This is a genomic window from Escherichia sp. HH26CH (assembly GCF_009820205.1).
GTDB lineage: Bacteria > Pseudomonadota > Gammaproteobacteria > Enterobacterales > Enterobacteriaceae > Escherichia > Escherichia coli_F.
This window is the reverse complement of the sequence record NZ_VNXM01000013.1, coordinates 346030-395921: the sequence shown is the minus strand read 5'-3', so window position 1 is coordinate 395921 and position 49892 is coordinate 346030. Positions and strand designations below refer to the sequence as shown.

Annotated in this window: 33 protein-coding genes and 5 pseudogenes (1 of these 38 running past the window's edge); 14 read left to right on the top strand and 24 right to left on the bottom strand. The window is 50.8% G+C overall.

Annotated elements, in window-relative coordinates; all coding sequences use genetic code 11:
• Positions 1 to 394 precede the first annotated feature (394 nt).
• From mqo to ompC, 6 genes are all read right to left on the bottom strand, one after another.
• The gene (gene mqo, locus FQ015_RS06610; RefSeq protein ID WP_039021911.1) at positions 395 to 2041 is read right to left on the bottom strand and encodes a malate dehydrogenase (quinone); all 1647 of its coding nucleotides are present in this window, start codon (positions 2039 to 2041) and stop codon (positions 395 to 397) included.
• 217 nt (positions 2042 to 2258) lie between these two features.
• Positions 2259 to 3902: a microcin J25 efflux ABC transporter YojI gene (gene yojI / locus FQ015_RS06605; RefSeq protein ID WP_039021912.1), complete on the bottom strand. Its 1644-nt coding sequence runs from the start codon at positions 3900 to 3902 to the stop codon at positions 2259 to 2261.
• Between the two features lie 75 nt (positions 3903 to 3977).
• The gene (alkB, locus tag FQ015_RS06600; RefSeq protein WP_105287782.1) at positions 3978 to 4628 is read right to left on the bottom strand and encodes a DNA oxidative demethylase AlkB; all 651 of its coding nucleotides are present in this window, start codon (positions 4626 to 4628) and stop codon (positions 3978 to 3980) included.
• A complete protein-coding gene (ada, locus tag FQ015_RS06595; protein ID WP_039021914.1) occupies positions 4628 to 5692 on the bottom strand; it encodes a bifunctional DNA-binding transcriptional regulator/O6-methylguanine-DNA methyltransferase Ada in 1065 nt (354 codons plus the stop codon). The genes alkB and ada overlap by 1 nt, the downstream gene beginning before the upstream one ends.
• Before the next feature lie 73 nt (positions 5693 to 5765).
• Complete coding sequence (apbE, locus tag FQ015_RS06590) at positions 5766 to 6821, bottom strand: FAD:protein FMN transferase ApbE (protein ID WP_039021915.1); 1056 nt, start codon at positions 6819 to 6821, stop codon at positions 5766 to 5768.
• Positions 6822 to 6932: 111 nt separating this feature from the next.
• Positions 6933 to 8036: a porin OmpC gene (ompC, locus tag FQ015_RS06585; protein ID WP_000865555.1), complete on the bottom strand. Its 1104-nt coding sequence runs from the start codon at positions 8034 to 8036 to the stop codon at positions 6933 to 6935.
• Positions 8037 to 8774: 738 nt separating this feature from the next.
• On the opposite strand from ompC, the gene rcsD reads away from it, so the two are divergent.
• Together rcsD and rcsB are read left to right on the top strand one after the other, a co-directional pair.
• On the top strand, positions 8775 to 11447 hold the full coding sequence (rcsD, locus tag FQ015_RS06580) for a phosphotransferase RcsD (RefSeq protein ID WP_160523864.1): 2673 nt from the start codon (positions 8775 to 8777) through the stop codon (positions 11445 to 11447).
• Positions 11448 to 11463: 16 nt separating this feature from the next.
• Positions 11464 to 12114, top strand: coding sequence for a response regulator transcription factor RcsB (gene rcsB, locus FQ015_RS06575; RefSeq protein ID WP_001061917.1), 651 nt, complete (start codon positions 11464 to 11466; stop codon positions 12112 to 12114).
• A 198-nt stretch (positions 12115 to 12312) separates the two neighbouring features.
• Here the strand turns inward: rcsB and rcsC are convergent, their stop codons facing one another.
• Positions 12313 to 15162, bottom strand: a complete 2850-nt coding sequence (gene rcsC, locus FQ015_RS06570; RefSeq protein WP_032303395.1) for a two-component system sensor histidine kinase RcsC — start codon at positions 15160 to 15162, stop codon at positions 12313 to 12315.
• A gap of 139 nt (positions 15163 to 15301) precedes the next feature.
• Here rcsC and FQ015_RS24525 point away from each other — a divergent pair, with 139 nt between their 5' ends.
• Positions 15302 to 15427 carry a hypothetical protein gene (locus FQ015_RS24525; protein ID WP_255233127.1) on the top strand — a complete coding sequence of 42 codons (126 nt, stop codon included), beginning with the start codon at positions 15302 to 15304 and terminating at the stop codon, positions 15425 to 15427.
• A gap of 9 nt (positions 15428 to 15436) precedes the next feature.
• Here FQ015_RS24525 and FQ015_RS06565 read toward each other — a convergent pair whose 3' ends face one another.
• From FQ015_RS06565 to gyrA, 6 genes are all read right to left on the bottom strand, one after another.
• The gene (locus FQ015_RS06565) at positions 15437 to 16213 is read right to left on the bottom strand and encodes a YfaP family protein (RefSeq protein WP_001225849.1); all 777 of its coding nucleotides are present in this window, start codon (positions 16211 to 16213) and stop codon (positions 15437 to 15439) included.
• A 4-nt stretch (positions 16214 to 16217) separates the two neighbouring features.
• On the bottom strand, positions 16218 to 17867 hold the full coding sequence (locus tag FQ015_RS06560; RefSeq protein ID WP_160523863.1) for a DUF2300 domain-containing protein: 1650 nt from the start codon (positions 17865 to 17867) through the stop codon (positions 16218 to 16220).
• The gene (locus tag FQ015_RS06555) at positions 17868 to 22382 is read right to left on the bottom strand and encodes an alpha-2-macroglobulin family protein (protein WP_337191368.1); all 4515 of its coding nucleotides are present in this window, start codon (positions 22380 to 22382) and stop codon (positions 17868 to 17870) included.
• A gap of 23 nt (positions 22383 to 22405) precedes the next feature.
• Positions 22406 to 23029 carry a DUF1175 domain-containing protein gene (locus FQ015_RS06550; RefSeq protein WP_001328405.1) on the bottom strand — a complete coding sequence of 208 codons (624 nt, stop codon included), beginning with the start codon at positions 23027 to 23029 and terminating at the stop codon, positions 22406 to 22408.
• On the bottom strand, positions 23026 to 24714 hold the full coding sequence (locus FQ015_RS06545) for a DUF2138 domain-containing protein (protein ID WP_160523862.1): 1689 nt from the start codon (positions 24712 to 24714) through the stop codon (positions 23026 to 23028). Before FQ015_RS06545 ends, FQ015_RS06550 begins: the two co-directional genes overlap by 4 nt.
• 146 nt (positions 24715 to 24860) lie before the next feature.
• On the bottom strand, positions 24861 to 27488 hold the full coding sequence (gene gyrA / locus FQ015_RS06540; protein WP_001281242.1) for a DNA topoisomerase (ATP-hydrolyzing) subunit A: 2628 nt from the start codon (positions 27486 to 27488) through the stop codon (positions 24861 to 24863).
• Positions 27489 to 27634: 146 nt separating this feature from the next.
• On the opposite strand from gyrA, the gene ubiG reads away from it, so the two are divergent.
• Positions 27635 to 28357 (top strand): bifunctional 2-polyprenyl-6-hydroxyphenol methylase/3-demethylubiquinol 3-O-methyltransferase UbiG, encoded by a 723-nt coding sequence (gene ubiG, locus FQ015_RS06535; protein ID WP_160523869.1) that lies wholly within the window; start codon positions 27635 to 27637, stop codon positions 28355 to 28357.
• A 255-nt stretch (positions 28358 to 28612) separates the two neighbouring features.
• Here ubiG and FQ015_RS06530 read toward each other — a convergent pair.
• Both FQ015_RS06530 and ypaB read right to left on the bottom strand, forming a co-directional pair.
• Positions 28613 to 29584, bottom strand: a pseudogene (locus FQ015_RS06530) (hypothetical protein); the annotation flags it as partial.
• Between the two features lie 424 nt (positions 29585 to 30008).
• The gene (gene ypaB, locus FQ015_RS24520; protein ID WP_001300064.1) at positions 30009 to 30152 is read right to left on the bottom strand and encodes a protein YpaB; all 144 of its coding nucleotides are present in this window, start codon (positions 30150 to 30152) and stop codon (positions 30009 to 30011) included.
• Between the two features lie 127 nt (positions 30153 to 30279).
• Between ypaB and nrdA the strand changes: the two genes are divergently transcribed.
• From nrdA to yfaE, 3 genes are all read left to right on the top strand, one after another.
• Positions 30280 to 32565 (top strand): class 1a ribonucleoside-diphosphate reductase subunit alpha, encoded by a 2286-nt coding sequence (gene nrdA, locus FQ015_RS06525; protein ID WP_001075170.1) that lies wholly within the window; start codon positions 30280 to 30282, stop codon positions 32563 to 32565.
• A 145-nt stretch (positions 32566 to 32710) separates the two neighbouring features.
• Positions 32711 to 33841: a class Ia ribonucleoside-diphosphate reductase subunit beta gene (gene nrdB / locus FQ015_RS06520; protein ID WP_000332037.1), complete on the top strand. Its 1131-nt coding sequence runs from the start codon at positions 32711 to 32713 to the stop codon at positions 33839 to 33841.
• On the top strand, positions 33841 to 34095 hold the full coding sequence (gene yfaE / locus FQ015_RS06515) for a ferredoxin-like diferric-tyrosyl radical cofactor maintenance protein YfaE (protein WP_000135039.1): 255 nt from the start codon (positions 33841 to 33843) through the stop codon (positions 34093 to 34095). Before nrdB ends, yfaE begins: the two co-directional genes overlap by 1 nt.
• A gap of 52 nt (positions 34096 to 34147) precedes the next feature.
• Here the strand turns inward: yfaE and inaA are convergent, their stop codons facing one another.
• Positions 34148 to 34798, bottom strand: coding sequence for a lipopolysaccharide kinase InaA (gene inaA, locus FQ015_RS06510; protein ID WP_000301053.1), 651 nt, complete (start codon positions 34796 to 34798; stop codon positions 34148 to 34150).
• Between the two features lie 80 nt (positions 34799 to 34878).
• A pseudogene (locus tag FQ015_RS24130) lies at positions 34879 to 34983 on the bottom strand (hypothetical protein); the annotation flags it as partial.
• Between FQ015_RS24130 and FQ015_RS06505 the strand changes: the two are divergent.
• Together FQ015_RS06505 and FQ015_RS06500 are read left to right on the top strand one after the other, a co-directional pair.
• Positions 34978 to 35220, top strand: a pseudogene (locus FQ015_RS06505) (LysR family transcriptional regulator); the annotation flags it as partial. The pseudogenes FQ015_RS24130 and FQ015_RS06505 overlap by 6 nt on opposite strands.
• A 465-nt stretch (positions 35221 to 35685) precedes the next feature.
• Positions 35686 to 36756, top strand: a pseudogene (locus FQ015_RS06500) (hypothetical protein).
• Positions 36757 to 36975: 219 nt separating this feature from the next.
• Here the strand turns inward: FQ015_RS06500 and glpQ are convergent.
• Positions 36976 to 38052 (bottom strand): glycerophosphodiester phosphodiesterase, encoded by a 1077-nt coding sequence (gene glpQ, locus FQ015_RS06495; RefSeq protein ID WP_160523860.1) that lies wholly within the window; start codon positions 38050 to 38052, stop codon positions 36976 to 36978.
• A 4-nt stretch (positions 38053 to 38056) separates the two neighbouring features.
• On the bottom strand, positions 38057 to 39415 hold the full coding sequence (gene glpT, locus FQ015_RS06490) for a glycerol-3-phosphate transporter (RefSeq protein ID WP_160523859.1): 1359 nt from the start codon (positions 39413 to 39415) through the stop codon (positions 38057 to 38059).
• A 272-nt stretch (positions 39416 to 39687) separates the two neighbouring features.
• Here glpT and glpA point away from each other — a divergent pair, with 272 nt between their 5' ends.
• From glpA to FQ015_RS23945, 5 genes and pseudogenes are all read left to right on the top strand, one after another.
• A complete protein-coding gene (gene glpA, locus FQ015_RS06485) occupies positions 39688 to 41316 on the top strand; it encodes an anaerobic glycerol-3-phosphate dehydrogenase subunit A (protein ID WP_000857270.1) in 1629 nt (542 codons plus the stop codon).
• Positions 41306 to 42565, top strand: a complete 1260-nt coding sequence (gene glpB, locus FQ015_RS06480; protein ID WP_039020261.1) for a glycerol-3-phosphate dehydrogenase subunit GlpB — start codon at positions 41306 to 41308, stop codon at positions 42563 to 42565. The genes glpA and glpB overlap by 11 nt, the downstream gene beginning before the upstream one ends.
• Positions 42562 to 43752: an anaerobic glycerol-3-phosphate dehydrogenase subunit GlpC gene (gene glpC, locus FQ015_RS06475; RefSeq protein ID WP_039020260.1), complete on the top strand. Its 1191-nt coding sequence runs from the start codon at positions 42562 to 42564 to the stop codon at positions 43750 to 43752. The genes glpB and glpC overlap by 4 nt, the downstream gene beginning before the upstream one ends.
• Before the next feature lie 193 nt (positions 43753 to 43945).
• Positions 43946 to 44905, top strand: coding sequence for an ISNCY family transposase (locus tag FQ015_RS06470; RefSeq protein WP_000140577.1), 960 nt, complete (start codon positions 43946 to 43948; stop codon positions 44903 to 44905).
• Positions 44906 to 45091 (top strand): annotated as a pseudogene (locus tag FQ015_RS23945) (hypothetical protein); the annotation flags it as partial.
• Between the two features lie 40 nt (positions 45092 to 45131).
• Here FQ015_RS23945 and yfaU read toward each other — a convergent pair.
• The 5 genes from yfaU to FQ015_RS06445 form a co-directional block, all read right to left on the bottom strand.
• The gene (gene yfaU, locus FQ015_RS06465; protein WP_039020259.1) at positions 45132 to 45935 is read right to left on the bottom strand and encodes a 2-keto-3-deoxy-L-rhamnonate aldolase; all 804 of its coding nucleotides are present in this window, start codon (positions 45933 to 45935) and stop codon (positions 45132 to 45134) included.
• A gap of 16 nt (positions 45936 to 45951) precedes the next feature.
• On the bottom strand, positions 45952 to 47241 hold the full coding sequence (locus FQ015_RS06460; protein ID WP_039020258.1) for an MFS transporter: 1290 nt from the start codon (positions 47239 to 47241) through the stop codon (positions 45952 to 45954).
• Positions 47242 to 47297: 56 nt separating this feature from the next.
• Positions 47298 to 48503, bottom strand: a complete 1206-nt coding sequence (rhmD, locus tag FQ015_RS06455; protein WP_001389850.1) for an L-rhamnonate dehydratase — start codon at positions 48501 to 48503, stop codon at positions 47298 to 47300.
• A 14-nt stretch (positions 48504 to 48517) separates the two neighbouring features.
• Positions 48518 to 49300, bottom strand: coding sequence for an IclR family transcriptional regulator (locus FQ015_RS06450; RefSeq protein ID WP_032184674.1), 783 nt, complete (start codon positions 49298 to 49300; stop codon positions 48518 to 48520).
• A 219-nt stretch (positions 49301 to 49519) separates the two neighbouring features.
• On the bottom strand, positions 49520 to 49892 hold the 3' portion of the coding sequence (locus tag FQ015_RS06445) for a nicotinamide mononucleotide deamidase-related protein YfaY (protein ID WP_160523858.1). Its footprint extends 830 nt past the window's final position; the window shows 373 of its 1203 coding nt (coding positions 831-1203); its start codon lies beyond the right edge, outside the window; the stop codon is at positions 49520 to 49522.

Sequence of the window (49892 nt, the reverse complement as noted above, 5' to 3'; positions counted from 1 at the left end):
CGCGTCTTATCAGGCCTACACCGCTGTGAAGTGCTCCACCCCGTAGGTCGGATAAGGCGGTCACGCCGCATCCGACATCTAACGCCCGAGCCGGTTGCCTGATGCGACGCTGGCGCGTCTTATCAGGCCTACACCGCTGTGAAGTGCTCCCCCCCGTAGGTCGGATAAGGCGGTCACGCCGCATCCGACATCTAATGCCCGAGCCGGGTGCCTGATGCGACGCTGGCGCGTCTTATCAGGCCTACACCGCTGTGAAGTGCTCCACCCCGTAGGTCGGATAAGGCGGTCACGCCGCATCCGACATCCAACGCCCGAGCCGGTTGACTGATGCGACGCTGACGCGTCTTATCAGCATGCGCCACATCCGGCATACCATGCCGGATGTGGCACATCATTACAACGCAATATCCGCGACTTCTTTTTGAACGGTTTGCGGCTTCAACTGCGGTTTTGGCGTACTGTCCGCCACCTGCGGCTTGTCGTATTTCAGCCCCAGCACTTCGCTGGTGTACTGCAACTCGCGTTCTGTTGCCGCCACATCACCATTCAGCTTGCGTCCATAAGACGGAACAATCGCTTTCAGCGTGGCCTGCCATTGTGGGCTTGAAACGCGATCGCCAAATACTTTTTCCAGCAGATTCAACATAATCGGCGCGGCGGTTGACGCCCCTGGCGATGCCCCCAGCAGCGCGGCAATAGTCCCTTGTTGGTCGCTGACCACTTCGGTACCCAGACGCAGTACGCCACCTTTCTCGGCATCACGCTTGATAATCTGCACGCGCTGCCCCGCTTGCCACAAACGCCAGTCCTCTTTTTTCGCCTGCGGATAGTATTCTTTCAACGCCTCAAAACGATCCTCTTCACTCAACATCACCTGACTCACCAGATATTTCACCAGATCGAAATTATCCAGCCCAACGTGCATCATCGGCATCACGTTAGAAGTAGTAGTGGAACTCAGCAGATCCCACAGTGAACCATTTTTGAGGAATTTAGTTGAGAAGGTGGCAAATGGCCCAAACAGCACGACGCGTTTACCGTCCAGCACACGGGTATCGATATGCGGAACCGACATTGGCGGTGCGCCAACGGAGGCTTTCCCGTAGACCTTCGCCAGATGATGGTTAACCACATCCGGGTTTTCCGAGACAAGGAACTGTCCACCTACCGGAAAACCGGCGTAGTCTTTCGCTTCCGGAATACCGGATTCCTGTAACAGCTTCAACGCTGCACCGCCCGCGCCGATAAAGACAAATTTCGCGCGGATGTTCTGTGCTGTGCCGTTTTTCAGATCGGCGACGGTGACAGTCCAGCTGTTATCGTCATTACGCTTTAGGGCGCGGACCTCGCTGCTGAGTTGCAGCGAGAAGTTAGATTTCTTCTGTAAGGAGGCGATCAACTGGCGGGTGATCTCGCCATAGTTCACATCAGTGCCAATTTCTGTGCGTGTTGCTGCTACTTTCTGTTGCGGATCGCGCCCTTCCATCACTAACGGTGCCCACTCTTTGATCTGCGCGTGATCTTCAGAGTAACGCATACCGCGAAACAGCGAGCTTTGTTGCAACGCGGCGTAACGGGCGCGCAGGAAATTAACGTTCTCCTCGCCCCAGACAAAGCTCATATGCGGAACGGTATTGATAAATGAACGCGGAGTACGCAGCACACCGCGCTCGACCTGGTGCGCCCAGAACTGGCGGGAAATCTGAAATGCTTCGTTAATGGCGACTGCTTTTTCAATACTGATGCTGCCGTCGGCATTTTGCGGGGTGTAATTGAGTTCCATCAGTGCAGAATGCCCGGTTCCGGCGTTGTTCCAGCCGTTCGAACTCTCCTGCGCGACACCCTCCAGGCGCTCCACCATGGTCATCGACCATTCAGGCTCCAGCTCGCGTAAATAGGTCCCCAACGTGGCGCTCATAATGCCGCCGCCAATCAACAGTACATCAGTTTCCTGCTCCTCGGACGCTTTCGCTTTTGCCGTCATCGAAACGGCATTAAGCCCCACGGCCATCGAGAAGAGCATGGCAGTCACTTTTTTCATCTTGTTAATGCCTTACTTTTAGTCGCTTTATTGCAGGTGAGATTTGCGCGGCATCAACGGTAACACTTAAGTAACAACATTTAAATAATGTTTATAAATTATATTCTAATTTTAGAAACATTATAATTTCGTTGATTAATTATAGGGTTATTAGAAACGAAGGGTTTTTTAGAATATTGACCTGGCGGCAGCAGTCCGCCAGGTCAGCGTCGAAATATTATGCCGTCCGGGCAACGGCATCACGCGAAGCAGCATCGCGCTCTTCGCCTGTCAGCTCGCTAAGTAGCCCGTTGCGCATTTCCAGCAGGCGGTCAGCGTGGATAAAGTAATGATCATCATGACTGATGGCGAAAATCGTTTTACCCATCTCCTGCATCAGCGGCAGCAGCACCTGATAAAACTCACGGCGGAAGTGAGGGTCCTGATCCGCCGCCCATTCATCCAACAGGATAATATCGCGTTCTTCTGCCAGCGCCAGCAACAGCGCGACGCGTTTTTTCTGCCCTTTTGATAACTTCAGGTTAACAATACGCCCGTTGCTTAACTCAAGCTTATGAGCCATTTTCAGTTGCGCCAGCCACTTCTCAACCAGTTGTGGATTAGCCGGTTTTCCCTCCGGCCCCAGCAGTTGATCAAACAACCAGACATCGGTAAACACTGCCGAAAACAGTTTGCGATAATCTTCCGGTTGTTCGCCGCTGACAGGTTTTCCATCCAGCAAAATTTCGCCACTTTGTGGCTGGTACAAGCCCGTCAGCAACATTGCCAGCGTCGATTTGCCACTACCGTTGCCGCCAATCAGAAACAGCAGTTCGCCACGTTTGATGGTGAGGTTAATCGGCCCAACGGAAAATGCGTTATCCTGATAAGCAAACGTCACGTTGCGCAGCTCCAGCGTTTGCCAGTCAGGGAACGCCTGCGGGCGCGGAAACTCCGCTTTGAAAGGCGCGAGTGCGAATTTGTTCAACTTGTTAAACGCCACCTGCGCAGTCAGTAGCGTCGGCAACGCACCAACCGCCGAAAGCAGCGGCGTACGCAGGAATAACAGCGTTAGCGAATAGGTCGCGGCAACGTTGGTATCAGCCCAACCGAGACTGTTCGCCATCCAGAACACCAGGCCGATTGCGCCCAGCATCATGATGTTTGACCAGTTCACAGCACTAAGATGGAAGGTGTCTGCGCGGATAATATGGTGGCGATACTCTTGCGCATCAGGAATGTAGAGGTTGTTAAACACATACTCGGCGCGTTCACGGTTAAGAGTCAGCTCTTTGCGCCCTTCGAGTACAGTTTGAAAATCCGTGTACAGCTTATCTTCGGTCTCGCGCAGGGTCGCCATATGTTTGTAAACCCGCGCCACCAGTACAAAACCGCCCCAGATGGTGACCGCCATCCAGATAGCCGTTACCAGCAACATCTTGCCCGACAGCATCCACAGATACGCCGCCGAACCGATAGTGAGAATGATCCCCTGCACCAGTTCTGGCAGACGAACAAACGCAATAGTGATATTGCGCACATCGCTGGTTAACCCCGCCAGCAACGAGGCGCTACCGAGTTGTTCGATACGCTCGACGTGAGTATCCAGAATCCGCTTGATAAATTCGCTACGCAGTCGGTAAACGAAGTGATGCCCCAGAGTGGTGAGCGCCAGTTGCGAACCTAGCGTCACCGCCATTAGCAGCAGCAATAAACCGAGAAACTCCGGCAACACCAGCAGACTGGTATCCGCCGTTTCGATAAGGCGCTGATTGATAAAAGCAATTAAGCCAATGCCTAATGCCGCACTGGCGAGGCTTAGCGCCATCACACTGATAAATGGCCAGCGATACTGCCGCCAGACAAGTACAAGAAGTTCCATGCAAAAAACCCGGACAATGAATTACAGCCCGCAGTTTAAACATCTCCGCGCGCACAGCAATAATAATTCTTATTTTTATTCTTTTTTACCTGCCTGACGGAATGTCAGGTTGTAGCGGCAGTCGGCGGTGAGTGGATGAAAGCCCGCTTTCAACGGTTGAATGCCGTGATAAAACAGCCGCGATTCACCGCCCCATACCACCACATCGCCATGTTCCAGCAATAAACGTTTGAGCGGATCATTTCGTTTCAGGCCACCAAATTGAAAAATCGCGGGTAAGCCCAGAGAAACAGAAACAATCGGCGCGCGCAGATCCGGTTCGTCTTTATCCTGATGCAGCGACAGTTTCGCGCCAGGAGCATAGCGGTTGATCAGACAGGCATCAGGTTGGAAATCTGGATAGCCCGCCGCCGTCGCCGCACGTTGACATAAATCATGAAAACTCTGCGGCATGGCGGGCCACGGTTTATTTGTTTGCGGATCAATGGGCGAATAGAGATAACCCTGCCGATTGGTCGTCCAGCCCAGATGCCCACAGTTGGTCATTGCCACCGACATGGTATATCCCCCGGGGGTGACCATCTGGCGAAACGGCGACTGGCTGGCAACGTCATTAATATCGCGGATCAGTTGCTCCGCAGCGTTAAAAGCAAAACGGTGCAAAATCACCGCTCCAGCCGCCAGTGGTTCTTGCCACGGTTCAGCATCGGCAAACAGATCCAACATTACCTCTCCTCATTTTCAGCTTCACGGCGCAGCAGTTGCGCTTTGCGCGACACGCCCCAGCGGTAACCGGAAAGTGTGCCATCACCACGGACAACCCGATGACAGGGTATTACGATAGCGAGCTTGTTGGCTGCACAGGCGCTGGCAACGGCCCGTACCGCTTTCGGTTTGCCGATGGCGTTCGCCAGTTGCTGATAACTGACGGTTTCACCACAAGGTATCGTGCGCAGTGCCTGCCAGACTTGTTGCTGAAAAGCAGTGCCGCGAATGTCCAGCGGTAACGTCAGCGGCGTATCGCGTTGATTGAGGCTGGCGATCACTTCACGCACATGTTGCTGAAACGTCAGATCGGCAGGCGCGTTGTCGGCAGCGGGAAACATCTGCTGCAACTCGCTGATTAGCGTCGCGTCATCATCGCCCAGCAATATCGCGCAAATCCCCCGCTCGCTTTCTGCCACCAGGCAACGGCCCAGCTCACAATCAGCCAGCGCGTAACGCACCGCCAGATTTTCGCCACCATGACGGAATTGTTTAGCCGTCATGCCCAGCGTTTCGTCAGCTTTGCGGTAGTAACTGCTGCTGTCGGGAAATCCGGCGTTAAGAATAGACGTCGTCACGCTCTCCCCTTTCGCCAGCGATTCACGCAAACGGCGAGCGCGCCAGGCCTGTTGCCAGGCTTTAGGCGTCATTCCGGTAGTCGCTTTAAACAACCGATGCAGATGGAACGGACTCATCGCCACCTGGTCGGCTAAGGCTTCCAGCGTTACAGGCGTTTCCTGTTCCAGCAGTCGGCAGGCGTGGGTAATTTTATCAAGGCGATGTTGCCGGGGATTGGCTTTGTCTGGCTGACAACGTTTGCAGGGGCGAAAGCCAGCGGTAAGCGCCTCGCTGGCATTTACGTAGAAGGAGACGTTTTCCCGCAAGGCATGTCTGGCACGGCAAGACGGTCGGCAAAAGATACCCGTGGTCCGCACGGCGAAAACGAATTCGCCGTCGGCGTTCGGATCGCGGGCTAAGACAGATTGCCAGCGTTGATCGTCAGTTAAGCATGTGGCGTTTTTCATCATCAGCTCCCTGGTTAAGGATAGCCTTTAGTCTGCCCGGTCACCATCACGCAAAAACCAACAATCTTGCGCTTTAATTTTTTTCGCTCACCAGGAAGCTTTTAAACTGCGGCGACATCCAGGTTTTAAAGCTATCGCCCTCTTTGGTGATCATATAAACCGCCAGCCCTTCCCGGCGAACAACCTCTTTGGCTTTCTCCGGCCCGAGTACCATTAAGCCAGTATCCCAGGCATCGGCTTCCAGCGCCGTCGGGGCAATCACCGTCACGGATACCAGATTGTGTTCGATGGGACGCCCGGTTTGCGGATCGATAACATGGGAAAGACGTTTGCCGTCCAGTTCGTAATAGTTACGGTAGCTGCCAGAGGTGCTAATGCCATGACCGTTGATATCCACCACGGCCTGAACCGCGTTTTCTTTATCGGTTGGTTTTTGAATCGCTACCCGCCACGGCTGGCCTTCACCGTTCATACCACGGCTGTTCAGCGCGCCGCCCACCGACACCAGATAGCGGGAAATCCCTTCCTGCTCCATCAAGCGTGCCAGATGATCCGCCGCATAGCCTTCGCCGACGGTGGAGAGATCGACATATAAATCCGGCAGGTCTTTTTGCAGATATTGCTGATGCGACTGATTAATGACCGTCAGGTGCTGTAAGCCGGTTTTGGCTTTCATCGCATCGATCTGTTCCTGGCTCGGAATTTGAACCGGCTGTTGTTCCGGGCCAAAGCCCCACAGATTCACCAGCGGCCCGACGGTTATATCCATCGCACCATCGGTCCTTGCGCCAATGCGCAGCGAGGTGGTGACGATATCGGCCATCGCTTCACTTACCGGCCACGGCGACAAACTTTGCGAGTCGTTAAAGCGCATCAGCGCGGAATCTTTTTTATAGGTCGAAAGCAGCTGATCGTCAGCGTCCAGCTGGGTCTGAATCTTTTCTTTAAGTTCGGCACTGCGTTTGGCGTCAATGCCCGGAATGCTGGCACGCCAGAAGGTACCCATGGTTTTGCCTTCGAGAACGGTAACTTCAATAGCGTGGGTTTTGGCGGGTTGTGGTTTTTGATCGCAACCAACAAAGAAGAACGCGGCAGCCAGCAGTGCCACGCGGGTAAAGCTTATTTCCATACGTGATTATCCTCATGCGAACGGTCGCAAGAGTACACCAAAAAACTGTGTTTGTACGCTGAAAACAATGAAAAAAGGGCCCGCAGGCCCTTTGTTCGATATCAATCGAGATTAGAACTGGTAAACCAGACCCAGAGCTACGATGTTATCAGTATTGATGCCAGCGTCACGAGTGAACTGGTTGTCGTCCAGCAGGTTGATTTTGTAGTCAACATAGGTGGACATGTTTTTGTTGAAGTAGTAAGTAGCACCAACATCAACATATTTCAGGATATCTTCGTCGTCGTAGTTACGACCATTGATGACACCCAGGTTTTTACCTTTAGACTGCAGGTAAGCCAGGGACGGACGCAGACCGAAGTCGAACTGGTACTGAGCAACAGCTTCGAAGTTCTGTGCTTTGTTCGCCCAACCCAGGGAACCTACGCGAGTTGCGTTGTAGGTCTGGGTGTACTGAGCAGCCAGGTAGATGTTGTTAGCGTCGTATTTCAGACCACCAGTGTAGGTTTCAGCACGGTCGCCGTTACCGATGTACAGCGGGCTGTTCTGATCGTCAGTACGTTTGGAGCTGGAGATCGCACCACCGATACCGAAGCCTTCGTAATCATAAGTGATAGAACCGCCAACGCCGTCGCCGTTCTGACGCAGTGCTTCACGACCATTGTTGGTCATGCCTTCGCCGCTTACGCTACCATTTTTACCCTGGTACTGAACAGCAAAGTTCAGGCCGTCAACCAGACCGAAGAAGTCAGTGTTACGGTAGGTCGCGAAGCCGTTACCACGCTGCTGCATGAAGTTGTCAGAACCGTAAGTGTCGCCACCGAATTCTGGCAGTACGTCGGTCCAGGAAGTTACGTCGTAAACTACGCCGTAGTTACGACCGTAGTCGAAAGAACCTACATCCTGGAATTTCAGACCTGCGAATGCCACACGGGTCCAGGAGTTGTTTTCGTTTTCAGCGCTGTTGCCCTGGATCTGATATTCCCACTGACCGTAACCGGTCAGCTGGTCAGTAACCTGAGTTTCACCTTTGAAGCCAAGACGCATGTAGGTCTGGTCGCCATCTACAGACTTGTCGTCAGAGAAATAGTGCAGGCCGTCTACTTTACCGTACAGATCTAATTTGTTGCCGTCTTTGTTGTAAACTTCAGCAGCGTTTGCTGCGCCTGCTACCAGCAGAGCTGGGACCAGGAGGGACAGTACTTTAACTTTCATGTTATTAACCCTCTGTTATATGCCTTTATTTGCTTTTTTATGCCACTGCATACTGATTAACCCTCATTAATCAGTCGGCAAGTCCATTCTCCCCAAAAATGCAGAATAATCCAACACGAATATGATACTAAAACTTTTAAGATGTTTCATTTATCGCTATAGATGTTTCAAAATGTAAATACAAGGGAACTTTTTAAGATTATTGCGGAATGGCGAAATAAGCACCTAACATCAAGCAATAATAATTCAAGGTTAAAATCAATAACTTATTCTTAAGTATTTGACAGCACTGAATGTCAAAACAAAACCTTCACTCGCAACTAGAATATCTCCCGCTATCATCATTAACTTTATTTATTACCGTCATTCATTTCTGAATGTCTGTTTACCCCTATTTCAACCGGATGCCTCGCATCCGGTTTTTTTTACCCTTCTTTACACAATTTTCATTATTCTGTGCTACCACAGAAAAACTATAACGCTTGTTAACTATTTCACAAATAATTAACATCAGCATAATTTCCAGCAATCTTCGTTTATTTGCAATTAATTTCGTTGGGCTTTTTGTCGGTTATTTGTACAGCAAAATGGCGCTTGTACATCTATTTCCCCCAATGCAGGATGATAAATATCACGGGAGAATAGAAAATCATCAATCAGGTAAGAGTCTGGAATTTCACACTGTACCCTTTATACTGCCCTATCACTTCGCGAAGTTTTAACAGGTCATAAACACGAATGCGTCAGAAAGAGACAACGGCCACGACCCGCTTTTCACTCCTACCGGGGAGCATTACCCGCTTCTTTTTACTGTTGATCATTGTGTTACTGGTGACGATGGGTGTAATGGTACAAAGCGCCGTTAACGCCTGGCTGAAAGATAAAAGTTACCAGATTGTCGACATTACCCACGCTATCCAAAAGCGCGTCGATACCTGGCGTTATGTGACCTGGCAGATCTACGACAACATTGCCGCGACGACCTCCCCCTCCTCCGGCGAAGGTTTACAAGAGACGCGCCTAAAACAGGATGTCTACTATCTGGAAAAACCGCGCCGCAAAACGGAAGCCTTAATCTTTGGCTCTCACGACAACTCAACGCTTGAGATGACTCAACGGATGTCCACCTATCTGGACACATTGTGGGGCGCAGAAAATGTACCGTGGTCGATGTATTACCTGAATGGTCAGGATAACAGTCTGGTACTGATCTCGACCCTGCCCCTCAAAGATCTCACCTCCGGATTTAAAGAATCGACCGTCAGCGACATTGTTGATTCACGTCGCGCAGAGATGTTGCAACAGGCTAACGCGCTCGATGAACGCGAAAGTTTTTCTAACCTGCGCCGCCTGGCCTGGCAGAACGGTCATTACTTTACCTTGCGTACCACGTTCAACCAGCCGGGACATCTGGCAACGGTCGTTGCTTTTGATCTGCCGATTAATGATTTGATCCCACCGGGTATGCCGCTAGACAGTTTCCGCCTTGAGCCAGACGCGACGGCAACGGGAAACAATGAAAATGAGAAAGAAGGGACGGATAGCGTCAGTATCCACTTTAACAGTACGAAGATTGAAATCTCCTCGGCACTCAACTCTACCGATATGCGCCTGGTCTGGCAGGTTCCTTATGGCACCTTATTGCTGGATACGTTGCAAAACATTCTGCTGCCACTGCTGCTGAACATCGGTTTGCTGGCGCTGGCGTTATTTGGCTATACCACATTCCGCCATTTCTCCAGCCGCAGTACAGAAAGCGTCCCCAGCACGGCGGTCAATAACGAATTGCGCATTTTACGGGCAATTAATGAAGAGATAGTCTCACTGCTGCCGCTCGGCCTGCTGGTTCACGATCAGGAATCGAACCGCACAGTCATAAGTAACAAAATTGCCGATCATTTGCTGCCGCATTTGAATCTGCAAAACATCACCACCATGGCGGAACAGCATCAGGGGATTATTCAGGCGACGATCAATAACGAGCTGTATGAGATCCGCATGTTCCGCAGCCAGGTTGCGCCGCGCACACAAATTTTCATTATTCGCGATCAGGATCGCGAAGTGCTGGTAAACAAGAAACTCAAGCAGGCGCAGCGTCTGTATGAGAAAAACCAGCAAGGACGGATGGCCTTTATGAAAAACATTGGTGATGCGCTGAAAGAACCCGCACAGTCCCTGGCGGAGAGTGCAGCTAAACTCAACGCCCCGGAAAGCAAACAACTGGCGAATCAGGCAGATGTACTGGTGCGTCTGATCGATGAAATACAGTTAGCGAACATGCTTGCGGACGATAGCTGGAAAAGCGAGACGGTGCTGTTTTCCGTGCAGGATTTGATTGATGAAGTTGTGCCTTCAGTATTGCCTGCCATCAAGCGTAAAGGTCTGCAACTGCTGATTAACAATCATCTGAAAGCACACGATATGCGCCGCGGCGATCGCGATGCCTTACGACGTATTTTGCTACTACTGATGCAATATGCCGTGACCTCAACGCAATTGGGAAAAATCACCCTTGAGGTTGATCAGGATGAGTCCTCCGAAGACCGCCTGACGTTCCGCATTCTGGACACCGGAGAAGGCGTAAGCATTCATGAAATGGATAATTTGCACTTCCCGTTCATCAACCAGACCCAAAACGATCGCTATGGCAAGGCGGACCCGCTGGCATTCTGGCTGAGCGATCAACTGGCACGTAAACTGGGCGGTCATTTAAACATCAAAACGCGGGATGGGCTTGGTACACGCTACTCTGTGCATATCAAAATGCTCGCAGCTGACCCGGAAGTTGAAGAGGAAGAAGAACGATTACTGGATGATGTCTGCATAATGGTGGATGTTACTTCGGCAGAAATTCGGAATATTGTCACTCGCCAGTTAGAAAATTGGGGTGCAACCTGTATCACACCCGATGAAAGATTAATTAGTCAAGATTATGATATCTTTTTAACGGATAATCCGTCTAATCTTACTGCCTCTGGCTTGCTTTTAAGCGATGATGAGTCTGGCGTACGGGAAATTGGGCCTGGTCAATTGTGCGTCAACTTCAATATGAGCAACGCTATGCAGGAAGCGGTCTTACAATTAATTGAAGTGCAACTGGCGCAGGAAGAGGTGACAGAATCGCCTCTGGGCGGAGATGAAAATGCGCAACTCCATGCCAGCGGCTATTATGCGCTCTTTGTAGACACAGTACCGGATGATGTTAAGAGGCTGTATACTGAAGCAGCAACCAGTGACTTTGCTGCGTTAGCCCAAACGGCTCATCGTCTTAAAGGCGTATTTGCCATGCTAAATCTGGTACCCGGCAAGCAGTTATGTGAAACGCTGGAACATCTGATTCGTGAGAAGGATGTTCCAGGAATAGAAAAATACATCAGCGACATTGACAGTTATGTCAAGAGCTTGCTGTAGCAAGGTAGCCTATTACATGAACAATATGAACGTAATTATTGCCGATGACCATCCGATAGTCTTGTTCGGTATTCGCAAATCACTTGAGCAAATTGAGTGGGTGAATGTTGTCGGCGAATTTGAAGACTCTACAGCACTGATCAACAACCTGCCGAAACTGGATGCGCATGTGTTGATTACCGATCTCTCCATGCCTGGCGATAAGTACGGCGATGGAATTACCTTAATCAAGTACATCAAGCGCCATTTCCCAAGCCTGTCGATCATCGTTCTGACCATGAACAACAACCCGGCGATTCTTAGTGCGGTATTGGATCTGGATATCGAAGGGATCGTGCTGAAACAAGGTGCACCGACCGATCTGCCGAAAGCTCTCGCCGCGCTGCAGAAAGGGAAGAAATTTACCCCGGAAAGCGTTTCTCGCCTGTTAGAAAAAATCAGTGCTGGCGGTTATGGTGACAAGCGTCTCTCGCCAAAAGAGAGTGAAGTTCTGCGCCTGTTTGCGGAAGGTTTCCTGGTGACCGAGATCGCTAAAAAGCTGAACCGCAGTATCAAAACCATCAGTAGCCAGAAGAAATCTGCGATGATGAAGCTGGGTGTCGAGAACGATATCGCTCTGCTGAATTATCTCTCTTCTGTGACCTTAAGTCCGGCAGATAAAGACTAATCATCTGTAGGCCAGATAAGACGCGTCAGCGTCGCATCTGGCATTTGCACTGAATGCCGGATGCGGCGTAAACGCCTTATCCGGCCTACGATTCCCATTATTTCAATGGATTACAACAAAGTAGGCCAGATAAGACGCACCATCGTCGCATCTGGCATTTGCACTGAATGCCAGATGCGGCGTAAATGTCTTATAAGCCTACGATTCCCGCGATTTCCGGACCCTCTCGGCATATACCGTCAGCGTCTGTTTTATAACATCCAGCGTTACCGGCTTCGACAGGCAGCTGTCCATACCGGACTCCAGACACCGCTGCTTCTCTTCAGCCAATGCATTAGCAGTTACTCCGATTACCGGCAACGTCAGTCCCAACTGACGAATGCGTTGCGTCAAGCGGTAACCATCCATATTTGGCATGTTGACGTCGCTAAGCACGATATCAATATGATTCTTGCTAAGTACATTAAGCGCATCGACGCCATCATTCGCTGTTTTACATTGATAGCCCAACGATCCCAACTGATCTGCAAGCAGACGCCGGTTAATCGGATGATCATCCACGACCAGAATCATCATATCGTCGTTATCGCTGACCGCTTTGTCCGTCGACGGCAGAGCGTTAGCAGGATCATCGCTCTCCATCTCGATCAAATAAATACGCGCCAACAATGCCGGTAGCTCATGCGGTGCAGCCACACTGTGTACCCACTCCCCTGGCGCTTTCTCCAGCGGAATACCAATATGGCGACGACAGAAGGTCACTACCGCTCTACCCTGCCATTTTTTGCTCACTACCTCGTCAGTGATTAACACATCTTCGGGAGTCGGTTCCTGCCCTTCGTATGTTGTAACGACTATGCCGCTGCGCTGCAAACTGGTTTCCAGGAACTGACAGAGCGACGCATTGCGGACCGCCAGCCAGCAGCGTTTACCACTCAACCCTTCCACGCCTTTTTTCTGCGGGTACTGAGCGCCATACAACGGAATACGCACAGTAAACTGGCTGCCCATTCCCGGTTCTGAATCTACCGAGATGTCGCCGTCCATCATGCTGATCAGTTTTTCACAAATCGCCAGACCCAGACCAGTCCCCTGGAAGTTACGCTGTACGCCCGTGCCGACCTGGAAGAAGGGATCAAACAAGCGCACCACTTCTTTCGCCGGAATCCCTACGCCGGTATCGCGAACGCGGATAGAGAGATAATCGCCATCAGCGCGAACATGCAGAACTATACAGCCGGTATCGGTGAATTTTATGGCGTTACTCAACAGGTTGGAGATGACCTGCTGTAAACGCATTGGGTCGCCATTTAAGGCCACTGGCACATCCGGTTCAATAAAGCAGTACAAGCCTAGCTGCTTGCGTACCACCAGCGGTAAATAGTTGGCGGTGATGTGGTTCATCACTTCACGCGGTGAAAACTCACGCGGTTCGATCTTCAACTGTTCCGATTCAATCTTCGAGAAATCGAGAATATCGCTGATAATTTTCAACAACAGGCTGGAAGAGTTGTTCATTGCCGTCACCAGACGATCGACGCCTTTTGGCAGCTCTTTGGTCTGCAACAGATCCAGGTTACCGATAATGCCATACAACGGCGTTCGCAGCTCATGACTGACGGTGGCAAGGAACATCGATTTTGACTGACTCGCCTGTTCCGCTGCTTGTGCCATCTCCTGCAACGACTCTTCCATCTTCACGCGCGAAGAAACATCCACCAGCACACAAATAGCCACGTTTTCATTACGATAGCGCGAATGGACGAAGCTGATTTGCAGATTGGTATTGTTGCTGGTCAGGACATCAACAAAATTGACCTGCTGACCACAGATAATTTGCGTCAGTCGTTGGCGATCCTCATGCGTAAGCATATTGAGATAGGTATGCGCCAGTTCGTTACTTAAAATATTGACGCCATCAGCGGTACGCAAAATACAGATACCCACTGGCGCGGAGGCGACAATCTTGCGATTAAACTGCTCATGTTCTTCCAGTCGCAGGGCATCGCTTTCCGCCGGAATGAAAATACGTCGCTCGTACATCCGTGCGAGAGTAAACAACGCGGCTCCGGCAAGCACATTCAGTAAAATCGCGTTAAGGATCAACATGCGAATGCGCTCCAGCACCTTATCAACCGGCACCGAATAGACGATGCTTAACGATGAAGGTGGCAGGTTTTTCTTCAGCACCAGTTCCCGGAACCCTTCCGTATAGCCAAACCAGGAACGTTCCTGCATCCAGCGAGGATCGCTCTTAATCTTGCTTTCCGGTCCGGTAAGCGAAATCAGGGTATGACCATTTTCATCAAGAATGGTAACCCCCATCGGCAACGTACCAGGTAAGAAAAAGTTCTCCATCCGGATGGTCTGCTCGACACCCAAAAGCGCCTGCAACCGGTTCGCCAGATAAACTGGCGTCAAGGCGTAAAAATACCCGACGCCAGGGCGCGGACCTTCGCTGATCCAGTAGAGGTTACTGCCGCTATCATCTTGTGGTGCATTTCGATATTTATTGATGCGTTCATGCAAAGCTTTCAATGCGGTATCGCGTTCCACTGGCATATCACGTAGACCGAAATTGGCCATGCAGAGGTTATCGCTGCCGATTAAAAATACCCGGTTGAGATCGTAAGCCGCAGAGAAATTATCGCGCCAGTAGCGCATAAACCACGCCAATGACTCCAGAGAACCTCGCCAGGTGTTACTCATTGCGGAACAATCGGAGTCGGCAAACAGTGGTTCAAACACAGGCACATCTGCCTGCGTTTCTCGTCCACGCGGCGAAAGCACACCGTTTTCTGCCGATAAGCGATTTTCAGCTATGTACTTCAGCTCTTTCATCACATCAGAGGTGCGTTGAATAAAGCGCTGAGCCTGATCGGAACTCAGATTAAATTCCTGACGAATTTCCGATTCTCGCTGATGCAACGCATTAACGATGTAAAAAACGGATGAAAAAGCAATCAACAGCCAGAGCACTAACGCCAATGCTCTGAACATGTAGCGCGAGGCTTTCAGGGTTGTACGAAAAGAAGCAAGGTATTTCAAAGGGGCGAAGCTCCGCCTCAGGTGACCGATGGAGTGTGGTTAAGGTAGCGGTAAAAGCGTGTTACCGCAATGTTCTGTCACCATTGCAATAATGCGTATCGCTTAGAAACCATTGCCTTAATCAGGAAAGCCGGAGTAAATGGACAGTTTTCAGTACGAACAACAAGAAATGACCAATCTGCCGACGCTTGTTAATGGTTATATCCTGGCGTCGGCAGATCGCCCAGCAGTCTTATCTGAAAAAAGAGAGAGCCAGGTTGTGTGAAAGGATGGCTCACCAGTCAAAACTTTTCACCAGCGTCAGTTCGCCAGCATTACGCATCGGTACAATAAATGTTTCCTGTTTCTCATTAACCGATCCTTCATCGGTGATCAACGTCAGTTGGGCGGTCGTCAATTCCGTTTCGCTGCGTCCGCCATAGTAGTTGATATACACCTGATAACGGCCGTGAACTGGCGCTGGCATGGCGAAAATCTCGGGTCCGTACCCCGTCGTGACATCCATATCCAGTGCACCACTGTTTTTCAGCACCGTGTTACCGTACCAGGCGTGTTCACCATCCGGCGTGACAACATGAAGATCGAGGTCGGTATTGTCCGTATCCCAGGAGAGAACCAGCCGTAAACGCGCGCGGATCACTCCAGCGCCCGGCGTTGAGTAAAACTGCATTTTTTGTCGGCTTTGCCCATCTGGGCTGATGACCTGCACGCTGTTGCTGCCTTCTGTGAAAATATAAGGGCGTGCAAATGAACCATCGGATTCAATTCTCTGCGGCATACTGGCACCGTTGACCACCAACCGGCCCTGCTGAACTTTACCCGCCGCCGCATAATTCTTTATTTTGCCGCGGATCTGCGCTGAGATATTTTGATCATCTGCCATGTTGACGGACGACGCCGGGTAATTGATCGATTGTGAAAAACTGGCATCTTCACCCTCTGCCGGATGCCAGCCAGAGAGCGGTGCATCAATCTCGACTTCCTGTACACCTTCACTGTGAGCAACAGGCGAAAGCGCCACCAGTAACAACGGAAGAAAAATCTTTCGCATAGCATTAGTCCATTAATAATTGTCGGGTCAGCGTTTCGATATAGTTCTCATCAAGCCCGGTGGGATAACCATCAAAGGCCAGGTGCAGATACTCATGGGTTAAATCAAGCCGATCCTGAAGCGTAAAGAAGTTACGAATAAACAGCCGTTTCTGCTGCCGATCGGTATAGGGGAAACCTGAGACTAAACGGCAGACCGCAAACACGTCTGGTTCGTTGTACCCCGTCTCGCCTTGTAACATACGCCGCCACTGCGGCATTTTTTTCGCCAGCCAGGCTTTCGCTTTGGGTAATAACTGGCAGGTTGAGCGCGGCGCTCCCCAGCGGCTAAGGCTATTGTCGGGATAAGCAAACGCGAGTATCTGATCGTAACGCTCTCCCTGCCCCGCCTGGGCGGTGGCTTGCCGCCAGGAGAGTGTCCCTTCGGTAGCGCGACTGCCGTGATAATGGACCGGGTCGCCCGCATAGATGAGATCCTGCGTCCAGGCGGTCATCATTCGCGCCCCCGTGGTAGCTGGCGAAGCAGAAACACGCTGCGTGGCACTGCTGTCGGGGATGGTCAGGCAATCGCCTTCCCGATTGGCGTTTTGCTGTAAGAAAGTGCGAATCGCCACGGTCATAGCTTTCGCTGCCTCAGGGGGCGTACTTTTCGCCTCGCGGTCCAGTACTCTGGCAACGTACTCTTCACGATCAAGATGCGACTGCAATTTCAGTTTGCCCTTTTCTGTCAGTAAGGTCGTCTCACCGTGGCTGACAAACGTAATGTGGTTACCATTGGCAAACGTCACACGATAGCGCCCATTAAGTACGCCGGGTTTTACTGCTGTCGTACTCTTTTCCGCCGTGATTTTCTTCAGCGGATAACGGGCAAACAGCTCCACCTCTACACATTGCCCACTGGCAACTTGCGTCGGCACTGGCAATACCCGATTAAGCACCGTCGCATAACGGGTCAGTACCGTTTTGCTGGTGCCACTGCCAGTAACCCACAGCGGTGTACCATCGGTTAACCAGCCGGCAAAACCACCCTGCCGGATTTCCTGCTCATCATCGGCAAACCAGCTCCAGGTTTTCACCCTTACCCGACTACCGAGCATGGATGCGACACCGATTTTCGCCTCGTCCAGCACCACATCCAGTAAGATTTCCTGAGCTTTGTTTTGCGCGGGTAACGTCGCTAATGAATCAAGCAGCGATTTAACCGTTACCGAGGTTTCTGGCTTCAGCGTCGGAAGAGACGCTAACCACGCAGGTGCCTGACGCTGTTGCCAGTATTGCCCCCAAACATCTGCACCAATATGCAACCGTTGCGGCGCAAAATAGAGTCCACATGAGCGTACCAGCGCGGTATCGCGCGTTATGCTCTCCCCAGCCTGACAACAATAAACCTCTTCCGGGGAGTTTCCGCGACACTGGTAGGGCTGCTCTGGTTGATGGGTATCCTCCAGCCAGGCGTAAACATACAGTTTCCACAAACTCCCTAATGGCGTGGTGAGCGTGTCAGGTAATGCCGAGACTTTGGTCACGCCTGATGACGACAGCTGATACAGTTGATCGTGTTGCGCGCCCCGCAGCGCCAGTTGTAACGGCGTTTCCTCCGCCAGCGTTGGCAGAGTAACCAACGCCAATAGCCAGACGATTCTGTGCCAGTTCACTTATTTCACCTGCATCCCGGTCCATTCGCTCCCTGCTGCAACACTTTGCTGTGCAGGTGCATAGGAACGCACATAACGGGCAGGCGGCAGAACGAATTGCCCTTTTTGCGAGAAACGCAGCAAATGGCGGAAGGTGACCGTTCCCGTCAGTTCTTTTACCGGCACCATATAGGCTAGTTCGCCCATTTCATTGCGCGCTTTTTCCAGCAGTTGTCCTTGCTGTTTTCCGGCGTTCGGTTTATTGACCGAAATGCCCCAGGTTGTACGCTCAACATCGGCTCCCGGCGGCAGCGGTACTTCTACCTGGCCGTAGCGCAGAGCAGCATCTTGCTCGCTGGTAAGTGTGATTTCATCGAGATACAGCGCATCGCTGTCAATCTCATTGCTGTTGACAGGCTGTAAGGTAAAGTTCATATCCTCTTCACCCGGGATAAGCCGATACAACTGTCGTTCAACAGTCACCGGAATGTTACTTTGTTGAGCCGTTTTTGCCGGTTCACGCCAGCGAACCTGCACGTTTTGCGGCGGTAATTCGTCACCAAAAGAGAGAATGTCCGGCACGCCCTGACCAACCCAACGCCAGTATTCACCCCCTCCGGTTAACTTATGTTTGGCCCATGCGCCCGCAGGAGCAGGTAACGTAACCGGAGGCATCGTCGCCATATATTTCGCCAGCCAGTTCATTGCCAGCGCGCGCTCAATGGTGGATTGCTCAGCGGTTAAACCACTTAAAATAGCGGCAGCCTGGGTGGCGTCGCCACCGCTATTGAGCAGCACAACCGTGTGCGCCAGCGGCTGATTGCTGTTTGCCGCTTTATCCCACGCATATTGCTGAACCTGTGGCATCACAGTGGACTTCAACTGCGCTTTTTTCAGCAACGTCATGGTTAAGACGTTTGCCACCGCATCTGCCAGTGGAGATTCAGGTGTATCGAGGATCAGGCTGTCATTGATATCGCTGGTGTCTGCCTCAGAGAAATCTTTAGTTTTAGTTCCGCGCCGGGCGATAGCTTCATCCAACCCTTTCAACAACGTTTTGCACGGCAGATTCATCTCCTGCGCCCACGCCAGCACCAGCGCCCGATGCAATAACGGCATGTTATCCGCCTGCTCCGCGTAGCTGTCGAGCATATGCTGCCAGTATTCCGGTTGTTGCGTTACGCCGAGCGCCTGGCTGGCCTGCCAGTCGGCGTACCATGCCCATGCCGTGAGGAATGCGTCGCCATTGCCATCTTCACCCCACCAGGTAAAGCGCGCTCCTGGCCCCGCCAGTTGCATCAGCCGCAAACGGTTATCCTGAATCATCTGACGAATGTCGTTAGCGGCGGCACTTTGATGATCGGCAAGTGAACGCCAGGCGAGACTGAGCGGGATCAGACGGCTACCGGTGTTGATCACGCCACCCCACGGTTCATCGACTAACGCATCAAGATTGTTACGGAAAATCTCCTGCGGCGTTTCACTACTTTGCAACCGGATATTGCTCGCCTGCTCGGGCAACATCAGCGCGTTATCGCCACCGCCGAGCATGACGTTTTTCTGCTGTTCAATGGGCCAGCTGTTATCCACAAAAGACAGTTTTGTACTAATACTGTCCTGCACTTGCCCATTTTGTTGCAGTTCTGCACTTAACAAGCCAGATTGCTGAATATTCTGCGTCAGCGAAATATAATTCGCCCCTTTATGCAACGTAAGCGTCTGACGCCCCTCCGCGCCTGAAAATTTAGTCACCAGCGCCACCGGTTCGTTATCCTGCTGACTGAAGATAAACAGTCCTGCCGCCGGTTTGTCACCCATGCGATATACCGTTGGCATACTCCACTTCATGTAGAGATTTTTTTCCGAACGCAAATAAGCACGCCCCTGCCCGACCAGCCCATCGCCGTTCATCCCACGCGCGGTGATGCGCCAGCGGGTTAATGAATCAGGCATCAGGAACGTGAAATACGCTTTGCCTTGTTTATCGGTTGTGAGTGACGGCATCCAGGCAGCGGTATCCACCTCTTCACGCCGTGGACGTTCCAGCATTTTCACTCGCCGCTCGCTGCGGTTAGTCGCGCCAGGCGCAACAGGTTCACTGGAGAGCGCCTGGTCGTAGCTGATAAATGACAGGCTGGAGCTGGTACGCACATTGTTACGCCCCAGCGGATAGAAAAATTTGCCGATATTTGGCGCGATTTCCGGTTGCAGTGCGTAGATCATTTCATCGACCACACCAACCGTTAGCTGAGCAGAAACAGGTTTACCTTTCAGCGACGAGGTTAATTCGACATTGACCAGTTCACCAGGCTGGTAATGGGTTTTGTCCGTTTTCACCCGGATATCCAGCTGGGGAACGGCAACTTTGATCCCGGCGTTCTGAAAACTGTACTGACCGTTACGGGTATACAGCACCGAAAAAGTGATGTTAGGCGCAAAGGAATTGCTCACCGGTACGCGGGCTTCATACTGGGTATCGTTTAAACGTTGTAACGTCAGCCAGTTTGCCGGATGCGATAGCAGCGACTGCTGTTCAACGCGATCGCGTTCCAGCGTCAATAACGCTTCATCAATTGGCTCCGGGAAGGTAATCAGCATCTTCGCGGTTTCGCCTGGCTGGTACAGCGTTTTATCTGCCACGATATCTACCGTACCAGTATGCGCCGTGCTGCCCTTACCGCTGACGGCATGGCTTAACCCGGCGAGAATTAAGCCGTCTTTATCGCGTAACGTCAGGTTGTAATTGCCTGGTTTATCGAAATTGACGGTAAAGGATTTGCCGCCAGAAGGTAGATCTCCGCTGTGGCTCGTGCGGTCTTCCAGACGCAACCACTCATACGTAACAGGAACCTGTTTTGAAGATTCCAGCGCAGCATAACGGAAAACAACCGATTCACCGCTATTGCTGTATTGTGCGGCGGTGCTCAAAGTGTAATGCACCAGACCGCGTTCAATGAGGATCTCTTTGGTGGTGGTAACACGATACGCCGCGCCGTCACTGGCGGAGACAGTTAACAAATAACGGCTTGGTTTATCGGCGGCGGGGAGATTTAACGCTACATAACCATTTTCGTCGGAAACTGTTTCACTGCCTTCCAGCGACACCGGGAAGCGCCCGGCATAGCGCAAATCGTTACCGACCATCGAAAGTTGTTGGGCGCGCAAACTTAACTGCACGCGGGCATCTTTTACCGGCTCGCCATCCGGGTAAAGCAGTTGCAGTTTGCCGCTAACCGCTTCGCCTGTTTTGAACTCTTTTTTGTCGAGAGCTAAACCAATCTCAAAATGTGGCTTGATATAGTTGGCTACGCGAAAACTACTGCTATAGACCTGATTGCGGTAAGCAAGACGTAATTCATAACCTCCGGCAACGGCATTTTCTGGCAGGCGGAAACTCCCCTGCCCGCCATTACGCGCATCCAGCGTGACATTGACGGTTTGCAACAGGCTGCCATTAGCATCCAGCACTGAAAGTTTCGCCGGTGCGCTGACGATAGGGGATGAATGCAACGGATCGTGGAACTCGCGGCCCATCACTTTAACATCGACACGATCGCCTGCGCGATATAGCGGGCGATCAGTAAAGATATACAAGCGGGTATTGTAGATTTCACTTTCGTAGAAAAAATTCTCGGAGACAAAAACGCCGCCTTCTGCATCTTTACCCAGAATGTATGAACGTTCCGGCGATATATGTTGTAACTGCAAGGTACCGCTGTCATCGGTCACACCGCGAGTCATCACGCCAAGACCGTCAGTCCACAGGATCTCTGAGCCTGGCTTCGCTTCACCCTGTTTTTTGCCAGCAGTCCACACCAGAAGTTCGTTGCCTGACACTTTGCTAAGCGCCACGGTATCGGAAACAAACACCACCGTCGTTGCCCGATACCCACCGACCATCGCCTCGACGAGATACAGTCCCGGCTCTTGTTTGCCGAGAGGAATATAGATGTTGCCCGACTGCGGCGAGATGAAATTGCTGGATGCGCCTTCCAGTTTTACCCCTTGCTGCGGCTCGACCGGTTTTGCCTGCCATAGTGGATAGCGGAACTGTTCCACCAGTGGATATTTTTTCAGCGGTGAAAACTGGCTGTTCTGTACATAACGGGAAGGTTTAACAATGGCATTACCGAGCTGTAATTCGGGTAACGCCTGAGTCACATTCTGCCGTGACTGAGAAGAGAAAGTACGCTGCATTACACGGCGAGATTTGCCATACCAGTTATCCCACAGCCAGGTTAGCGTATTGTTCAGCCCGTCGCCCAGATATTGCGGTTGCACCACAATGCGATGCAGGTTTTTCTGCTGGCGCAAAAATGCCATCGGGTCAGGAATACGATACAGGCGAACGTCCACGCCGCCGTACTCTTCCATCTGGTAACGCCGATAATCACGCCCCGGCGCTTCCAGTCGCACTTTCGCCTCTTCACTGCTGCTAAAACTGCTGTCAGCGAGCAAAAAGAATGTTCCCCCGGCGGGCGGCGCATAGTTACTGGAAGGAAGCGAATCATCAGCATTAGCAAGCCCTGTTCCCACAAGAGACAGGCACAAGCACGCTGCTATCGCGCCAGAAAATTTAAACGATAAATGCCAATGAAATTGGGATTGGAATCGTTGGGTATCCATCGGGTGTCCTTCCATGTCATAAGTTGTTGCAGACTGACTGCGCGCATTCCGTTGTCAGTTTTCGTGGCGCTTCCGGTGTGGTAGATGACGTAACGCCCCATCCAGACCATTAAGTGCTGGGCATCGCCCTGATCGAAAAAAATCATATCGCCAGGCAACGCCTGGTTTATGTCCTGGCCAATAAATTGGCTGTTGTACTGAATCAAATTAATCGCGGTCACATAGGGGCCGGTTTTTCCGTTCCCCTGATTCCAGTTTTGCGCCAGTTGACGCTGTTCAGGTGTTAGCGTCATTTCAGGCGGCAAATACTGACTTGCTATACCGTTACTTTTTAGCCATTTGCTGTCGTGAACTTTCAGCGCCTCGTTCGCCGAAAATCGCACCAGGCCAGCACAATCCTGCTGATACCAGCGCGGACTTGGCCCCTGGCGGAGCTGTTCCTGTGCAATACGCACAAACCAGGCGCGAAACAGCCCCGATTGTTCGACATTCAGCATTTCGCTATGAGCAACAACACAACACAGCCAGCAAATCAGCGCCAGCAGCCCGTGTCTCATAGTGGCTGCCAGGTAATGGGTAGCCACTGCCAGGCGGCACCGGGTTCCATCTGGGCCAGCTTCATGACATAACGCGGTTGTTGAGATAAAGCGTCCAGCTTCGGCATTAATAAAGTTTGTGCGGCGTTATAAAAAACCGGTTCGAGATTCTTCGGCAGACTGGTCAGCGTTTCGTTACGCAGCAGTTTCGCCACGCCTTGTGGATTGATATAGACCGGAACAATGCCTTCAGTGGGTATCACATCCACCATTGCCGGGCGGGTTTTATTCAGTGTTTGCAACGCGTTATTGACCAGCGTGTCATCGAGGGAGAAAAGCATCGTCTTGTTTTGCATCGCCAGCGACACGCGGAAAAAATAATCCGACATTAATTGATCTGGTTGCGCTGCCTGTGCTTTCGGATACTGGCCGTATCGGGAACTCACTTCGCGACGCCAGATTTGCGCTTCGCCCTGCTGCGTCTGGGTTACTGGCAATATACCTTCTGCCGCTTTGCTTTCGTGCGCACCAATATTTTGCGTAAACAGTTTTCCTGGCAATTGCACTTGTTCGGCAGAACCATCAAACTGACCGACAAACAGCGGAGTTTGCAATTTTGAGTCTTCATACCAGCACAGCCCCGCAGCACCGTCTAACGCCCCGTTGAGCTTGTCGTTTTCCTGGCTGATGTGGGAAAGCATCTCTTCAGCAATACCATGTGAATAAGGCACCGCCACACAGAAGCTGGCCCCTGCAGGCATACTGTTCCATACCGGCGTAAAATCGAAACTGGCATCTACGCTTGCGGATTCATCATTTAACGCCAGAAAACTGTGCCAGCCGTCGTTGCTCATTTCGAAGCGCACACCAGCAAAAGAAGGCATTAATCGCTGGTAGCCAAAACCCAGCAAATTTGCACTGACCACGATGCGCTGGCGTACTGGCGTTTTTTCGGCAGTACGCTCTTCCAGGCCAAAGCTGGCTTGCCAGCGTTTTTTACCGCTCAACAAATCACTTGCGATCGCCGTGGCTTCGGTATCCTGCTGATCATCTTTAAACAGCATGTCCGTGCTGGAAAACACCAGCATCTTGTCCTGATAAGTTGCGAACATCAGGGCGTTATTGCCGTTATAGCGCAACTGATAAACCGGGATGGTTTCACTATTTAGCTTAATACTACTGATTTCCGTTTTACTTAACTGGCTGTCGCTGGTAGCGGCAAACAGCAATGGCTCCAGCAGCTTGCTTAAACCACTTCGCTGGATCAGCACCATATAATGAGAAAGATGGCCTTGTTTATCGTGCCATAGCGCCGCCTGCGCGGGCTGATCTAAGAGTGACGAAAAGAGCTTATCTTTTAGTGTGAGATCGTGTTCGTAGACAATGCGGCGAATGCTGCCTTCAATGCCCAGACGGTCGGCATGGTTCTGATAATAAAAAACGAAATCTTCGCTTAGAACATCGTGAAGAAAAGGAATAGTGAGAAGATCTTTGGGGAGCTGGCTTAGAGAGTCGCTATCGAGAAAGAGATCCGGCTCATTGAGATCGATTTGCAGATTGTTGTGTACCACCAGCGGCGACAACGTTTTTTCTGGCCCACTACCAGCATATTGCAATGCCCAGACACCAGCGGAAAGCAGTACTATTGCGCCAAAACCTACAAGACCATAGAACCGCCAGCCTTTCGCCTTTTTTTCACTACCCATTGCCACATTCCTTGTGTAAAGCCAGCCATTTTTTATGGGTACAGCAAAACTTTACCGCGCCCTAATACGACAAAAGCCCAGACTTTGCAGCCTGGACTTCAATTCAAAAAAGGGAGATAACTCCCTTTTGGCATGAGGCGATGAAATTATTCTTCTTCTGGCTCGTCGTCAACGTCCACTTCCGGAGCGATTTCATCGTCCCCTTCCGCAGCACTGCCGTCGATGGTATCCAGATCTTCCTCGTCAACCGGTTCAGCAACACGTTGCAGACCCACCACGTTTTCATCTTCCGCAGTACGGATAAGGATCACGCCCTGGGTGTTACGGCCCACGATGCTGATTTCAGAAACGCGAGTACGTACCAGCGTACCGGCATCGGTGATCATCATGATCTGGTCGCAGTCATCTACCTGCACCGCGCCAACCACTAAACCGTTACGTTCGGTAACCTTGATGGAGATAACCCCTTTCGTCGCACGCGACTTAGTCGGGTATTCCGCTACCGCAGTACGTTTACCGTAACCATTTTGCGTTGCGGTGAGGATTGCACCATCGCCACGAGGCACGATCAGAGAGACGACTTTATCGCCTTCACCTAAGCGAATACCGCGAACACCGGTGGTGTTGCAGCCCATCGCACGGACAGAAGACTCTTTAAAGCGCACCACTTTACCTTCGGCGGAGAACAGCATTACTTCGTCTTCACCGCTGGTCAGGTCAACGCCGATCAGCTCATCGCCGTCAACCAGTTTGATCGCCACTTTACCGGCGGTACGAAGACGATTGAACTCGGTGAGGACAGTTTTCTTCACGGTCCCGTTAGCGGTCGCCATGAAGACTTTCACACCTTCTTCAAACTCAGTCACCGGCAAGATCGCGGTGATACGTTCGTCCTGTTCCAGCGGCAGCAGGTTGACGATCGGACGACCACGCGCACCACGAGTGGCTTCCGGTAACTGGTAGACTTTCATCGAATAGACGCGACCACGGCTGGAGAAGCACAGAATATGGTCGTGGGTGTTCGCCACCAGCAGTCGGTCGATAAAGTCTTCTTCTTTAATACGTGCGGCAGATTTACCTTTCCCGCCACGACGCTGCGCTTCGTATTCAGAAAGCGGCTGGTACTTAACGTAGCCCTGGTGAGAGAGCGTCACTACCACATCTTCCTGAGTAATCAGATCTTCCAGGTTGATGTCTGCGCTGTTGGCGGTGATTTCAGTACGACGTTTGTCACCGAACTGTTCACGAACCAGCTCCAGCTCTTCGCGGATCACTTCCATCAGACGATCGGCGCTACCAAGAATACGCAACAGTTCCGCGATCTGATCCAGCAGCTCTTTGTATTCATCGAGCAGTTTTTCGTGCTCAAGGCCGGTCAGTTTCTGCAGACGCAGATCCAGAATTGCCTGAGCTTGCTGTTCGGTCAGGTAGTACAGACCGTCACGCACGCCGAACTCTGGCTCCAGCCATTCCGGACGCGCAGCATCATCGCCCGCACGTTCCAGCATCGCGGCAACGTTGCCCAGCTGCCACGGATTAGCAACCAGCGCCGTTTTCGCTTCTGCAGGCGTCGGCGCATGACGGATCAGTTCTATGATCGGGTCGATGTTCGCCAGCGCCACGGCTAATGCTTCAAGGATATGAGCACGATCGCGAGCTTTACGCAGTTCGAAAATGGTACGACGGGTCACCACTTCACGGCGGTGACGAACAAACGCAGCGATGATGTCTTTCAGGTTCATGATCTTCGGCTGACCATGGTGCAATGCCACCATGTTGATACCGAAAGAAACCTGCAACTGGGTCTGGGAGTAGAGGTTGTTGAGCACCACTTCACCGACCGCATCGCGTTTGACTTCAATCACGATGCGCATACCGTCTTTGTCAGACTCGTCACGCAGCGCGCTGATGCCTTCCACGCGTTTTTCTTTTACCAGTTCCGCAATTTTTTCGATCAGGCGCGCTTTGTTCACCTGATACGGAATTTCGTGGACGATAATGGTTTCACGCCCGGTTTTGGCGTCAACTTCCACTTCCGCACGGGCGCGGATATATACCTTGCCGCGACCGGTACGGTAAGCTTCTTCGATACCGCGACGACCGTTAATGATTGCCGCCGTCGGGAAGTCCGGCCCCGGGATGTGTTCCATCAGCCCTTCAATGCTGATGTCTTCATCATCGATATACGCCAGACAACCGTTGATGACTTCCGTCAGGTTGTGTGGCGGGATGTTGGTTGCCATACCTACGGCGATACCGGAAGAACCGTTCACCAGCAGGTTAGGAATTTTGGTCGGCATGACGTCCGGAATTTTTTCCGTGCCGTCATAGTTATCAACGAAATCGACCGTCTCTTTTTCGAGATCGGCCATCAGTTCATGGGCAATTTTCGCCAGACGGATTTCCGTATAACGCATTGCCGCCGCAGAGTCGCCGTCGATGGAACCGAAGTTACCCTGACCGTCTACCAGCATGTAACGCAGCGAGAATGGCTGCGCCATACGGACGATCGTGTCATAAACCGCCGAGTCACCATGGGGATGGTATTTACCGATTACGTCACCAACGACACGGGCAGATTTTTTATAGGCTTTGTTCCAGTCATTGCCTAGTACGTTCATGGCGTAAAGTACGCGACGGTGTACCGGCTTCAGGCCATCTCGGACATCCGGCAGCGCACGGCCAACAATGACCGACATCGCATAATCCAGATAGGAGCTCTTCAGCTCTTCCTCAATGTTGACCGGTGTAATTTCTCTCGCAAGGTCGCTCATCTAACCGCTATCCCTCTACTGTATCCCGGATTCAAAGGTCGCAAATTATAACACAGCCGCGCAGATTGAGGTAAACCTATACGCTTTATTCACCTCCAATGCCTGATATACTCGTTTGTCTTGCCAATTACGGAGTAGAAGTGCCAATGAATGCCGAAAAATCGCCGGTAAACCCTAACGTAGACCACGAAGAGATCGCTAAATTTGAAGCTGTCGCCTCCCGCTGGTGGGATCTGGAAGGTGAGTTCAAACCGCTGCACCGCATTAACCCGCTGCGTCTTGGCTATATTGCCGAGCGTGCTGGCGGTTTATTTGGCAAAAAGGTGCTCGATGTCGGTTGTGGCGGCGGCATTCTGGCCGAGAGTATGGCGCGCGAAGGCGCGACGGTGACCGGTCTGGATATGGGCTTTGAGCCATTGCAGGTGGCAAAGCTGCACGCACTCGAAAGCGGGATTCAGGTGGATTACGTGCAGGAAACCGTGGAAGAGCACGCCGCAAAACATGCCGGGCAGTATGATGTGGTGACCTGCATGGAGATGCTGGAGCACGTTCCCGATCCGCAGTCAGTGGTCAGAGCCTGTGCGCAACTGGTGAAACCGGGCGGCGATGTCTTTTTCTCGACGCTTAACCGCAACGGCAAGTCATGGCTGATGGCGGTGGTTGGTGCGGAATATATTTTACGCATGGTGCCTAAAGGTACGCATGATGTGAAGAAGTTTATTAAACCGGCAGAATTGCTGGGCTGGGTGGATCAGACCAGTCTTAAAGAACGGCATATGACCGGGCTGCATTACAACCCGATCACTAACACTTTTAAGCTCGGCCCCGGCGTCGATGTGAACTATATGCTGCACACGCAGAATAAGTGAGGTTGTTGGCCGGATAAAGTGCTCGCACTGCATCCGGTAACAATACCAGGCGGACAGCAATTACCATTTTATCGTCATCGATAAAAACCCTGCCGTCTGGGCAAAATCATTACTCCCTTTCTGCCACGCCACGCTGCTTAGCCGCATCGTCGCTGATATTGCTGCCACCGTCTTCAATTTCCACCGAATGGGGCTCGTGATAATAATTCAGATCTAATGCTGGCGTGCTATGAACAGCAACACTTAGCTACTGTTTCCGGCAATGGAATCGATCGCACCATCGTTACTTACGTTACCGATAACCATCGTTTTATTGGCAGCGATATCAAACCTTACCTGGCTTGAGTCGACATACATAAAGCCACCCGCCGCTGGAGAAGGAGCGTCGCCATAACCTGCTGCGCTGTTGTTCTCATCAACTAAAATGCCGCCGTTTTGGTTATAACTGTCATCAACTGAAATATCAACAAGATAGGAAGATGCCACACTATTGGTATAAATCGCCCCGCCATATCCCTCGGCAGTGTTATTTGTAAACGCAGTATTATTTATTATCGTATAACCTGAGGGGTGCGTAATATCGCTATTATTATCGGTGACATCGATTGCACCACCATCGCCATCACTGTAACTTGTTGATGTATATGCCTGGTTATTATTAAAAACATCATCACTTAAACAGACATCATTATTGATGGTATAAATTGCGCCACCTTTGCCATCATTAGCGATGTTATTGCTAAACATGGCGTTAGTGACACGTAAATCGGCGGCACCAGTATCGTTGGTACCGGCAGAATAGATTGCTCCGCCATAGCCCCCAGCAACATTACTGTCGAAAATAACATTCGCAATATTTATCGTTGAGTTTTCTTTAGCAAAGATAGCTCCGCCATTATTATATTCGCCACTAATCGAGTTATTAGCAAACAGAGTCATCCCTGTTTCATTTTGTGGCAATATCGTAAATTCAGCACTTTGCTGCAAAAATACGGCGCCACCGCTGGCATTATTGGCCATACCCGAAAAAATCACCCATTGCCCATCGGCGATGCTCCAGTCCTGCGTAATGCCTGAAAGGCTTTGCCTGCTGGCCTGACAACTCGCTTTGATATCATATCCCTGGCATGAATCCAAAACCTCCGCGACACTGTTAACAGAGAAAAGAGATGCAATCATTGACGGGAGTAAAGATAAATACTCCTTGCGTAGAAAGATAATCCGCATATTCATCTAACCATCATTTTCTATAAAACGGCGTATTTAATCGCATTATGCGCTATGGGGTATATTTCTTTTGTAAATTGTACAACCCGGCGCAATGACTATTTTGTTATTATTTGATGAATAATATCAGTGTGTCATAATTCAAATTAATAACCTTAAGGTAAATCGGTTATATTTAAACTGAATTAAAGTAATAAATAATATTCTCATAATATATGCAAAAGTAACAAATTGGCTTGGTATTTAACAATAACCGAATAGAAAACAACCATTTCCGACTCAACAATCGCTTACATTCGCTTATATATTGACCACAACTGATACATCAGATTATGTGATGATTCGTGCTTAGATCAATTTTGGCAATCATTAGCAACAAGATTAATAAACCATCTATATCAATTTACCCATACTATTCTGCCGTTCAAGAAATCGCCGAACAGTTATTTTTAACAAATTTTTCTCTTCCCATTGACTTTCCCGGACACCTTGTCTGACCTAAGGTGCGCGAAAGCCACTTTTTCCTTCCTGAGTTATCCACAAAGTTATGCACTTGCAAGAGGGCCATTTTCACACTATCTTGCAGTGAATCCCAAACATACCCCCTATATATAGTGTTCTTAGCAGCTTCCCTCACTACAGGTAGTCTGCATGAAGCTATTGCGGAAAGAATTCCAAAAACAGGTACGACATACATGAATCAGAATCTGCTGGTGACAAAGCGCGACGGTAGCACAGAGCGCATCAATCTCGACAAAATCCATCGCGTTCTGGATTGGGCGGCAGAAGGACTGCATAACGTTTCGATTTCCCAGGTCGAGCTGCGCTCCCACATTCAGTTTTATGACGGTATCAAGACCTCTGACATCCACGAAACCATTATCAAGGCTGCCGCAGACCTGATCTCCCGTGATGCGCCGGATTATCAGTATCTCGCCGCGCGCCTGGCAATTTTCCACCTGCGTAAAAAAGCCTATGGCCAGTTTGAGCCGCCTGCGCTGTACGACCACGTGGTGAAAATGGTCGAGATGGGCAAATACGATAATCATCTGCTGGAAGACTACACGGAAGAAGAGTTCAAGCAGATGGACACGTTTATCGATCACGACCGTGATATGACCTTCTCTTATGCTGCCGTTAAGCAGCTGGAAGGCAAATATCTGGTACAGAACCGCGTGACCGGCGAAATCTATGAGAGCGCCCAGTTCCTCTATATTCTGGTTGCTGCGTGCCTGTTCTCGAACTACCCGCGTGAAACGCGCCTGCAATACGTGAAGCGTTTTTACGACGCGGTTTCCACATTTAAAATTTCGCTGCCGACGCCAATCATGTCCGGCGTGCGTACCCCGACTCGTCAGTTCAGCTCCTGCGTACTGATCGAGTGCGGCGACAGCCTGGATTCCATCAACGCCACCTCCAGCGCGATTGTTAAATACGTTTCCCAGCGTGCCGGGATCGGCATTAACGCCGGGCGTATTCGTGCGCTGGGTAGCCCGATTCGCGGTGGCGAAGCATTCCACACCGGTTGTATTCCGTTCTACAAACATTTCCAGACGGCAGTGAAATCCTGCTCTCAGGGCGGTGTGCGCGGCGGTGCGGCAACACTGTTCTACCCTATGTGGCATCTGGAAGTGGAAAGCCTGCTGGTGTTGAAAAACAACCGTGGGGTTGAAGGCAACCGCGTGCGTCATATGGACTACGGGGTACAAATCAACAAACTGATGTATACCCGTCTGCTGAAAGGTGAAGATATCACCCTGTTCAGCCCGTCCGACGTACCGGGGCTGTACGACGCGTTCTTCGCTGATCAGGAAGAGTTTGAACGCCTGTACACCAAATATGAGAAAGACGACAGCATCCGCAAGCAGCGTGTGAAAGCCGTTGAGCTGTTCTCGCTGATGATGCAGGAACGTGCGTCTACCGGTCGTATCTATATTCAGAACGTAGACCACTGCAACACCCACAGCCCGTTTGATCCGGCTATTGCGCCAGTGCGCCAGTCTAACCTGTGCCTGGAAATCGCCCTGCCGACCAAACCGCTGAATGATGTCAACGACGAGAACGGTGAAATCGCGCTGTGTACGCTGTCTGCTTTCAACCTGGGCGCAATTAATAGCCTGGATGAACTGGAAGAGCTGGCGATTCTGGCAGTACGCGCACTCGACGCGCTGCTGGATTATCAGGATTACCCGATCCCGGCCGCCAAACGTGGAGCGATGGGTCGTCGTACGCTGGGTATTGGTGTGATCAACTTCGCTTACTACCTGGCGAAGCACGGTAAACGCTACTCCGACGGCAGCGCCAACAACCTGACGCATAAAACCTTCGAAGCCATTCAGTATTACCTGCTGAAAGCGTCTAATGAGCTGGCGAAAGAGCAAGGCGCGTGCCCGTGGTTTAACGAAACCACTTACGCGAAAGGGATCCTGCCGATCGATACCTATAAGAAAGATCTGGATGCCATCGCTAATGAGCCGCTGCATTACGACTGGGAAGCACTGCGTGAGTCAATCAAAACGCACGGCCTGCGTAACTCCACGCTTTCTGCTCTGATGCCGTCAGAGACTTCTTCGCAGATCTCTAACGCCACTAACGGTATTGAACCGCCGCGTGGTTACGTCAGCATCAAAGCGTCGAAAGACGGTATTCTGCGCCAGGTGGTGCCGGACTACGAGCATCTGCACGACGCCTATGAGCTGCTGTGGGAAATGCCGGGTAACGATGGCTACCTGCAACTGGTGGGTATCATGCAGAAATTTATCGATCAGTCGATCTCTGCTAACACCAACTACGATCCGTCACGTTTCCCGTCAGGAAAAGTGCCGATGCAGCAGTTGCTGAAAGACCTGCTCACCGCCTACAAATTCGGGGTTAAAACGCTGTATTATCAGAACACCCGTGACGGTGCAGAAGACGCACAAGACGATCTGGTGCCGTCAATCCAGGACGATGGCTGCGAAAGCGGCGCATGTAAGATCTGATATTGAGATGCCGGATGCGGCGTGAACGCCTTATCCGGCCTACGGCTCGGTTTGTAGGCCTGATAAGACGCGCCAGCGTCGCATCAGGCACAGGATGCGGCGTAAAATGCCTTATCCGGCATTAAACTCCCAACAGGACACATTCATGGCATATACCACCTTTTCTCAGACGAAAAATGATCAGCTGAAAGAACCGATGTTCTTTGGTCAGCCGGTCAACGTGGCTCGCTACGATCAGCAAAAATATGACATCTTCGAAAAGCTGATCGAAAAGCAGCTCTCTTTCTTCTGGCGTCCGGAAGAAGTTGACGTTTCTCGTGACCGTATCGATTACCAGGCACTGCCTGAACACGAAAAACACATCTTTATCAGCAACCTGAAATATCAGACGTTGCTGGACTCCATTCAGGGTCGCAGCCCGAACGTGGCGCTGCTGCCGCTGATCTCGATCCCGGAACTGGAAACCTGGGTTGAAACCTGGGCGTTCTCAGAAACGATTCATTCCCGCTCCTATACCCATATCATCCGTAATATCGTTAACGATCCGTCGGTTGTGTTTGACGATATCGTCACTAACGAGCAGATCCAGAAACGTGCGGAAGGGATCTCCAGCTATTACGATGAACTGATCGAAATGACCAGCTACTGGCACCTGCTGGGCGAAGGCACCCACACCGTCAACGGTAAAACCGTGACCGTTAGCCTACGTGAGCTGAAGAAAAAACTGTATCTCTGCCTGATGAGCGTTAACGCACTGGAAGCCATTCGCTTCTACGTCAGCTTTGCTTGTTCCTTTGCCTTTGCAGAACGCGAACTGATGGAAGGTAACGCCAAGATTATTCGCCTGATTGCCCGTGACGAAGCCCTGCACCTGACCGGTACGCAGCATATGCTGAATCTGCTGCGCAGCGGCGCGGATGATCCGGAGATGGCGGAAATTGCCGAAGAATGTAAGCAGGAGTGCTATGACCTGTTCGTCCAGGCGGCACAGCAAGAGAAAGACTGGGCGGATTATCTGTTCCGTGACGGTTCGATGATTGGTCTGAATAAAGACATTCTCTGCCAGTACGTTGAATACATCACCAATATCCGCATGCAGGCAGTCGGTTTGGATCTGCCGTTCCAGACACGCTCCAACCCGATCCCGTGGATCAACACCTGGCTGGTGTCTGATAACGTACAGGTTGCTCCGCAGGAAGTGGAAGTCAGTTCTTATCTGGTCGGGCAGATTGACTCGGAAGTGGACACCGACGATTTGAGTAACTTCCAGCTCTGATGGCTCGCGTTACCCTGCGCATCACTGGCACACAACTGCTGTGCCAGGATGAACACCCTTCCCTTCTGGCGGCGCTGGAATCCCACAATGTGGCGGTTGAGTACCAGTGCCGCGAAGGTTACTGCGGTTCCTGTCGCACACGCCTTGTTGCAGGCCAGGTGGACTGGATTGCCGAACCGTTAGCCTTTATTCAGCCGGGGGAAATTTTGCCCTGTTGTTGCCGGGCAAAAGGCGATATTGAAATCGAGTTGTGATCGGGTACTTGTGCCAGATGCGACGCTTACGCGTCTTATCTGGCCTACGTGATTACATGGCGTAGTAATACGCTTTAACCTGCTCCCAGTCCGCTTTAGGGATCGGCTCCAGATATTTTTCCAGCTGGCGGAAATCATGATTAATCGCTTTATGCCGACGTAAGCGGCGACGACTTTTCTCCAGATCAAGAAAACCAGCTTCTACCATACCTTCTGTTTTCACATAGATGTGGCGAACGTAACAACAGCCATGCTGACGATTAACGCTATGCATTTTCTTAAACGCCATCGCCACAGCTTTCAACATGGCTTGCCGAACATCGTCAGAATAGGGTGTTACTGCATGCTGGGCATACCAGTCAGCAATACTTATGAACCCCGCCATATCTTCCGTCACCAGCAACGCGCGCCATTCACCCTCAATTTTCACCGCTTCACCAAAAACGATTTTCGGCACAATGACACCAGCCCGTTCCAGTTCTTTAATTACCGCAACCTCACGGACAATCGTCGGTCGACCGAACGGATAACGTACGGAATGAAACAGATGATGCGTCATGCGCTTCACATACAGCTTTTTGCCATTGCGCTCGACGCATTGCACCCCGCTCATCCCATTACGGCGATAGTTAGGCTCTTCAACCCAGTCGCCCTCTGTTGCCCACCAGTGATTAAATTCGTCGTACTTTGCTGAAACTGCCATACCCTATCGCCTGTCATTTTTTATTAACGACAATGACTATAGGTGGTTACTTGCGAAAAATCTTAATGAAACGTGTCGTATTAATGAATTTCTTTTACCACTACTAGCGCGACACCGCTTTTACCCTTCATTTGCAGCGCATAGACTCCACCAGCCACTACCACTAATAGTGCGCCCAGCAAATAAAATGTGAATTTAATCAGGCGGATACAGCGATGAATTTTATTCGACAGGGATTAGGCATCGCCTTATTACCAGAGTTAACGCTGAAAACCATTGCAGGTGAATTGTGTTCCGTTCCTCACGAACCAACCTTCTATCGACAGATTTCGTTGTTGGCTAAAGAAAAGCCGGTAGAAGGCAGTCCACTGTTTTTACTACAAACGTGTACGGAACAACTCGTGGTGAGTGGAAAAATTTGATGTGAGACATGAGATTGATGACAAATGTAAGATTGCCTGATTCGCCACACTTAGTTGGCCTGTAGTCTTTACCATGCGTAATAATTCGTTTTCACCTGATTTTGGTCCACTTTGTGAATTAGCGATAAATATTTATCCAGTTTAGGGAAGTGACAATGACTCCAGGTAGAAACCGGTATGAAGCGCCCGACTCACTGTCAAAACCGATTGTTGAGAGTAATGACACTCCGGCGAACAGTACACAGTTTACTCTGGAGCCATTCTCAATCTTCAAGTGGGATACCTAATAACTTGTCAGGGAAGTTATCAATATCTGTTTGTTACTTATTACCGTGTTTATTAACAATAATGATACTTTCTAACATGCGTAAAGGTCTTCGTAATAAAATGAGCTAAATTTGATAGTGAATATATTCTGCAAAGATTAAATTGTATCTTGTTAACTCACAATACAAGGAATCATTTATGCCAAATACATCTATTCAATTATCTCGCTGTAATATTTTACAAAATAATAAATTGCAAACAGCAGAAATTTACAAAGAATCACAACAAACCGCGAAACTTGAGATTTTTTGCAATGAGTTTCTAAAAATATCTCAAAGTAGATTCGGGTTATCAACCTCAGCAGACAACATAGCTAATTTATTGGCTTTTTTCACGAAAGCCTCAGATGAAATTGATAGTATCAAAACACAAAAAATTGACGTTCACAGTTATGGTTTCGTACCAATAAGACATTTTGTCGAGCATGTCATAACGTATAAAAATGAATTTGCAGAAGATTATGAACCCTATACCCTTACCTTTACCCGAGGTGAAAACAACGAAGGTGTTTTGAGTATCGAAAGCAAAGAAGGGTTTCTTTCAGAAAGAACAATAAATTTAAATGAATATGAAACTGCAATTAACATCATCAATGAGCATGTTGCAAAAGAAAATATCAATAACAAGATCCAAACATTGACAGACAAAGACACACCAAAAATAACAAACTCTGACAAAATTTATAAATTTATCCACGAGTTAAATATAAGAACTCAACTTTACAGCAAGCAAAAAGAATATACAGACCTGCTACTACATTCTGAGAAAAATACAGAATGGTACAAATACACATCCTCCGAGGAACGCTATGATGTATTTAAGAATTCTTCTAAAAAAATTGAAAACACCTACAAGCAAATTGTGCAAGCGCAGAAAAAATTGAAGCAAATGAAATACATCAATAAATTAAGTGGTGAGCTTATCGATATCGCCGACAAAAAGTTAGCACCATTAATAAATGATAGTTTCAGCTATACACGAGATTTCTTTGCTTACTCAAAACAGGAAAAAAATATCTTCACATTTGATAATTCTAAGTTTGTAGATCCAAAGGAAAAAGAAGGTTTAATGGTACAACACAGCAATGGGCAACTGGTTATTACTGGTAAATATTGCCCTGAAGGTGTGCAAACAGCATTCACCCAAGAACAATATGATAAATTAATAAGATACATTAATATTTTCTTTACCTTTCCGAAATTCGAATAATACTTTACAGTATAAACTGCATTACAATTTATTATTGAGATCTATTCATACTGTTTAAAGAATAACAATGCCCAGTGTTAGCTTTTTTAACGAATGAGTTTTACGAAAATTATGTTGGCATCTTTTCACAGGATGCACCCGTTAATGAAAAGAATAACCGGTAGTAGCATTATTTCGCTTTAGCAGAGGATGGCGCATAAACGCCATCCTGCAGTAGCATTACTCTTTATTAAGGAATTTTACTGCCTTATCAGGGAAATCAGTAAACAGCCCATTTACACCCGCTTTGTTATACAGAGCATCATACAACTGATTCACATCGGTGGCATATTCCGGCAGCTTGTCGGCCCGCACGGTATAAGGATGCACCACCAGCTTATTCTGCTGTGCATCTTTTACCATTCCGGTAAGCTTGATATTACCCGGCTGCGATGTCTCCTCAATCACCATATGGTAATCCGGACCAATGCCATCAGCATATTCCGCTACCTGTTTCATAGCGCCCGGCTTGAACATCCAGTCATAGCTGTAATTAACCCAGCTTCCGTCCGGCTGTTTCTGCTGCGTTTCATTCCAGTCGGTATAGGCAATCAACTGTACCAGATTGAGGTCCATGCCCATTTTGGGTTCCAGCTCATTTTTAATGCGCTTCAATTCATCAACATCAAAACATTGCAAATAAACTTTGTCGTTTTTACCGCTGTAGCCATATTTCTTCAGCACTTCCAGCGTTTTTGCTGCAATATCCTTCCCTTCCTGATGATGGAACCACGGCGCTTTAATTTCTGGATAGATACCGATATTTTTGCCGGTTGAGTGATTCAACCCCTGAACAAATTCAATCTCTTCTTCAAAGGTGTGCACCCGGAAGTCAGACTTACCCATCGGGAAACGCCCCGGATAAGTCTGCACTTTTTTACCGTTTTCAATATCGAAACCTTCGGTAAATTTCAGCGACTTAATTTCATCCAGCGTAAAATCTATCGCGTAGTAACGGCCATCTTTACGCGCCCGATCCGGGAAACGATCGGCGACATCGGTTACCCGGTCAAGATAGTGGTCATGCAGAACGACCAGATGATCATCCTTCGTCATCACCAAATCCTGTTCAAGATAATCTGCCCCCTGCACATACGCCATCGCTTTTGCTGGCAGCGTATGCTCCGGTAAATATCCACTGGCACCGCGATGGGCGATGACTATTTTTTCGTTGCTATCCGCCGCCATTGCACTGCTTCCCATGATCATTCCACTCATCATGATCGCCATGCTAAGGTTTTTCAGCGTCAATTTCATGCCATTAGCCTCCGTTGCGTTTTTGCTGTAATTCCTGATGGCGACGTTTTTCGCCAATCATCACAACTATCAACAGGATAACCGCCAGGATGCTGCCGCCAATCATTACCATAAAACCGCCATCCCAGCCGAAGAAGTCCACGGTGTAACCAACAATCGCGCTCGCCGCCACCGAACCGCCCAGGTAACCAAACAGACCGGTAAAGCCCGCTGCCGTACCTGCCGCTTTTTTCGGTGCCAGTTCCAGCGCATGCAGACCGATCAGCATCACAGGGCCGTAGATCAGGAAGCCGATAACAATCATACAAATCATATCGACGTTGGGATTGCCCGCCGGGTTCATCCAGTAAACGATAGTTGCGATGGTCACCAGTGTCATAAAGAAGACGCCGGTTGCCCCACGGTTACCGCGGAAGACTTTATCCGACATCCAGCCGCATAACAGGGTGCCCGGAATGCCCGCATATTCATAAAGGAAGTAGGCCCAGGAGGATTTATCCAGCGCGAAATGCTTAACTTCTTTCAGGTAGGTCGGTGACCAGTCGAGGATGCCGTAACGCAGCAGATAAACGAACACGTTGGCGATGGCGATGTACCACAGCAGTTTGTTCGGCAGCACGTACTGCATGAAAATTTGCTTTGCGGTCAGCTCCTGTTCCGCTTTTTCGTTATAGTCGTCCGGATAATCGTTTTTGTACTCTTCGATCGGCGGCAAGCCACAGGATTGTGGGGTATCGCGCATCATCGCAAAGGCGAATAGTGCCACCAGAATGGCGCAGAAAGCGGGCATATAGAGGGCCGCGTGCCAGTCATTGAACCAGGCCATCCCCAGCAGGAACAGCAGCGGCGGAATACCACCACCGACGTTGTGCGCACAGTTCCACACCGACACAATGCCGCCACGTTCTTTCTGCGACCACCAGTGCACCATAGTACGACCACACGGCGGCCACCCCATCCCCTGGAACCAACCGCAGAGGAACAACAGTACAAACATCACCGCAATGCTCGATGTCGCCCATGGCACAAAGCCCATAAACAGCATCACTGCCGCCGCCAGAATCAAACCTGCGGGGAGGAAAACGCGCGGATTCGAGCGATCCGACACCGAACCCATGATGAATTTCGAAAATCCATAGGCGATCGAGATCCCAGAAAGCGCGAAACCTAAATCACCGCGTGAGAATCCCTGCTCCACCAGGTAAGGCATAGCGAGCGCAAAGTTCTTACGAACCAAATAGTAAGCAGCATAGCCAAAGAATATCCCCAGGAAAATTTGCCAGCGCAATCGACGATAAGTCGGATCGATCTCCGCGGCAGGTAAGCGCGCTTTGTGTGGCGCCGGTTTAAAAATACTCAACATTGAAAGCCTCCGTGGCCCGTGGTCTTATTTATGATTAACAGCCTGATTCAGTGGGAGAACCTGCCGTTTCTTGAGTTGCCGCGATGTTAAGAAAACATTCAGAAATTAAATGTGAATTGCCGCACACATTATTAAATAAGATTTACAGAATGTTCAAAATGACGCATGAAATCACGTTTCACTTTCGAATTATGAGCGAATATGCGCGAAATCAAACAATTCATGTTTTTACTATGGCTAAATGGTAAAAAACGAACTTCAGAGGGATAACAATGAAAACTCGCGACTCGCAATCAAGTGACGTGATTATCATTGGCGGCGGCGCAACGGGAGCCGGGATTGCCCGCGACTGTGCCCTGCGCGGGCTGCGCGTGATTTTGGTTGAGCGCCACGACATCGCAACGGGAGCCACCGGGCGTAATCACGGGCTACTGCACAGCGGCGCACGCTATGCGGTAACGGATGCGGAATCGGCCCGCGAATGTATTAGTGAAAACCAGATTTTAAAACGCATTGCGCGTCACTGTGTCGAACCAACCAACGGCCTGTTTATCACCCTGCCGGAAGATGATCTCTCCTTCCAGGCGACTTTTATTCGTGCTTGCGAAGAGGCTGGAATCAGTGCTGAAGCCATTGATCCGCAGCAAGCACGCATTATCGAACCTTCCGTTAACCCGGCACTGATTGGCGCGGTAAAAGTTCCGGATGGCACTGTTGACCCATTTCGCCTGACCGCAGCGAACATGCTCGATGCGAAAGAACACGGTGCGATTATCCTTACCGCGCACGAAGTGACAGGTCTGATTCGTGAAGGCGCGACGGTGTGTGGCGTTCGTGTACGTAACCATCTCACTGGCGAAATTCAGGCACTTCATGCGCCTGTAGTGGTGAACGCCGCCGGGATCTGGGGGCAACATATTGCCGAATATGCCGATCTGCGCATTCGTATGTTCCCGGCGAAAGGATCGCTGCTGATCATGGATCACCGCATTAATCAGCATGTGATCAACCGTTGCCGTAAACCTTCCGACGCCGATATCCTGGTGCCAGGCGATACCATTTCGCTGATTGGCACCACCTCTTTACGTATTGATTACAACGAGATTGACGATAATCGAGTGACGGCAGAAGAAGTGGATATTCTGCTGCGTGAAGGGGAAAAACTGGCCCCCGTGATGGCGAAAACGCGTATTTTACGGGCCTACTCTGGCGTGCGTCCGCTGGTTGCCAGCGATGATGACCCGAGCGGGCGTAACGTCAGTCGCGGTATCGTGCTGCTCGATCATGCTGAACGCGATGGTCTGGACGGATTTATCACCATCACCGGTGGCAAACTGATGACCTATCGGCTGATGGCGGAATGGGCTACCGACGCGGTATGTCGCAAGCTGGGCAATACGCGCCCCTGTACGACCGCCGATCTGGCACTTCCAGGTTCACAGGAACCCGCTGAAGTTACCTTGCGTAAAGTCATCTCCCTGCCTGCCCCGCTGCGCGGTTCTGCGGTTTATCGTCATGGCGATCGCACGCCTGCCTGGCTTAGCGAAGGCCGTCTGCACCGCAGCCTGGTATGTGAGTGCGAAGCGGTAACTGCGGGTGAAGTGCAGTACGCAGTAGAAAATTTAAACGTTAACAGCCTGTTGGATTTACGTCGTCGCACCCGTGTGGGGATGGGAACCTGCCAGGGCGAGCTCTGCGCCTGCCGCGCTGCCGGACTGCTACAGCGTTTTAACGTCACGACGTCCGCGCAATCTATCGAGCAACTTTCCACCTTCCTTAACGAACGCTGGAAAGGCGTGCAACCCATCGCCTGGGGAGACGCATTGCGCGAAAGCGAGTTTACCCGTTGGGTTTATCAGGGACTTTGTGGTCTGGAGAAGGAGCAAAAAGATGCGCTTTGATACTGTCATTATGGGCGGCGGGCTCGCCGGATTACTCTGCGGCCTGCAACTGCAAAAACACGGACTGCGCTGTGCCATTGTTACGCGTGGTCAAAGCGCGCTGCATTTTTCATCCGGATCGCTGGATTTGCTGAGCAATCTGCCTGACGGTCAGCCGGTGACAGACATTCACAGTGGACTGGAATCTTTGTGTCATCAGGCACCTGCCCATCCATACTCTCTTCTCGGGCCACAACGCGTGCTCGATCTCGCTTGTCAGGCACAGACATTAATCGCTGAAAGCGGTGCGCAATTACAGGGCAGCGTAGAGCTGGCTCACCAGCGAGTTACGCCGCTCGGTACTCTGCGCTCTACCTGGCTAAGTTCGCCAGAAGTCCCCGTCTGGCCGCTGCCCGCGAAGAAAATTTGTGTAGTGGGAATTAGCGGCCTGATGGATTTTCAGGCGCATCTTGCGGCGGCTTCATTGCGCGAACTGGATCTTAATGTTGAAACCGCAGAAATAGAGCTGCCAGAACTGGATATCCTGCGCAATAACGCCACCGAGTTCCGCGCGGTGAATATCGCCCGTTTCCTTGATAACGAAGAAAACTGGCCTCTGTTAATTGATGCGCTTATTCCTGTCGCCAATACCAGTGAAATGATCCTGATGCCCGCCTGCTTCGGCATGGCTGATGACAAACTCTGGCGGTGGCTGAACGAGCAATTGCCCTGTTCATTAATGTTACTGCCGACATTACCACCTTCAGTGCTGGGCATTCGTCTGCAAAACCAGTTACAGCGCCAGTTTGTGCGCCAGGGGGGCGTGTGGATGCCGGGCGATGAAGTGAAAAAAGTGACCTGTAAAAATGGCGTAGTGAATGAAATCTGGACGCGCAATCACGCCGATATCCCGCTGCGCCCACGATTTGCGGTGCTTGCGAGCGGCAGTTTCTTTAGCGGCGGACTGGTGGCAGAACGTGACGGCATTCGCGAGCCGATTCTCGGCCTTGATGTGCTACAAACCGCCACGCGGGGTGAATGGTATAAGGGCGATTTTTTTGCGCCGCAGCCGTGGCAGCAGTTCGGTGTCACCACTGATGAGGCGCTACGCCCGTCGCAGGCGGGGCAAACCATTGAGAACCTGTTTGCCATCGGTTCGGTGCTGGGCGGATTTGATCCCATCGCCCAGGGATGCGGCGGCGGTGTTTGTGCCGTCAGTGCTTTACATGCCGCTCAACAAATTGCCCAACGCGCAGGAGGCCAACAATGAACGACACCAGCTTCGAAAACTGCATTAAGTGCACCGTCTGCACCACCGCCTGCCCGGTGAGCCGGGTGAATCCCAGCTATCCAGGGCCAAAACAAGCCGGGCCGGATGGCGAGCGTCTGCGTTTAAAAGATGGCGCACTGTATGACGAGGCACTGAAATATTGTATTAACTGCAAACGTTGCGAAGTCGCCTGCCCGTCCGATGTGAAGATTGGCGATATCATCCAGCGCGCGCGGGCGAAATATGACACCACGCGCCCGTCGCTGCGCAATTTTGTGTTGAGTCATACCGACCTGATGGGTAGCGTTTCCACGCCGTTTGCTCCAATCGTCAACACCGCTACCTCGCTGAAACCAGTGCGGCAGTTGCTTGATGCGGCGTTAAAAATCGATCATCGCCGCACGCTACCGAAATACTCCTTCGGTACGTTTCGTCGCTGGTATCGCAGCGTGGCGGCTCAGCAAGCGCAATATAAAGACCAGGTGGCTTTCTTTCACGGCTGCTTCGTTAACTACAACCATCCGCAGTTAGGTAAAGATTTAATTAAAGTGCTCAACGCGATGGACACCGGCGTACAACTGCTGAGCAAAGAAAAATGCTGCGGCGTGCCGCTCATCGCCAACGGTTTTACCGATAAAGCACGTAAACAAGCAATCACGAATGTAGAGTCGATCCGCGAAGCGGTAGGGGTAAAAGGCATTCCGGTGATTGCCACCTCCTCAACCTGTACATTTGCCCTGCGTGACGAATACCCGGAAGTGCTGAATGTCGACAACAGAGGCTTGCGCGATCATATCGAACTGGCGACCCGCTGGCTGTGGCGCAAGCTGGACGAAGGTAAAACGTTACCGCTGAAAACGCTGCCGCTAAAAGTGGTTTACCACACCCCGTGCCATATGGAAAAAATGGGCTGGACGCTCTACACCCTGGAGCTGTTGCGTAAAATCCCGGGGCTTGAGTTAACGGTGCTGGATTCCCAGTGCTGCGGTATTGCCGGAACTTACGGTTTCAAAAAAGAGAACTACCCAACCTCACAAGCCATCGGCGCACCACTGTTCCGCCAGATAGAAGAGAGCGGGGCAGATCTGGTGGTCACCGACTGCGAAACCTGCAAATGGCAGATTGAGATGTCCACGAGCCTTCGCTGCGAGCACCCGATTACGCTGCTAGCCCAGGCGCTGTCTTAATCTTCCTTGTGATGCCCGGTAAACGCATTGCTTATCGGGCATTTTTGCGTACGTGATTCCGCATCCAGTGTATGCGTTGCATCGCTTTGAAAATTCTTCTGAAAACGTCTCGCAAAGGCAGAAACTGGCAGATGTCATTGTTTCGAGATCCCCGTAATGTCGCGTCATCATAAATATCAGGTGACGGACAACCATGACCGAATCAACAACCTCCTCCCCGCATGATGCGGTGTTTAAAACCTTTATGTTCACACCCGAAACCGCACGGGATTTTCTCGAAATACATCTACCAGAGCCGCTGCGCAAGCTTTGCAACCTGCAAACCTTACGCCTGGAACCCACCAGTTTTATTGAAAAAAGTTTACGCGCTTACTACTCGGATGTTTTGTGGTCCGTGGAAACCAGCGACGGTGACGGCTATATCTACTGCGTGATTGAACATCAAAGTTCTGCGGAAAAGAATATGGCTTTTCGGCTAATGCGCTATGCCACCGCCGCCATGCAGCGTCACCTTGACAAAGGCTATGACAGAGTCCCGCTGGTGGTGCCGTTGCTGTTTTATCATGGCGAAACCTCGCCCTACCCATACTCACTTAACTGGCTGGATGAGTTTGACGATCCGCAACTTGCCCGGCAGTTGTACACCGAAGCTTTTCCGTTGGTGGATATCACCATCGTACCTGACGATGAGATCATGCAACATCGGCGTATAGCTCTGCTTGAACTGATTCAAAAGCATATTCGCGACCGCGATTTAATCGGTATGGTCGACAGGATCACCACGCTTTTGGTTAGAGGCTTCACTAATGACAGCCAGCTACAAACGCTGTTTAATTATCTGCTGCAATGCGGCGATACCTCCCGTTTCACCCGTTTTATTCAGGAGATTGCCGAACGTTCACCACTACAAAAGGAGAGATTAATGACTATTGCTGAACGGCTGCGGCAGGAAGGACACCAAATTGGCTGGCAGGAAGGTAAAATTGAAGGTTGGCAGGAGGGGAAATTGGAGGGTTTGCAGAAAGGCAAAGTAGAAGGTATGCATGAACAAGCCATTAAAATTGCCTTGCGCATGCTGGAACAGGGCTTTGAACGTGAGATTGTGCTGGCGACAACCCAACTCACTGATGCTGATATTCCGAACTGTTATTAAAAGGAGAGATTGATGACTATTGCTGAACGGCTACGGCAGGAAGGGCATCAAATTGGCTGGCAGGAGGGCATGCATGAACAAGCCATTAAAATTGCTTTGCGCATGCTGGAACAGGGCATTGATCGTGACCTGGTGCTCGCTGCCACCCAGCTAAGCGAAGCCGATCTGGCAGCGAATAACCACTAATTAACACAGGCCCACAGCCGATCCCCATGGGCCTTTGATATCAATAACTACCTTTTATGCGTGGCCCATTTTTGCCTGATTTAAACATCGCCAGTCGTTGATCCAGGGCATCGCTGTAGAGCATCGTGTCAACGCCAACAGCGACAAAGTTCGCTCCCCACGCCAGGCATTGCTGCGCCATATCAGGAGCCACAGCCAGAAAACCAGCCGCTTTACCCGCAGCACGGATCCGCCGAATACTGGTTTCAATAATTCGCTGCACTTCCGGGTGCCCGGCGTTATCCGGGTAGCCCAACGAGGCAGAAAGATCCGCAGGTCCAATAAACACGCCGTCAATCCCTTCGACGTCGAGGATTTCGTCCAGGTTATCCAGTGCTGTTTTACTTTCCACCTGCACCAACAGACAAAGCGAATCGTTGACTTGCGCCATGTAATTCTCAATGCGTCCCCAGCGCGCAGCCCGTGCCACACTGGCCCCGACACCACGCTCACCGTAGGGAGGATAGCGCGTGGCAGACACCACCTGACGTGCCTGATCGGCAGTATCGACCATCGGGATCAGTAGAGTTTGCGCGCCAATATCCAGGACTTGTTTAATCAGCGACTTACTGGCTTCCACCGGACGGATCACGGGTTGGCTGGCATAGGGCGCTACCGCCTGTAGCTGGTGATAAAGATCCTGAATGGTGTTTGGCGCGTGCTCCCCGTCAATCAGCAACCAGTCATAACCGGAGGTGGCGGCAATTTCTGCCATATAAGAAGTAGTCGAGCTTAACCACAGACCAATTTGCACTTCGCCCTTGCGTAAACGTTCTTTAAAGGGATTGGTTAATAATGCGTTCATGGTGTTCCTTAACCTATTAATGATGTGCCACGTCGGTCTGCGCAACAGTGCGATTTACACGCAGAGTGAAAATAATCAGCGAACCGATGACCGCCACCGCTGCCAGCGTCAGTAATCCAGCCGCATCGCTGGCAAACAACGTTTCTGCTTTCACGCGCAGGATCGGGGCAATAAACCCGCCCACTGCACCAAACAGGTTTACAAAACCAATCCCCGCCGCCAGCGCCGTACCGGAAAGCAGTTGTGTCGGCATCGTCCAGAACACCGGCTGCACGGCAATAAACCCGATGGCTGCAACACACAGCGCTACGATCGCCAGTACTGGAGAAAGCAGCCCGGAGAGACCAATACCAATGCCCGCCGCCAGTAATGTCAGCGCCGCGACATTACGCCGTTCGCCGGTTTTATCGGAATAGCGCGGAATAAGCCAGGTCCCAAACAAGGCCGCGACCCACGGAATGGCGGTGACCACCGACGCCGTAAAGCCCACTTTTGTCCCCAACAATGCAGCAACCTGCGTCGGCAGGAAGAAAATTAATCCGTAAACCGCCACCTGAATGGTCAGGTAGATAATCGCCAGTTGCCAGACTCGCCCATTACGCAGCGCATCGCTCAGTCGAGAAGTCACTTTCTGTTGTTCTTCACTTGCCAGTTGGTTGATAAGCAACGTTTTTTCTTCTTTACTCAGAAAACGAGTCTGCTCCGGCGTGTCATCAAGCCAAAAGAATGTGAATACACCAGCGCCGACTGCCAGCAATCCTTCAATCACAAACATCCAGAACCAGCCGGGATGCCCCATAAATCCATGCATCTCCAGCAGCGCGCCGGAAAGCGGTGATCCCAGTGTTAACGCCAACGGTGCGCCCATATAGAACAGCCCCATAATGCTGGCGCGATTACGCTGCGGAAACCATTGCGAGGTGAGATAAATCATACCAGGGAAGAACCCGGCCTCCGCAGCACCAAGCAGAGTGCGAACGATCAGAAATTTCGCTTCAGTATCGGCCCATGCCATGGCTGCCGAAAGAAATCCCCACAGCAGTGTTGTCGTACCAATCCAGGTTCTTGCCCCCAGTTTGCGCATCAAAAGATTCGCCGGAACACCCAGAAACGCATATACCACAAAAAAAATGCCTGCTCCCAGCGCATAAGCTTCATTACTCAGCCCGGTATCAATCTGGTAGGTCTGTTTGGCAAAACCGATATTCGAACGGTCGAGAAACGCCAGCACATACAGCGCCAACATAAACGGAATTAAACGCGCACGGTTTTTCTTCACCACGGCGTCAAGCAAAGCGGTGCTCATAAAAAGCTCCTTAAAATATGTGGGCGTTACCGTTGTCACAGCAACGCCCGGAATGATTAGTGGCTGTAGGGGCGTTTCAAATTGCAGTCACGATTGAGCTCGACGCCGAAACCGGGTTTATCAAGCACTGATTTATGAATACGACCATTCACCGGCACTGGCTCATTAAGCAGAATCGGATCAAATTGCGGACGCATCGTTGAACAATCCGGGCTGGTCATCAGGAATTCGCTGAATGGCGTATTGGTGAAGGTGATCACCGCATGGTGAGAGTAAACAGACGAACCGTGCGGCACCACCAGTTGCCCTCTGGATTTGGCGATTGCGGCAATTTCCACCAGCGTGGTTAAGCCACCGCACCAGCCAACATCCGGCTGCATAATGTCGATACCGGTTTCTGAAAGCGTACGGAAAGATTGCAGTGTGCCGTGATGCTCACCGCTGGTGACCATCATTCCGACTGGCGCGTTGCGTTTCAGTTCGCGATAACCTTCATACTGCTGTGGCGGCAGGCACTCTTCGATCCATTTCAGGTTATAGGGCGCGCAAGCGTGGGCCAGTTTGGTGGCATAGTTCACGTCCTGACTCATCCAGCAGTCGAGCATTAACCAGAAATCCTCACCGCATTTTTCACGCATATCCGCGACCATAGCGGCATCTTTGCGGATCCCCGCATCGCCATCATGTGGCCCCCAGTGCGTCGGCATTTTGCCACCGATAAAGCCCATCTCTTTTGCCAGATCCGGACGCGCACCTGTGGCGTAGAACTGAATCTCATCACGAACTGCGCCGCCTAAAAGTTTATAAACCGGAAGCCCGACCACTTTGCCGAACAGATCCCACAGAGCCAGATCGACACAGGAAATCGTATTCATCACCAGGCCACCAGAGCCGGAGTAATACAGGGTGGCATTGAGCATTTGATCGTGGATCAGTTTGATATCACTGACACATTTACCCTCAATGAAACGGTTAAGGTGTTTTTCGACAATAAAACAGCCCATTTCACCGGCTGTCGAAACGGCGAATCCGGTCTGGCCGTTTTCTGCTTCGACTTCAACAATCAACGTGCCAAGAACGTTAATGCCAAATGACTGGCGTGACTGCTCGTAATCGCGGTATTTACTCATCGGGGTGGCAATATGATCGTCAATCCAGTGATTCGCCCCCTGGTCGTGATAATCACCGCCGCCAGCGCCTTTTTCTGCTGTCGCACCGCCAGTAAACCAGGCGCGAACCTGTTTGATTTTTGGTAGGGTCATGCTGTTCTCCATTGTTATGAGGCCTGTAAGTCAAAGGGACTTTTCCATCCCAACAGACGTGAAATATCCCTGGCGCAGGCAATGGCCTTGCCCGCCAGATAATCACGGTATTCTTCATTGATTTGTAAGCGGGTACCGACCACCGAGATCGCAGCGGTAAGCTCGTTATTGGCGTTAAACACCGGCGCAGCGACACAACGGACATCGGCGTAATCTTCGCCGTTGTCATAGCTCCAGCCCTGACGGCGAATACGCGCCAGTTCTTCGTGAAGTTGCTGTGGATGAGTAATCGTTGTGGGTGTCACCTGCTCCCAGACCAGCCCTTCGATAATACTTTGCTGTACAGCTGCAGGTTGCCAGGCTAGCAGGCATTTACCTATTCCGGAGCGATAAAGCGAAAGGCTTTTTCCTTCATGGGAACGCACGCTGATAGTGGCTGATGACTCCACTTTCAAAATGTAATAAGCGCTGCCGTTATCAATAATCCCCAGGTGACATAACAGCCCGGTGGTATCCATCAGTTGCGTCAAACGCGGTCGAGCCAGTTCCCGGAGATCCATCTTGCTTAACGCATGACCGGAAAGCTCCACCAGCTTGGTCCACAAACAAAAATTTTCCTGGTGATCAAGGCTAAGAAAACGCTGACGCCTGAGTTCATTAAGCAGCAAATAGGCCGTGCTTTTAGGGATCCCCAATGTGTCAATGATCGTCGCAGCACTACAGGGGCCAATGCGGGCAATCAAATTGAGAATATCAATAGCCCGTGTCAGGGCGGGAACTTTGCTTGATTCCAACATACTGGACTCCAGTCTTAGATACTGGAATCAGTCTCGTTGCTCAGGGGGAGTAAAATTGTGAAGCGCATCAAATCCCGCACCTCGTCCAGCGGACTGGAGAAATTACGCACAAATTTGTGAATCAGCGCACGGATTTTTTCTTATTGAGTACAACAGGTTGGACAAATTTTGCCGGAGGGGGAATGTGCCGGTGCAGTAAACCGGCACGGAGTGGCGGAATCAGACAGATAAAGTCATGGACTCAACAACCTCAATCCAGCCATGCTCACTGGCGATGTCCTGACCGTTTAACCAACGGCGCAGCATATTCAGTGCCATCATTGCGCAGACTTCCTGGCGAATAGCCAGACTGTAGCGCGTAGTGCTGAAACGCACACGCAAAGCGAAAGTGCCGTCTTGCGAGGCTAGCGCAAAGTTGAGATGTTCGTTCTCGAAACCAGAAACAGCCAGTGCCAGCCCGGCAAAATGGTTGGCACGCCGTTCTGTAATCCAGTGCGCAGTTTGCGCCAGGGTTTCTTCCTGTGAAGGAACTACTTCACACGCCAGCAATGGAGCACCTGCGCGAGAAAGTTGCAAAGCCAATAAACCACCG

Bases quoted from the DNA above. Each gene is read 5' to 3' on its own strand.
- nrdB (WP_000332037.1), top strand. From the start codon at position 32,711: ATGGCATATACCACCTTTTCTCAGACGAAAAATGATCAGCTGAAAGAA.
- FQ015_RS06545 (WP_160523862.1), bottom strand. From the start codon at position 24,714: ATGGGTAGTGAAAAAAAGGCGAAAGGCTGGCGGTTCTATGGTCTTGTA.
- glpQ (WP_160523860.1), bottom strand. From the start codon at position 38,052: ATGAAATTGACGCTGAAAAACCTTAGCATGGCGATCATGATGAGTGGA.
- apbE (WP_039021915.1), bottom strand. From the start codon at position 6,821: ATGGAAATAAGCTTTACCCGCGTGGCACTGCTGGCTGCCGCGTTCTTC.
- glpT (WP_160523859.1), bottom strand. From the start codon at position 39,415: ATGTTGAGTATTTTTAAACCGGCGCCACACAAAGCGCGCTTACCTGCC.
- FQ015_RS06550 (WP_001328405.1), bottom strand. From the start codon at position 23,029: ATGAGACACGGGCTGCTGGCGCTGATTTGCTGGCTGTGTTGTGTTGTT.
- rcsB (WP_001061917.1), top strand. From the start codon at position 11,464: ATGAACAATATGAACGTAATTATTGCCGATGACCATCCGATAGTCTTG.
- glpB (WP_039020261.1), top strand. From the start codon at position 41,306: ATGCGCTTTGATACTGTCATTATGGGCGGCGGGCTCGCCGGATTACTC.
- glpC (WP_039020260.1), top strand. From the start codon at position 42,562: ATGAACGACACCAGCTTCGAAAACTGCATTAAGTGCACCGTCTGCACC.
- FQ015_RS06565 (WP_001225849.1), bottom strand. From the start codon at position 16,213: ATGCGAAAGATTTTTCTTCCGTTGTTACTGGTGGCGCTTTCGCCTGTT.
- FQ015_RS24525 (WP_255233127.1), top strand. From the start codon at position 15,302: ATGGACAGTTTTCAGTACGAACAACAAGAAATGACCAATCTGCCGACG.
- gyrA (WP_001281242.1), bottom strand. From the start codon at position 27,488: ATGAGCGACCTTGCGAGAGAAATTACACCGGTCAACATTGAGGAAGAG.
- ubiG (WP_160523869.1), top strand. From the start codon at position 27,635: ATGAATGCCGAAAAATCGCCGGTAAACCCTAACGTAGACCACGAAGAG.
- ada (WP_039021914.1), bottom strand. From the start codon at position 5,692: ATGAAAAACGCCACATGCTTAACTGACGATCAACGCTGGCAATCTGTC.
- FQ015_RS06450 (WP_032184674.1), bottom strand. From the start codon at position 49,300: ATGTTGGAATCAAGCAAAGTTCCCGCCCTGACACGGGCTATTGATATT.
- ypaB (WP_001300064.1), bottom strand. From the start codon at position 30,152: ATGGCCCTCTTGCAAGTGCATAACTTTGTGGATAACTCAGGAAGGAAA.
- yfaE (WP_000135039.1), top strand. From the start codon at position 33,841: ATGGCTCGCGTTACCCTGCGCATCACTGGCACACAACTGCTGTGCCAG.
- nrdA (WP_001075170.1), top strand. From the start codon at position 30,280: ATGAATCAGAATCTGCTGGTGACAAAGCGCGACGGTAGCACAGAGCGC.
- rhmD (WP_001389850.1), bottom strand. From the start codon at position 48,503: ATGACCCTACCAAAAATCAAACAGGTTCGCGCCTGGTTTACTGGCGGT.
- FQ015_RS06460 (WP_039020258.1), bottom strand. From the start codon at position 47,241: ATGAGCACCGCTTTGCTTGACGCCGTGGTGAAGAAAAACCGTGCGCGT.
- FQ015_RS06470 (WP_000140577.1), top strand. From the start codon at position 43,946: ATGACCGAATCAACAACCTCCTCCCCGCATGATGCGGTGTTTAAAACC.
- yfaU (WP_039020259.1), bottom strand. From the start codon at position 45,935: ATGAACGCATTATTAACCAATCCCTTTAAAGAACGTTTACGCAAGGGC.
- alkB (WP_105287782.1), bottom strand. From the start codon at position 4,628: ATGTTGGATCTGTTTGCCGATGCTGAACCGTGGCAAGAACCACTGGCG.
- ompC (WP_000865555.1), bottom strand. From the start codon at position 8,036: ATGAAAGTTAAAGTACTGTCCCTCCTGGTCCCAGCTCTGCTGGTAGCA.
- yojI (WP_039021912.1), bottom strand. From the start codon at position 3,902: ATGGAACTTCTTGTACTTGTCTGGCGGCAGTATCGCTGGCCATTTATC.
- inaA (WP_000301053.1), bottom strand. From the start codon at position 34,798: ATGGCAGTTTCAGCAAAGTACGACGAATTTAATCACTGGTGGGCAACA.
- rcsD (WP_160523864.1), top strand. From the start codon at position 8,775: ATGCGTCAGAAAGAGACAACGGCCACGACCCGCTTTTCACTCCTACCG.
- glpA (WP_000857270.1), top strand. From the start codon at position 39,688: ATGAAAACTCGCGACTCGCAATCAAGTGACGTGATTATCATTGGCGGC.
- mqo (WP_039021911.1), bottom strand. From the start codon at position 2,041: ATGAAAAAAGTGACTGCCATGCTCTTCTCGATGGCCGTGGGGCTTAAT.